Consider the following 41,743-nt stretch of genomic DNA (forward strand, 5'->3'; position numbering starts at 1 on the left):
CGGGTCGGTGCCGTCATGCTGCCGCCTCCACAATCCGCTCTGCCGCACGCAGCCGTACCGAGGCTGCCCGCGGGTTGTGCTCCAGCTCCTGCTCGTCGGCCTGCTCCGCGCCCCTGGTGAGCAGGCGCAGCTGCGGGCCGTGCCCCGGCAGCTCGACCGGGACCCCCGGCGGCGTCCGCGACTTCGCGAGCTCGGCCAGCGCCCGCTTGACCAGCCGGTCCTCCAGTGACTGGTAGGACTCGACGACGATCCGGCCACCCACCCGCAACGCGGACAGCGCCGCCGGCAGTGCCCGCCGCAACGTGGACAGCTCGCCGTTCACCTCGATGCGCAGCGCCTGGAACGTCCGCTTGGCCGGGTGCCCCCCGGTCCGCCGGCTGGCCGCGGGCACCGCGTCGTAAAGCAGCTCGACCAGCCGGCCGCTGTACGCGAACGGCTCCTGCGCCCGGGCCCGGACGATCGCGTCGGCGATCCGGCGGGCGAACCGCTCCTCGCCGTAGTCACGCAGGATGCGGGCGAGGTCGGCGGCCGGATAGGTGTTGAGCACCTCGGCGGCGGTGAGCTCGGCAGTCGGGTCCATCCGCATGTCCAGCGGCGAGTCCCGCGAGTACGCGAAGCCGCGCTCGGCGACGTCGAGCTGCATGGACGACACCCCCAGGTCCATGAACACGCCGTCGACCACGCGGTGGCCGAGGCGGCCGAGCACCTCGGGCAGCTCGTCGTAGACGGCGTGCACCAGGTGCACCCGGTCGCCGTGCCGGGCGAGGCGCTCGCCGGAGCGGGCCAGGGCGTTGGGGTCGCGGTCGAGACCGATGAGGGTGAGCGACGGGTGCGCGGACAGCAACGCGTCGGCATGGCCGCCGAGCCCGACGGTGGCGTCGACCAGGACAGCGGAACGGTCGGCGAGCGCGGGCGCGAGCAGTTCGAGCACCCGGTCCAGCAGCACCGGAACGTGCGCGGCAGCCATTGAGTCACCCCCTTCCCGCGTTTCGTCGCAGGACGACAAGTGCGTCGGAACGAACGGGTGCCGCCAGGTCCCCGCCCGCTCGTCGAACCTGGCACCGGGGAAGGTGCGCCAGGGCCGAAAGCGAGCGGACCGAGGCCTCACGGCACCCGCGTCCCACCGGAGAAGCCCGGAGCGCCGGGGTCAGAACACCCCGGGGAGGACCTCCTCAGCGGCCTGGGAGTAGCTGTCCTCGTGTTCGTCCAGGTAGGTCTGCCACGCTTGCGCGTCCCAGATCTCCAGCCGGGTGATCGCACCGATGACCACGCACTCCTTGGTGAGCCCGGCATAGCGCCGGAGCTCCGGTGCGACCGCGATCCGCCCCTGCCCGTCGGGTCGCTGCTCGTCGGTTCCGGCGAACAGGTACCGCTGGTAGGCGCGAACCGCCTCGTTCGTGAGGGGCGCCGCGGCCACCTTGCGTGCCATCTCCTCGAACTCCGCCCGTGGGAACACGTAAAGGCAGTGGTCCTGGCCCTTCGTGACCATCAGCCCGCCCGCGAGCGCGTCTCGGAACTTGGCAGGCAGCGTGAGCCGCCCCTTGTCGTCCAACTTGGGGGTGTGCGTGCCAAGGAACATCGGCCACCCACCTCCCCACCGGCCCTCGCGGGCCAGTCATGAGGCCCCCTTCCGCCCCACTTGTCGCCACCGTACCCCACTTTTCTCCACAGTCAACGGCGAACCGGCCGGACCGATCATGAAGTCACCCGTGTTTCCGCAGGTGAGCAGGGTGGGGGGAAGGTGGGGGACGGTGGTGGGTCTCCCCCGACCGGGTGCCCGGACGGGCGGCTTCGACTGCCCGATGAACCACTTTCGGGCGTCACGCGTCCTCGGGTGGGGGTGCGTGGGGGGCCTGCGGGGAGTCCCGGGTGGGGCGTGGTGGGGAATCCGAAAAGATCCGGAACACGAACCGGCCGGGAGGCGTAGACAATGGAGAGGCCACACTTCTCATCGGTTTGACACACTTCAGAGAAGGCTTGCGCCGAAGTAAGAGCACCAGGAGGTCGCGTGACGTCCAGTACCCCGCCATCGGCGCTGCCCGGCAACCCCTACGCAGCGCCCGGCGGTGACCCGTACGCAACACATGGGACCGGCGGGGTCAACCCTCCGCACAGCGCCCATTCCACTGGCTCGTCGGACACGCTGAACAACAACCACTACCGGCCGGCCACGCCGCTGGACGAGCTGAACGCCACCGCCCAGCGCATCGCCGCCAACGTCGAGCGCGTCCTGGTGGGCAAGCCCGAGGTCATCCGGATCGCGCTCGTCACGCTGCTCGCCGAGGGCCACCTGCTGGTCGAGGACGTGCCGGGGGTCGGCAAGACGTCGCTCGCCAAGGCGCTCGCCCGGTCCATCGACTGCACGGTCAGCCGCATCCAGTTCACTCCGGACCTGCTGCCCAGCGACGTCACCGGGGTGTCGATCTTCAACCGGCAGACCAACGAGTTCGAGTTCCGCCCCGGCCCCGTGTTCGCCAACATCGTGGTCGGCGACGAGATCAACCGCGCCTCCCCCAAGACCCAGTCCGCGTTGCTGGAGTGCATGGAGGAGGAGCAGGTCACGGTCGACCTGAACACCTACCACCTCGAGCTGCCGTTCATGGTCATCGCGACGCAGAACCCGATCGAGATGGAGGGCACCTACGCCCTGCCCGAGGCGCAGCGCGACCGGTTCACCGCGCGCGTGTCGATCGGCTACCCCGACCCGGCCGCCGAGCTCGCGATGGTCGACGAGCACGCGGGGCACAACCCGCTGGCCGACCTGCAGCCCGTGTCGCACGCGGACCAGGTGCGCGGCCTCATCGAGACGGTGCGCGGGATCAAGCTGTCGCCGGACGTGCGCCGGTACGCGGTAGAGCTGGTCTCGACCACCCGCCGGCTGCCGGAGGTCCGCATCGGCGCGTCGCCGCGGTCCACCCTGCACCTGGTGCGGGCGGCCCGCGCGCAGGCGGCGCTGTCCGGCCGCGACTTCGTGGTGCCCGACGACATCCACGCGGTCGCCGTGCCCGTCCTCGCCCACCGGCTGGTGCTCACCCCGGAGGCGCAGGCCGGCCGCCGGTCGACCGCGGAGCTGATCCGCTCGCTGGTGCAGCGGGTGCCCGTGCCGCAGGCGGCGCCGGACCCGAGCGCGCACTGGGCCAGGAACAGGTAGCCGGCCGTGGCGCGGCCGGTGCGCGGCGCGCTGTCGGGGTTGACCACGCGGGGCAGGTGCCTGCTGGCCGCCGGGCTCGCCGCCGCGCTGTGCTCGATCATCCTCAACGAGCGTGATCTCCTGCGCGTGTCGGTCTTCGTGGTCGCGCTGCCGCTGCTCGTCTGCTTCCTCACCGCGGTGGCCCGGGTCGGGCTGCACGCGGAGCGCCAGATCGTGCCGGTCCGGGTGCCGGTCGGCGGGCGGGCCGAGGTGTCGCTGCACGTCCGCAGCACCGGGCGGTTGCCCACCGGGGGGCTGCTCGTGTCCGACGGGGTGCCGTACTCGCTCGGCGGCAAGCCGCGCTTCCTCATCGAGCACCTCCCCCGGCACACCGGGACCCGGCTGCGGTACGCGGTGCAGCCGATGCTGCGCGGCATCCAGCAGCTGGGCCCGCTGAAGGCCACGATCACCGACCCCTTCGGGCTGGCCGAGTTCGAGCGCGAACTCGCGCACACGTCCCGGCTCATCGTGGTGCCGCGGGTGGTGCCGCTACACGGCGTACCCGGCGGGTCCGGCCTGGGCTCCGGCGACGACGGCTCGGTCCGGCTGGCCGCCGGCCAGGGTGAGGACGACGCGATCGTGCGCCCGTACCGGCAGGGCGATGACCTGCGGAAGGTGCACTGGCGCTCCACCGCCAAGCGCGACGAGATGATGGTGCGCGTGGAGGAGCGCCCGTGGCGGGGCGGCACCACCGTGCTGCTCGACCACCGGGGCACCGCGCACCGCGGCGCCGGCACCACCTCGAGCCTGGAGTGGGCGGTGTCCTTCGTCGCGAGCATCTGCCTGCACCTGCACCGCTACGGCCAGCGCATCCGGCTGGTCACCGAGACCGGCCGGCTGATCGTCAGCGACACCGGCGACGGCAGCCACAACGACAACGCGGTGCTCGACGCGCTCGCCGCGCTGCAGCCCACGCCGCAGCGGGAGATCGACGCGCGCACCGACCCCGGCCACGGCCAGGAGCTGATCGCGATCCTCGGCGCGACGAGCCCGGAGTCGCTGAGCCAGGTGATCGGGCAGCGCGCCCGCGGCACCCGCAGCCTGGCCGTCCTGCTGGACACCGCGGCGTGGGGTGCGGCCACGGACACCGGTGACGACGCCGGCGACGTGGACACGGACATCGACGGGGCCACCGCGCTGCTGCGCGGCGCCGGCTGGGGTGTCACGGTGGCCCGCCCGAGCATCCCGATGACCGCCACCTGGTCCACGTTGTGCCGCAGCCACGGCACCCGCAACGACTCCTTCATGAGCGGGTTCGGCCAGTGACCCTGCCCGCCGTGACCCCGCCCGCCGTGCCGCACCGTCCCGGAGTCCCTCAGTGAGCGCACCCACCATCGCCCCGCCGAACCCGCCGCCACCGTCGCCGCGGCCGCAGCCGGGGGAGCTCACCGCGGCGCAGTGGTCGATGACCGTCACGCCGGTGGTCGCGGCGGTCACCACGCTGTGCGCGTCGCTCGCGCTCGCCGGGGTCATCGACGGGCTGCGCTGGTGGGGCTACGCCGGGGTGGCGGTCACCGTGGTCACCGCGGTCGGGCTCGGGCTGCGTGCGGTCCGCACGCCGATCCTGCTCGTCGGGCTCATCCAGATGTTCGCGCTGCTGTGCCTGCTGGTCGCGTTGTTCACCGACAGCGGGATCCTCGGCCTGTTACCCGGGCCGGCGGCGGTCACCGAGCTCGGCGACGTGCTGCGGACCTCCATCGAGGTCGTGCGGACCGGGGTGCCGCCGGTGGAGGCCACGTCCGCGGTGCTGTGCCTGGTGGTCATCGCGATCGGCCTCGTGGCGGTCCTGGTCGACACGCTCGCGGTGTCCGCCGGCACGCCGGCCGCCTGCGGGCTGGTGCTGCTGTGCGTCTACGCGGTGCCCGCCTCCCTCGCCGACGCGATGCTGCCCTGGTGGGCGTTCGTGCTCGGCGCCTTCTCCTTCGCCGCGCTCCTGGCGGTCGACGGCGCGCACCGGCACCAGCAGTGGCGCAACCGGCCCATGGTGCAGGGCACCAGCGGCGGGGTCGGCTCGCCGGCCGCGCTCGTGTCCGGCGCGGTCGCGATCGCGTTGTTCGCCGGGGCCACGGTCACCGTCATCGGCACGGTCGGCCAGCTGCCCGGCGGCCAGAACGGCGGCGCGTCCGACGGCCTGGGCCTCAACCCGTTCACGTCGCTGCGGGGCATGCTCAACCAGGAGGCGAACGTCGAGCTCTTCCGGATCCGCAACCTCGGCGACCAGCCCCGCTACCTGCGCGCGCTCACGCTGTCCCAGTACGACCGCAACGGCGGCTGGCGGCCGCCGCAGGGCCTGCCCGCCGGTGAGCCGGCCAACCGCAGGCTGTCGCCGCCGGACGGGCTGCCGGAGAGCTACGGCCCGAACCAGTCCGTCGAGATCGAGATCGAGTCGGTGCGGTCCAACGACACCTGGGCGCCGTTCTTCGGCATCCCGCTGCGGATGCGCGACCTGCCGGACGACATGCGCTACGACCCCGTCGGCGGCATGATCTACGGCCCCACCAAGCGCCAGCTCCCCCGCTACACCGAGCAGGCCGACCTCAGCCAGCCGTCGGCCGCCCAGCTGCGCGCCGCCCGGCCCGCCCTGCCCGGCGACGTGCGGGAGGAGTACCTGGTCCGCGACGGCATCAACGAGCGCGTCGTGGCGCTGGCGAACGACCTCGTCCAGGGCCACGCGACGACGCTCGACAAGGTCGACGCCATCCAGGCCTATTTCAGCCCGGGCAAGGGCTTCGTCTACAGCACCGAGACCGCGGCCGGCAGCGACGAGACCGCGCTCGAGGACTTCCTGTTCAAGAGCAAGTCCGGGTTCTGCGAGCAGTACGCGTCGTCGATGGCGATCCTGCTGCGGGCGGCCGGCATCCCGTCCCGGGTCGCGATGGGCTACACGGCGGGCTTCGAGTCCGGCGACTACCGGTCGATCACCACGCAGAACGCGCACGCGTGGGTCGAGGTGTTCTTCCCCGGGTTCGGCTGGGTGCAGTTCGACCCGACGCCGCTGACCGACGGCACCACCTACACCCCGCCCTACGCCTCGGAAAGCGGTGCGTCCGGGCCGCGGGACGACCCGTCGACCTCGACCAGCCGGTCGACGACGCCGGCCGTGCCCACCGGGCCGAGCAACAACCCGCAGGACCCGCAGAACACCCAGGCCGGCGGCGGGGGCAACAACCCGGGCCAGGCGTCGTCGCCGACGTGGCTGTGGCTGACGATCGGCGTGGCCGTCGGCCTGTCGATCGTCGCGACCACGCTCTCGCTGAACGGCCCGGCCCGACGCCGGCGGCGGGCGATGCCGGTGGCGGCGGGCGCGTGGACGCTCACCGTGGTGCTCCTGGCGGCGCTGGTCTCCTGGTGGCTCGCGGCGCTCGTGCTGGTTCTGCTGCTCGCCGGGGCGCCCGGGCTCATCCGCGAGCGCTTGCGGCTGCACCGGCGACACGAGGTGCACACCAACGGCGCGAGCGCGGCGTCCTCGGCGTGGGCGGAGCTGCTGGCCGAGTCCACCGACCGCGGCGCGGAGGTCAACGACACGGAGACGGTCCGGGTGGCCGCCCGCCGCCTGGCGAACGAGCACGGCCTGGACGACGACGGCAAGCAGGCACTGCGCACGGTGGTCAGCGAGGTGGAGCGGTCCTGGTACGGCGGCAGCACCGCGCCGGACCCGAACCTGGCCCCGGCCTTCGACCGCCTGATGGCGGGACTGCGCCGCACCGACCCACTGGGCTGGCGGGCGAAGCTGCTCCCCCGCTCGATCCTGCGCCGCCGCTGAGACGCGCCCCCGGCGTGGTGGGTCAGCGGACCGTCAGGCCGTCGAACACCGCCCGGCCCGGTGTGGTGCTGTGCGCGCAGCTGAGCACCCCGACGTCCTGGGTGGGCGCCGCGGACGGCAGGTCCACCGCACCGACCTGACGCCACGTCGTGCCGCCGTCGACGCTGACCGAGCCGGTGAAGCGGGTGCCCGCGCGGGCCAGCCGCAGCCGCGCCGGGTACGGGGTCGGGGTGAGCTCGAGGCGGGCCACGCTGTCGAGCGTGCCGTCGCCGTCGGCGTCCCACAGGAGCAGGAAACCGTTGGCGGGCTTGGCAACCAGCGCGACGTAGCCCGTGGCGGAGCCCGGCGCGCGCAGGTCGTTGCGGAACGCCAGGCCCGCCCGTGCGTTGGGGTCTGTCGCGTCCTGGGACACCAGCGTCACCTCCGCGACCGACGCCGGGCCGCCCGCGCCGGGGCGCAGGATCGCGCCGTACTCGTCGATGCCCGTCCACAGGTCCCGGCCCGCCGCCACGACCGCGAGCCGCGCGCCCCGCTGGCCGAACGACGCCGCCGTCGACGCGGCCGTCACCAGCGGCGCGACGACCGGCTCGGCGATGCGCACGGTGCGCGACGCCGAGTACGACACCGGCCCGCCGGCCACGTACCCCGCGGTCGCCGAGAGGACGTCCGCCTCGAGCAGCTCGGCCGGCGCGGTGGCGGTGACCGTCCACTCGGCGGCGAAGGTCGCCCCCGCCGCCAGCGATGCCGCCGTCGTCGGGCCGGCCGGCGCGGACGACCAGCCGGGCGGGACGCTCAGCGACAGAGCGACGTCGGTGAGCGCGACACCCTCGGTGTTGGTGACGGCGACCGTCACCGGGAACGGCTGGCCGGGCGCGGGCGCGTCGGGCGCGTCGACGGCCACCGGGCCCTGGCCCGGCGGCCACGTGAGGACCATCCCGTCGGCGATCAGCGCGCGGCGCAGCGCCGGGTAGCCGACGTCCTGCACGGCCACCCCGTCGCGCAGCGCGAGGTCGGCGGCGGCCGCCGCGGCGTGGCCCAGCAGCATGAACACCGGCTCCATCCGCACCGAGCCGAACGCGATGTGCGAGGCCGACAGCGCCACCGGCACCACGAGGTTCGCGCATTCGCCACGCGCCGGGACGATCGCCCGGTAGGAGATGCCGTACGGCCCCGCCGGCCCCACCTGCACGTCGCCCTCGTTGCGGGCCGCGCCGCCGACGACCACGCGGGCGCAGTTGTGCGAGTCCATGTTGTAGGAGGCCAGCCCGACCGGGTCCGGCGCGGTGACCGCCCACCGGCAGTCGTGCTCGGTCACCACGTAGTCGGCGACCATCCGCCGGCCCTCGCGGATGTAGAGCTCGTGCGGCCAGCCGCCGGTCTCGGCGAACTCGTCGGCCGGCAGGCCCCACGCGCTCACCTCCGCGCGCACGGCGGCCGGCACCGCGGGGTCGTTGGCGAGGTAGTGCAGCAGGCCCTGCTGGTAGCGCACGTGGTCCTGGAAGATCTGCTCGCGGGTGGCGTGGTCGCCGGCCGGCCAGGCGTAGTTGCGGCCGATGTTGTCGGTGCTGACCGCGCCGTTGTTGTTCAGGTCGGTCTTGCCGTTGGGCATGGGCGTGTTGAGCCGCAACGCGTCCCACACCCCGGCGGCGAGGTAGCGGCGCAGCAGCTCGTAGCGGGCCGGGTCGTAGCCGGGCGGGCGCGGGAACGGGCGCCGGTCGGCGGCCTTGGTGAGGCAGACCCGGAAGTTGAACGCCTGGATGCGGTGGTCGCCCGCCCCGGGGGTGCCGGCCGGGCCGGGCTGGACGCCGGGCAGCAGGCCACTCGCCGGGTTGCCGGGCGTGCGGTAGGGGTCGATCGTGCGCTGGAACTGGTGGCCGGTGCGGATCTGCACGCCGTTGAGCGTCTCGCCGTAGGTCGCGTTCGGCTCCCGGCCGACGGCGAAGCTGACCCCGGCGGCGGCCATCAGGTCGCCCTCGTAGCTCGCGTCGACGAACACGCCGGCGCGGAAGATCTTGCCGTTCTCGGTGCGCAGCGCGGTGATCCGGGTGCCGGCGCGCTCCACGCCGGCCAGCCGGTGCTCGCGGTAGACTGGGATCGACTCCTCGGCCACCCAGCTGTCGAAAACGCCCTCGGCGACGTGCGGCTCGAAGCCGAACGACTCGGGCCGGCCGTAGTGCGCGCCCACCCGCCGGTAGAACTCCCGGGACAGGCCGCCGATCGCGTCGATGCGCCCGGAGTCGGTGGCGCCGAGCCCGGACGCGGTGAGCCCGCCGAGATGCCGGCCGAACACCACGAGCACGACCGACCGCCCGGCCCGCGCCGCCCGGACGGCGGCCGTGACGCCGGCCGAGGTGCCGCCGTAGACGCAGATGTCGCTGGTGATCAGGCCGGGCGAAGGCGGGACCGGGTAGTGGTAGCGCAGCCCGGGCGCCCGCCAGCCCGCCGGTGTCCCCGCGCCCGCCGGCGAGTGCGCGGGCCCGCCCGGGCCGGTCGACGCGGCGGCCCCGGGTTGGCCGGCCGCCAGCCACAACGCCGCGGTCCCCGCCCCCGCGAGCACGGTTCGCCGAGTCACTCGGTGATCATCCACAATCCCGCACCCGCCCTTGGGTTGGAACCAGCCGACTTTCGCAACGTAGCAACAAAAGTCGGCTGGTTCCAAGCAAAAGTCGGGCAATGCGGCGAACGGTGGTGCGGTCAGACCGCCGGGTAGCGGTTGTAGTCCGGGAAGTTGCCGTACAGCAGCTCGTCCACGGGGCCCTGGGTGACCGCGTGCACCAGGTGGACGCCACCCACGAACGCGCCCTTCCACGAGCCGCCGCGGCCGCCGAACGGCTCCGCCCGGTCACCGCGGGAGCGGGGCTTGTTCACGCCGACCTTGAACGCCTGCACGTGCTGCGCCAGGTCGTCGGCGAGCTCGGCGTCGTCGCAGGCGATGCTGGCCACCAGGGCGCCGTTGGACGCGTTCATCTGCGCCAGCAGCTCCGCCTTGGTGTCCACGACGACGATGGTGTCGACCGGGCCGAACGGCTCCTCGTGCATCAGCCGGCTGGCCCCCGGCGGCGCGAGCAGCGCGGTGGGCGCGACGTAGGCCGACGTGTCCTGGCCCGGGAGGAACCGGCCCTCGTCGAGCGAGCCGCGGTAGAGCGGCACGGCGCCGTGGTGCAGCGCCTCGTCCACCCGCTTGCGCAGGTCGGTGGCCTTGGCCGAGGAGATCATCGGGCCGAAGTCGAGCACCGGCAGCTCGGGCTTCTTCTCGTCGGCGTCGACCGCGAGCGGGTGCCCGAACCGGATCGACTGCACCACAGGGAGGTAGGTCGCGAGGAAGCTGTCGACCAGGTCGCGCTGGACCACGAACCGCGGGTAGGCCGTGCAGCGCTGCTTGGCGTACTCGAAGCCCTTCTTCAGGTGCGCCGAGAGGCCCTCCCAGTCGGAGAACTCCCAGATGCCCCAGCAGTTGAGGCCCTCCTGCTCGAGCATGTGCCGCTTGCCGGTGTCGACGAGCTGCGCGGCGACCTTTCCGCCGTTGTCGCGGCCGCCGACGAACGCGAGCGCGCCGATCTCCATCGATCGCACCAGCGCGCCGGACAGCTTCGAGCCGTCGCCGGAGAGCAGCGTGACCGGCAGGCCGGCGTCGTTCATCAGCGCGTGCGCCAAGGTGAGGCAGACCGCGCCGCCCTGGGTCGGCGTCTTGGCGACCACCGCGTTGCCGGCGAGCAGCTGCACCAGCTCGGCGTGCACCAGCACGGACATCGGGTAGTTCCAGCTGGCGATGTTGCTGACCGGGCCGGACAGCGGCGTGCGCTCGAACGGCCGGCCGTGCGCGTCGGTCGAGAGCATCTCGTCGATGTTGTCGACGTACCAGCGCACGCCGTCCAGGGCGCGGTCGACGTCGGCGCCCGCGAGCTTCCACGGCTTGCCGATCTCCCACGCCAGCAGGAGGGCGAGGTCGTCGCGGGCCTCGGTCATCGCCTCGACGGCGGCGGTGACCCTGGCCTTGCGCTCGGCCAGCGGCACCTGGGCCCACTCGCGGTGCTGCTGGTGCGCGGCGGCCACCGCCTTCAGCGCGGTCGGCTCGTCTACTTTGGACAACTGGCCGATGGTCGTCTGGTCGACCGGGGAGACCATCGGCGATCGCTCACCGGCCTCCTGCCAGCGCCCTTCGTACAGGTTGCGCAGACGGTCACCGGCAAATCCGGCAGGGGCCACCTTGGCGACCCGCTCGGCCAATCGCGTCCACTGTGCGTGTTCGGGAATCCGCAGACCCACGGCGTACCTCCATCAAGCTGACGGGTGCCGTACTGATTTTGCCTCAGGGGTTCTCGGAAAACACTCGTGTTGCGGCTGACATCACGCGCACAAGATCGTCGGGTGCCCAGGGGCGCCCGACGATCTCAGCCGAAGCCAGCGGTCTATGGCTCCTCGTCGAACCGCTTGCGGAAGCGGTCCTCCATGCGCTGCGAGAACGAGCTGCGGCGAGCCTTGGCGCCACCGCCCTCGGACTCCCCGGCGCCCTCCTCACCCTCGCCGCCACCTTGTCGTAGGGCGGAGAGCGTGAGCAGCGCACCGAAGAACATGACCAGGAAGCCGAGCAAACTGACTACCGGGACGCCGCCAGGCCTCAGCGGCAGGATGACTCCCAGTACCAGAAGTGCGACACCCAGGACGAACAGCGCGATGCCTTGCAGGCGTCGGCGTCGTGAGGGACGGCGCAAGCGGGCACCACGCACCGTGGATGCGAACTTGGGATCCTCGGCGTAGAGCGCACGCTCAATCTGGTCGAGCAGTCGCTGCTCGTGCTCGGAGAGTGGCATTCGTTCCTCCTCCGGCACAGCGGTCGCGAGCGCCGGGCGATCACGGTCTTGGCCGCCAGACCCGGCGGGCGCCCCGCTCCGGGGGCGTCACCCTCCAGGATACGAGCCGCGAGCCTCCGCGACTACCCGATCCGGAATCATGGTCGTATGCATCAGCAAAACCCGGCCACTTCCGAGTGTGTCACGAGCCCGCTCGAGCCTCGTCAGGTGGGTTGAGTGGACCCCGTTCGGGCTCTTCGCCAGATCGCGTTTCTCCTCGAACGCTCGGGCGAGCCGACCCACAAGGTGCAGGCGTTCCGGCGCGCCGCGGCTGTCGTCGAGGGCATGGCCGAGGGTGAGCTGGAGGACCGGCTGCGCGCCGGAACGCTCGCCGACCTGCCCGGGATCGGCCGCTCCACGGGGGCCGTCATCACCGAGGCTGCGGCCGGCGAGCAGCCCGCCTACCTGGTCAAACAGCTGTCCGGCGGCCTCCAGCCGGTGGCCGGCGGCGAGGCCATGCGCGACGCGCTGCGCGGCGACTGCCATACCCATTCGGAATGGTCCGACGGCGGCAGCCCCATCCGCGAGATGGCCGAGACCGCGATCTTGCTCGGCCACGACTGGATGGTCCTCACCGATCACTCCCCCCGCCTCACGGTCGCCAACGGCCTGTCGGCGGCGCGGCTCGAGCAGCAGCTCGACGTTGTGGCGGAAATCAACCGCGACCTGGCACCGTTCCGCGTCCTTTCGGGCATCGAAGTGGACATCCTGGACAACGGGGCGTTGGACCAGACGCCGGAACTGCTAGGCCGACTGGACGTCGTCGTCGCCAGCGTGCACTCGAAGCTGCGAATGTCGAGCGCGGAGATGACCGACCGGATGATCGCCGCCGTCGAGAACCCGCACACCGACATCCTCGGCCACTGCACGGGCCGCAAGGTCCGCGGCCGGGGCCGCCCCGAGTCCGAGTTCCGCGCCGAGGACGTGTTCGCCGCCTGCCGGGACGCGGGCGTGGCCGTGGAGATCAACTCCCGCCCGGACCGCCTCGACCCACCCCGCCGCCTCCTCTCGATGGCTCTGGACATGGGTTGCGTGTTCGCCATCGACAGCGACGCGCACGCCCCGGGCCAGCTGGACTGGCTGCCCTACGGCTGCGAGCGCGCCGAGGAGTGCGCGGTGCCCCCGGACCGGGTGATCAACACGAGGACGGTGGACGAGCTCCTCGAGTGGGTCGCCCGCACCTGAGGCGGCACTTACGCAGGGCGACGGCACCGCCGTGGTGCGCGAGGTGATCGACGACGACTTCGGCCCGGGCAACGGCCACGGCAGCTACCGCGGCTTTCCCGGCGGCGCGAACCCGTTGGCGCGCACCGGGCTCACCGTGCTCGTCGCCGGGAGCGCGGTGGCCGCCACGGCTCCACCGGTGTCGGCGGACGGCGGGGGCGGATACTCCGGTGGCGGGGTCGGTGGCGGCGGAGGCGGTGGGAGCTGGTGAGGGAGCCGGACGAGCTGGCGGACGCGGTCGCGGTCGTCGGCGAGGCGTCGCGGGTCGTGGTGATGTCGGGGGCCGGCATCTCCACGGAGTCCGGGATTCCCGACTTCCGCGGGCCCAACGGGCTCTGGACGCGGAACCCGGGCAGCGAGCGCATGTCGAGCCTGCAGGCCTACCGCGACGACCCCGCGGTGCGGCGGCAGTCCTGGCAGGCGCGGCTCGCGCACCCGGTGTGGGACGCCGAGCCGAACGCCGCGCACCGGGCGGTCGTCGAGCTCGAGAAGGCCGGGCGGCTGCTGGCGATCCTCACTCAGAACATCGACGGCCTGCACCAGAAGGCCGGCTCCAGCCCGGCGCTCGTGCTGGAGCTGCACGGGTCGATGTTCGACACGGTCTGCCTCACGTGCGGGGACCGGCGGCCGATGCGGGCGGCGCTGGACCGGGTCGCCGCGGGCGAGGGCGACCCGGAATGCCTGGTGTGCGGCGGGATTCTCAAGTCGGCGACGATCTCGTTCGGGCAGGCGCTCGACGTCGACGTGCTCACCCGGGCGCGCGACGCGGCGATCGGGTGCGACCTGATGCTGGTGGCCGGCAGCTCGCTGGCCGTGCAGCCGGCCGCGGGGCTCGTCGGCCTGGCGGCGCGGGCCGGTGCGGCGGTCGTGATCTGCAACGGCTCGGAGACACCGTACGACTCGCTGGCCGCGATCGTGCTCCGGGACCCGCTCGGGACGGTGTTGCCCGCGCTGGTCAGGGAATCGTGAGGCCGGCCTGGCGCAGGGCCTCCTCGACGCGGAGGCGTTCCAGCTCGCGCTCGATGCCCTCGGGCAGGGCGTCGAGCCGGTGCGGGACGTCGACGGCCGCGCACGCCTGGCCCAGCAAGGCGTCGTAGGCCTGGCGGGCGGCCTGGCGGCGGACGGCCGGGGTGCCGGGCGGGCACTCGGCGAGCGAGCGGTGGACCCGGCGGAGGTCGGCGGCGAGGCGTTCGATGGGCGGCGCGGTGACCGCCGGCAGCCGGCGGCGCCGGATCCGCTCGCCGACCCCGTCGACGACGTGCGGCATCCGCAGCAGGATCCAGAACAGCAGCGTCGGCGCGATCACCGCGACGGCGAACAGCAGGACGTTCGCCACCGGAATGTCCGCCATGCCCGGTGACTCTAGTGCACGGGCAGGTCGGATGAGCATCAGTGAAGACCTAACGGACACAGTTACATTCTGGGTTGACCTTCACCATAATGTGCTCATGGTCACTCTTCGCCGTTCCGCGCTGGCCCTCGCGGCCGCCGTCGCCGTGGTGGGCTCGCTACTGCTGAGCTCACCGGCGAGCGCGTACTCGAACGCGTTCTTCCACACCCAGAGCGCGGGCAACCGGGGCGCGGACGTGCTGGCGCTGCAACACTTGCTGGTCCACCGCGGCCAGTCCACGCCGACCGACGGCGTGTTCGGGTCGTCGACCACCGCTGCCGTGCGGGCGTTCCAGACCGCGTCCGGGCTCGGCGTCGACGGGATCGCGGGGCCGCAGACGTGGGGTGCGCTGGTGCCGCAGATCAGCGAGGGCGCCAGCGGGGCGGCGGTGCGGGCGCTGCAGGTGGAGCTCAACGCGAAGCGCCGGCTTTCGTTGCCGGTCAACGGGATCTTCGACGCCGCGGTGACGTCGGCGGTCCGGTCGTTCCAGACCCACGCCGGCATCGGGGCCGACGGCGTGGTCGGCCCGACGACGTGGCGGAACCTGGTGTGGCACTACGACTACCCGGACTTCGCGGCGGGCATCTGCGACCAGGACCCGGACGGCAACGGCACGGCCGCGAACTGGGCGACGGCGGCGGCGACCGCGCAGTTGGAGCAGGCGGCGCGGTCGTTCACGGGACACGGCCAGGTCCCGCTCGGCGATGCCGGCTTCGAGCACGGCGGCAGCATCCCCGGCCATTCCAGCCACGCCGTGGGCCTGGACGCCGACGTCTGGCCGATCCGGACCGACAGCGCCCAGTGCACGGCGGGCCGGATCACCTGGCAGTCGGCGACCTACGACCGCGCCGCCACCCGGGCGCTGGTCCAGGCGATCCGCGCGGCGGCACCCGGGCACGTGAAGCTGATCCTGTTCAACGACCCGACGCTGATCAACGAGGGCCTGACCACCCAGTACGCCAACCACGACAACCACCTGCACGTCCGCTACTGCGAACGCGTGCACCCGAACAGCCTGTACGTCTGCTAGCCCGTTCAGCGACCGGTCGTGCCGGATCCGTTGCGGCCCAACAGGGTGGCCGGGCCGACGGCGGCGCCGCCGAACTTGGCGCGGGCCTGGTCGGCGGCCTGGTCGGCGTCGCGCCAGCCGCGTTCCGGGGCGTCCAGGAACAGTTGCTGCGCGCCCTCCTCCCCCAGCTGTTCCATGCGCACCCCGATGAGCCGCACCGCGCCCGGCGGGGTCTGCTCGTCGAGCAGGCGGCACGCGGTCCGGTAGATCTCCTGGGTGACGTCGGTGCCCACGGACAGCGTGCGGGACCGCGTGATGGTGGTGAAGTCGCCGAACCGCACCTTGATCGACACCGTGCGGCCGCGTAAGCCCCGCCGGCGCAGCGACGCCGCCGTGCGCTCGGACAGCCGCAGCAGCTCCTGCTTGAGCACGTCGCGGTCGGTGTGGTCGACCTCGAAGGTCTCCTCCGCGCCGACCGACTTCTCCACCGACTCCGGCTCGACCACCCGGTCGTCGTGCCCGTTGGCCAGCGCGTGCAGGTGCTCGGCGGCCGCGTTGCCCAGCGTGCGGCGTAACCGTGGCAGCGGCGTGGCGGCCACGTCGCCGACCCGGTTGAGCCCCACCTCGGCCAGCCGCTCCGCGGTGCGCTTGCCGACCCCCCACAGCGCCGACACCGGCAGCGGGTGCAGGAACGCCAGCACCTCACCCTCCGGCACGACCAGCATGCCGTCCGGCTTGCACAGCCCCGACGCCAGCTTGGCCACGAACTTGGTGGCCGCGATCCCGACCGAGCACGTGATGCCGTGCTCCTCGGCGACCCGGGCGCGCACCTGTTCGGCGATCTGGCCCGGGGTGAGCCGTAACCGCCGCAGCGCGCCCGCCACGTCGAGGAACGCCTCGTCGAGGCTCAGCGGCTCGACCAGCGGCGTGACGTCCCGGAAGATCGCCATGACCCCGGCCGAGACCTCCTGGTAGAGCGGGAAGGTGGGCGGCAGGAACACCGCCTTGGGGCAGAGCCTGCGGGCGTGCGCGGTGGGCATGGCGGAGCGCACGCCGAACGTGCGCGCCAGGTAGTTGGCCGAGCTGACCACCCCACGCCCGCCGGTGCCGCCCACGACCACGGGACGGTCACGTAGCTCCGGCCGCTCGCGGATCTCGACCGACGCGTAGAAGGCGTCCATGTCGACGTGCAGCACCGCACAGCCGGTGTCGTCCGGCCACACGCCGTCGCGTGCCTTGTAGCGGTCGACGAGACCGCGCGGCAGGTCCCCACTGCGCCCCATGTCAGAAGCCTCTCAGAGGGGTCCGACAATCACGGCACGCGGCGCGCCACGGCGTGCAGCCGGCTCGCGATGTCCCGCAGCGGCGCGGTGCCGGCCAGGCGCAGCTCCAGCTCCGCGAGCGCCTGCTCGGCACCGGAGTCCTGCTGCAGCACCGAGCCCGGCACCAGGTCGGTGAGCACACCCTGGCCCTGCAGCAGCTCGACGACCAGGCCCGCGTCGGTGAGCAGCCGGGTGAGCCCGGCCGTGTCGAACCGGCGCAGCAGCTGCTCGGTGGGCAGCCGCCCGGTCGGGTCGTCGGCGAGCCGGCTCGCCTCCGCCAGCCGGCCGGCGATGGCCCGGTGCAGCAGCGCGGCGGTGCGGTTGGCCACCAGCACCGACACCGCGCCGTCCGCGGCAAGCGTGTCGACCATGGCCGCGATGGACTTCTTGGGATCGTCGACGACCTCGAGCAGGCCGTGCGCGAGGACGAGGTCGGCGCTGCCCGCCGCGACCACCTGGCCGAGCGCGTCGCTGTCGGCCTGGACGGCGGTGATCCGGTCGCCGACGCCGGCCTCGCCGGCCCGCCGCGACAGCGTCGCGAGCGCGTTCGGGTTCGGCTCCACGACCGTCACCACGCAGCCCGCCGCGGCCAGCGGCACCGCCAGAACGCCGCTACCACCGCCGACGTCGAGCACGCGCGGCGGTTCGCCACCCCGGCGGCGACGGGCGGCGGCCAGTTCGGCGTCGAGCGAGTGGCGAACTGCATCCGGTCGCATGAACGGGAACTGTAGTGCGGGGCACCGGGACCCGTAGGGTGGCCAGCGTGCAAACGGTGGCGGTGCTCAGCCTCAAGGGTGGTGTCGGCAAGACCACCATCGCGCTCGGCCTCGCGTCGGCCGCGCTGCGCCGGGGCGCGCGCACGCTGGTCGTCGACCTCGACCCGCAGTGCAACGCCACGGCCACGCTCGACCCCGACGACACCAAGGCCACCCTCGCCGACGTGCTGGAGACGCCCCGCCCCGCGGTGCTGCGCGACGCGATCGCGCGCAGCGGCTGGGGCGAGGAGGTCGACGTGCTCGTGGGCTCGGAGAGCCTCGAGCTGCTCAACGACCAGGACCCCGACCCGCGCCGGCTCGAGAACCTGAGCCGCGCGCTGCGGGAGCTGGGGCCGCTGCTGGAGGACGACCAGCTGCCCTACCAGCTCGTGCTGCTGGACTGCCCGCCGTCGCTGGGCCGGCTGACCCGCTCGGCGCTCATGGCGGCGCACGGCGCGTTGCTGGTCACCGAGCCGACGCTGTTCGCGGTGTCCGGCGCCCAGCGCGCGTTCGAGGCGGTGGAGCGGATGCGCGAGGAGCACAACCCCGATCTGTCGCCGCTGGGTGTGGTGGTCAACCGGGTGCGGCCGCAGTCCTACGAGCACCAGTACCGGATCGCCGAGCTGCGTGAGCACTTCGGCCGGCTGGTGATGCCGGTGGCGCTGCCGGACCGGCTCGCGGTGCAGCAGGCGCAGGGCGCGTGCGTGCCGATCCACCAGTGGGGCACGCCGGGTGCGCGGGAGGTGTCGCTCGCGCTGAACCTGCTGCTGGCGCGGGTGTTGCGCACGAGTGGGCGGGGCCGGCACCGGACCGAGAGCTGGCCGGACACCGACAGCGACTCCGCCAACAGCTCCGCGGACGAGAACGAGGGTGACAACGACCGCAACGTCGTCGTCGACAACTGACCCGCTACTCGATGCAGATCAGCGACGTGCACCTCGTCGTCGTGGTCGTCGGCGGGTGCTGCGTGGTCTGCGGGGGCGGCTGAGCCGGCGGCGTGGTCGTCGTCGTGATCACCGGGTCGTTGTTCCGCGCGGTGGTCGTCGTCGTCGTGGTGGTCGTCGTCGTGGTCGTGGTGGTGGTCGATTTCGCCGCCGACGAGGACCTGGCGATCGTGGTGGCCGCGACGCTGGGGCGGGCCTGCTGGCCGGGCGGCACCGGTTCGACGGCGGCCTGCTCGTCCGACGACGGACGGCTTCCCAGCCCGGTGAGTACCCCGGTCGCGAACAGCGCGGCAGTCACGGCGCCGACGACGGCCCCGACCGCCACCCGACCGTGCGCACTCTGCAAGGGGGACCCCATAAGGATGGCCCTTCGGGCTCGTCCAGCGACTGCCGGTAGTGGAGAGCCGAATCTACCATCCCCCAATCGGGGGAGACTCCGTCGACAGGCTGACGCAGTGGGCGTTCAGCCGTGAGTTGAATCGCGCTAAATATCTTTGCCGAGATGCCCGTGGCGGACGTAATCTCGCGGTACACGAGAGAGGAGGTGGTCCAACGGTGAATTTCCATAGGACTCGTGAGGTGGCTGTCCGCTAAGGACCACCGACCGGACATGGTTTGGCCGGCTGCGCAACACGGCTGACACTGGTTCGTCCAGTGCCGTAGACGCGCGGTGTGGTCGGCGAATACCAGGCAGTCACCCGGCCCTCGGAGCTCTCAGGGACCCAGTCCGACCCTGAGCCTGCACACTTCGGTGCGCAGGAGCCGGCCCGAGGGCCGTTTTTTATTGCCCGGGATCAGCGGCCGGACAGGTCCTCCAGGGCGCGTTCGGCCTGCTGGACCAGGCGCCAGGCCTGGCTCGCGCGCTTCTCGGCGTCCTTCACGGACCTGCTCGCCGAGCCGACGCGTCGGCGGCCCTCCTTCTCGCGCTTCTCGGCGGCGTCGAGCTCCTCGTAGACGCGGCGCACGTCCTCGCTCGCCTTGTCCGCCAGGCGTTGCGCCTCGGCCAGGATGCGTTCCTCCTCGGCCCGGTCCGCCTCGGCCTCCTTCACCGTCGAGCGGGCGGCCTCGAGGTCCTCCTTCGCCTTCGCGAGCTTCTTGTCGCGCTCGGCCTTCTCCCGGTCGGACAGCTCGGCCTTGGCCTTGGCCGGGCGCGCGGGGCGGGGCGTGGGCGCCCGGTCACCGGTCACGTCCGGCCACGCGGCGGCCGCCGCGGCCAGCTCCTTCGCCGACGTCAGCCGACCGGCCAGCAGCACCCGCGCCACCTCACCGTCGGCGATGGCGGTCGTGAAGATCTCCTCCAGCTCGCGGGTGACCGACTCGGTCAGCGGCGCGCCGTTGAGCTTGCCGGCCTGCTGGACGAGCGTGCCGACGAGCTTGGTCCGCTTCTGCGACAACGTCTTCAGGTCCGCGCCGGCGAGGTTGGCATGCGCCTCCCGCAGCGCGTCGCCGACCTCGGCGACCTGGTCGACGGCCGAGTCCGCGTCCCGGGCGAGCTGGTTGGCCAGCCACGCCGAGGTGGTCGGCTTGGCGAGCTTGTCGATCGCCGCGGCGACCTTCGGCTCCCCCACGTCCTTGGCGGCTTTGGCCAGCTCCTTGCGCCGCGGGGTGAAGTCCTCGCGCGAGCCCGCGTAGAGCTCATCGGCCGCGGAATCCAGATCGACAGTGTCGGACACACCACCATCTTGGTGCCTGGGCCGCGATGAAACGATATGCGGGTGGTCTACCAGCACGTTGTGCGTCGCGCACTGTTCCGGATGGGCGGTGGCGACCCCGAGATCGCCCACGAGCGCACCGTCGCCACGCTCGCCCGGCTCGGCACGCTCCGGCCGGTCACCGCCGCGATGCGCCGCTTCTACGGCGGCGCGTCCCCGCGGACGGTGTTCGGCCTGCGGTTCCCGGGCCCCGTCGGGCTGGCGGCCGGCGTCGACAAGAACGGTGTCGCGCTGCGCGGCTGGCCGGCGTTCGGCTTCGGCTTCGTCGAGGTCGGCACCGTCACCCAGCATCCGCAGGCGGGCAACCCGCGGCCGCGGCTCTATCGGCTGCCGGCCAGTGAGGCCGTGATCAACCGGATGGGGTTCAACAATCTCGGGGCCGCCGCGCTGGCCGAGCGGCTGCGGCGGGTGGGGCCGTCGCCGGTGCCGGTCGGGGTCAGTATCGGGAAGTCCAAGGTCACGCCTGTGTCTTCGGCCGTCGCTGACTACCTCGCTTCGTTGCGGCTCTTGTTGCCTTACGCCGACTACTTCGCCGTCAACGTCAGTTCGCCCAACACGCCTGGGTTGCGGGGGTTGCAGGACCGGTCCTCGCTCGACTCGTTGTTGGGCGAGTTGGTCGGGGCGGCCGAGGGGCGGCCGTTGTTGTTGAAGATCGCTCCTGACCTGTCCTGGGGTGCCGTCGAGGATGTGTTGGACGTGTGTTCCTCGCGGGGGGTGGCTGGGCTCATCGCCACCAACACCACGCTCTCCCGGTCCGGGTTGGCGGTTGAGGACGCCGCCGTCGGTGAGCAGGCTGGTGGGCTGTCGGGGCGGCCGCTCACCGCGCGGGCTCTGGAGGTCGTTTCCTTTGTTGCCAAGCAGACCTCGTTGCCCGTCATCGGGGTCGGTGGCATCCATACGCCTGACGATGCGCTGCGGATGTTCGATGCCGGGGCCAGTCTGGTGCAGCTCTATACCGGGTTCATCTATCACGGGCCCGGGTTGGTTCGGCGCATCAACCGCTTGCGCTGACCCCGCGGCTGGTTCGTTGGCCGGTCCCGCTCGTCACGGCTCCCGGGTCTTCCCTCAGCCTGCGGCGTCCGACAGCTCCCGCAGCGCTACCGCCAGGCCTGCCAGGTGGTCCGTGGCCTCGGTCAGTTCCTGCTTCGGGCCCGGGGCGGAACTCGCGGCCACCACGCGACCGGCCGCGGCCACCAGGCTTCGGTAGCCGTCCAGGCCCTCGTCGAGCTGGGCGCGCAGGCGCTGGATGCCCTCGATGAGCGGGCCGCGCTCCAGGGGCGGGGCGTGGTCGCGGGCCAGCTCCACCGCCACCAGCTGGGCCGACACAGCCCGCAGCGCGGTGGCCGCCTCGTTGCTCGTGGCCTGGGCCTGGGCCACTGACTCCAGGGGGACCGAGGCCGGCATGCCGGCATTGCCCGACAGCTGGGCCAGCACCTGGCCCAGCGCCTTCTCCGCGTCCGCCAGGCGCTGCATCGGCTCGCGGGCCGCCGAGCCCTTCGGGGGCAGGGCCATCGGGCCGGAAGCGGCCACCGTGGCCATGCCCGCGGGCGGGTTCCTCGTGTCGAACTCGCGCTGGGCGTTCTTGGCCAGCATGAGCTTCAGCATCGAGCGGAAGGCGATCGTCGCGGAGATGAGGGTGGCCACTATGGCACCTACCGCGGCCGTGCCTTGGCCGTCTGCGACCGCTCCGGTGAGTACGCCCACCACCAGGACCAGGCAGATCGCCGTGATGAGTGACCACGCCGTGAGCCAGCGGGACGCCCACACGCGCTTGCGTTCGAGCCGGCGCCGTTGCCGCTCGATGCGGACAGCCTCGTCGCCGCGGCGGGTCCAGGCCTCCTGGACCTGCTGCACGACCTGGCTGTTGAGGTACCGGTTGGCTAGCTGGGTGAGCTGGTGCAGCTCCCGTCCGCGCATCGCGCCGACACCTCCTCAGGAAGAACCGACTATCAGTTGGCCTGCCCGTTCGTCTTCTGCTCCTGGGCGACCCGCTGAGCGATCTCGGCCTCGACGTTGCCCGAGCCCGCGGCGGGCGTGGACTTGGCGGACGACCCGCTGGTGACCTGCGGCGTGACCGACCCACCGGCCATCGACGCACGGATCTGCTCCAGGCGGGAGTGGCCGGCCATCTCCGTGGTGGACGCCTGGACCTCCATCATCCGGCCCTGCACCGAGTTGGACGCCAGCTCCGCGGAACCGAGCGCGGTGGTGTACCGCTTCTCGATCTTGTCGCGGACCTCCTCGAGCGACGGCGTGTTGCCCGGCGCGGCCAGCTCGCTCATCTGGTTCAGCGACTTGGAGACCTGCTCCTGCATCTTGGCCTGCTCGAGCTGGCTGAGCAGCTTGGTGCGCTCGGCGAGCTTGTTCTGCAGCATCATCGCGTTGCGCTCGACCGCGGTCTTGGCCTGCGTGGCGGCCTGCAGCGCCTGGTCGTGCAGCGTCTTGAGGTCCTCGATGTCCTGCTCGGCGGTGACCAGCTGCGTGGCGAACGACTGGGCGGCCTGCTCGAACTGGGTGGCCTTGGCGTCGTCACTCTTGGACCGCGCCTCGTCGGCGAGGACCAGCGCCTGGCGCGCGGAGGCCTGCAGCTTCTCCACGTTGCCGAGCTGGCGGTTGAGCTTCATCTCCAGCTGCCGCTGGTTGCCGATCACTGCGGCGGCCTGCTGGGACAGCGCCTGGTGCTGCCGCTGGGCCTCCTCGATGGCCTGCTGGATCTGTACCTTGGGGTCGGCGTGCTCGTCGATCTTCGACGAGAAGGCCGCCATCAGGTACTTCCAAGCCTTCACGAACGGGTTGGCCATCTCCTCCGCCTGCCTTCTCCGTGCTGGTGCCTACTGGCAGCTGCCCACCGCAGTTGGTATGGCAACGCCCCGTCATCGCTTCGGGTTCCATCGTGTCAGGTCCGTGGGCGTCCTCACCACTGGACCCGGCCGAAATCAGGTACCAATCAGGGTTAGCCCTGACCGCTCGGACGGATCTCAGGGTTGGCCGCCTGACGCACCTCCACCAGACCTTCTCGCAGGGCATCGAGCCTACTCGTGAGCTGGGCCGCGGCGTCGTCGTTCGTGGTCATCGGGGTCGCGGTGCCGGCGATCAGCTCGGCCAGCTCGTCCCTGGCCTGCTCGAACTCGGTGACCGTGGCCTGCATCTTCGCCAGCAGCGCGTCGCGTGCGTCACGCTGGCGCTCAGCTGCGGCGATGCGGGCGGAGACGGCGTCGCGGGAGCGGGCGAGGTCGGCCGCGGCGGGGCGGCCGGCGGCCTCGGCGAGCGCGGTCGAGAGGGCCTCGCGCTCGTCCTCCAGGGACGGCACGGGGATGCCGGCGAGCGCGTGGTCCAGCTCGGCGACCTGGCCGGCGGTGAGCCGCAGCTCGGCGACGACCTCGGTGGCGTCGGTGGAGATGCCGTGCAGGGCGGCGTTCTCGCCGAGGGTGGTGCCGAGCTCGCGGAGCACCCGCTCGCCCCGGGACACCCACACCTGCGCGGGGCTGCCCATGATCGGGCGCCGGCCACCGGTCGGCACGTCCTCGACGACCTGCCGGCGGGTGCTGCGGATCATCAGCGGCACGGCCACCACCGCCGCGATGCCGATCACGACAAGGATGGTGACGAGCACGGTGGTGAGCAGCACGACCTCCGATTTCCGAGCCGGAAACCGAAGTCTAGAACGAACGGACGATCAGGCGGCGTACACCGCGCCCATCCGGCGACCTCCGATGGAGGCCTCCATGCGGTGGCTCAGCACCGGCTGGATGCGCAGGTCGGCGAGGTTGTCACCGACCACCGCGGGCACCAGGCGACCGCCCTCGACATGTTCGACGGCCGCACGCGCGGGCCCGTCGGGCGCGCCGGCGTCGGCCCGCTCGGGCCGCTTGGCCGGCTCGGGCACCGTGTTCTCCACGGAGTCCAGGGCCCCCATGTCACTGGCCACGTGGTGCATCAGCTGGGACAGCGGCAGCTCCAACGCGTCGCAGATGGCGGCCAGCAGCTCGCTGGACGCCTCCTTGCGACCGCGCTCGACCTCGGAGAGGTAGCCAAGGCTGACCCTGGCCGCCCGGGAGACCTCGCGCAGCGTCCGACGCTGGTTGGTGCGAGCATGACGGAGCCGGTCACCGATCGCCTCACGCAACAGCACGGTCATCGCGCGCCTCCCTCCAAAGATCATCGGCCCGACTGGACGGTCGAGCACAGTGTCAACGTTACCGAGACGGCGCGATCATCGGCAGCGACATCACCTTGCGTACGCCACAAGCGAACGACCGAACACGCTCCGGTGTTCCCGAACCTACGGCCCGCGCCTGGAGCCTCGGTAGAGCTCAGCCCCCCGCCGGCTCCTCGAACCGGGCGTTGAGCAGGTCGAACGCGGCGCGCACGGCACCCGACCGGACCTGGTGGCGGTTGCCGTCGATCCCGATGGTCCGCACGATCGTGTGACCCGCGCCCGACACGGCGAGGTGCACGACGCCGGGCTCGGTCCCATCCTGTGGATCGGGTCCGGCCACCCCGGTGAGCCCGATGCCCCAGGTCGAGCCGCACGCGACCCGCGCCCCATCGGCCAGCTGCTCGGCGATCAGCGGGTGCACCGGGCCGTGCTCGGCCAGTGCCGCCGGGTCCACGCCGGCCAGCTGGGCCTTGAGCGGTGTCGCGTAGACGACCACGCCGCCGCGCACCACCGCGCTGGACCCGGGGACGCTGGTGAGCGCCGCGACGACCAGCCCGCCGGTGAGCGACTCGGCGGTGGCCACGGTCTCGGCGCGCTCGCGCAGGGTGGCCACCAGCTTCGTGAGCTCGTCGTGGTCGAGGCCGAGCGCGTCGGCGAGGGGGTTCCTAGCCACGGGCCCGCAGGCGCAGGGCGCGGAACACGTAGTCCACGCCGGTGCCGACGGTGAGCACGAGCGCGATGCCCATCGCGACCCACAGGACCGGGTCGCACCACGCCGGCAGCGGGAGCAGGAACAGCTCGATCGCGATGATCTGCATGATCGTCTTGGCCTTGCCGCCATAGCTCGCCGCGATGACTCCGTACCGGATAACCCAGAATCGCAGCAGGGTAATCCCGACCTCGCGCACCGCGATCGTCAGCGTGACCCACCACGGCAGCTCGCCCAGGATGGACAGGCCGAAGAGCGCCGCACCGGTCAGCGCCTTGTCCGCGATGGGGTCGATGACCTTGCCGAAATCGGTGACCAGGCCGAACTTGCGGGCGAGCCAGCCGTCGACGTGGTCGGTGATCGACGCGACGGCGAACACGAGCGCGGCGGTGAGCCGCCAGCCGGTCGAGCCCTCGACGGCGAACAGCGCCAGCAGGAACACCGGCACGAGCACCAGCCGGGACACCGTGAGGATGTTCGCGACGTTGAGCAGCGGCACGTGGACCGCGGCCACGCCGACGACCGGCTCCGGCGGACCGCCATCCGCCGGTACGGTCACGACGTCCCCTCGCGGGCTCGCCGACGCCCCTCGCGGTCGCCCCGGGTCGATGACTCGCTCGCACGCTCGCTCATCGCGGCGCGCTCTCCCGACCGGCGGCCTCCACCGGCTCGACGATCTCCACCGGCGCCACGAGCTCGACCGGCTCGACGACCAGGTCCACGCCCTCGGCGCCGACCACCTTGCCCCGCACGAGATCACCGACCTCGTAGCCGTCCCCCGTGAGCAGGCACTCGCCGTCGACCTCGGGTCCCTGGTGCGCGGCCCGGCCGGCGCAGTCCCAGCCGTCATCCGCGCCCACCCGCTCGACGAGCACGAGCACCTCGTCGCCGACGCGGTCCTCGGCGCGCTGCGAGGTGAGCTGCTCGACCAGCCCGGACACCCGGGTGACGCGCTCGGCGACCTCGGCCGGGTCGAGCTTGCCGGGCAGGTTCTCGGCCTCGGTGCCGTCCTCGTCGGAGTAGCCGAACACGCCGACGACGTCGAGCCGCGCCTCGGTGAGGAAGTGCTCGAGCTCGGCCAGCTCGGCCTCGGTCTCGCCGGGGAAGCCGACGATGACGTTGCTGCGGATGCCGGCGTCGGGCGCGTACGCGCGGATCTGGTCGACGAGCGCGAGGAAGGACTCGGTGCCGCCGAACCGGCGCATCCGGCGCAGCACCGTGGAGCTGGCGTGCTGGAAGGACATGTCGAAGTAGTCGGCGACGCCCTCGGTGCTGGCGATCGCGCGCAGCAGGCCGGGCCGGGTCTCGGCGGGCTGGAGGTAGGACACCCGCACCCGGTCGATGCCGGCGATGGCGGCCAGCTGCGGGAGCAGGCGCTCGAGCGCGTCCGGGCCGCCGTGCTCGCGGCCGAGGTCCTTGCCGTAGGAGGTCGAGTTCTCGCTGACCAGGAACAGCTCGCGGACGCCCTGGCTCGCGAGCCACTCGGCCTCCGCCGTGATCTCGGCGGGCGGGCGGGAGACGAACGCGCCGCGGAAGGACGGGATGGCGCAGAACGAGCACCGCCGGTCACACCCGGAGGCGATCTTGAGCGCGGCGACCGGGGCGTCGTCGAGGCGCTTGCGCAGCACCCGCGGCCCCCAGCCGTGGCCGGGCACGGCGAGGTCGCTCTGCGGTCGCTGCACGGGGCTGATCGGCAGGAGCGTGCGGCGGTCGGTCGGCTGGTGGGAGGCGATCTGCCGGCCGGCGACGACGTCGTCCAGCCGTGCGCCGAGGTTCGGGTAATGGTCGAAGCCGAGGACGGCGGCCGCCTCGGGCAGGCTCTCGGCGAGCTCGGCGCCGTACCGCTGCGCCATGCACCCGACGGCGACGACCTTGGCACCGGTCTCGGCCGCCTCGAGCAACGCGTCGACCGAGTCCTTCTTGGCGGACTCGACGAACCCACACGTGTTCACGACGATGACGTCGGCCCCGTCCCCGGCGTCGCTGACCTCCCAGCCGCCATCGGCGAGGCGGCCGGCGAGTTCCTCGGAGTCGACCTCGTTGCGGGCGCACCCGAGGGTGAGCAGGGCGGCACGGCGCGAAGGTGGCGGAGCAGACACGGCTCTCAGGGTAACCGGCGATGCGGACGCCAAGCGCATGCCAGCGGAAACGGGCTACTCCGCCGCCAGCACGATGTCGAACTCCGCGGTGTGGAAGGGGGTGTCGACCTCGCGGCCGTCGGGCGCGGGGCCGGGCTCGTGCCGGGGGAAGTCGATGATCAGCGATCGCTGTACGCCGAACACCGCGTCCGAGTCGAGATGGGGGCTGTCGGCCGGGAAGACATGGGTGATCAACGTCCGGTGGCCCGGCGCGCTGACCTTGAAGTGCACGTGCGCCGGCCGCATCGGGCCGCGGCCGGCCGCCGCCAGGAGCTCGCCCACCGGGCCGTCGGCCGGGATCGGGTACGGCTCGGGGTGGACGGTCCAGAACGCGTAGCGGCCCTCGGCGTCCGCGTGGAGGCGGGCGCGGCCGCGCATCGTCTCCAGGTCCGGGTACTGCACGTCGTAGCGGCCGTCCTCGTCGGACTGCCAGATCTCCAGCAGCGCGCCCGGCAGCGGCGCGCCCGCGGCCGAGTGGACGGTCCCGCGGAGGTGACACGGCGTGCCGGGGGCGCCCGCCGAGATGTCGTCGCCCATGGCGTACTCCGGGGCGTCCTCGACGAAGAACGGGCCGAGCACCGTCGACTCCGTCGCCACGCCGTCGGCCGGGTGGTTCAGCCCGATCACCGCCATCGACGCGCCGAGCACGTCCGACAGCAGGACGAACTCCTGCCGCTTCTCGTCGCTGAGCCGACCGGTCCGGGTGAGGAAGTCGACCGCCGCGGCCCACTCCCCCTCGGTCGGCCGCACGTCGGCGAGGAACGCGTGCAGGTGCCGGACCAGGCTCTCCGCGATCTCCCGCAACCGCGGGTCCTTGGCGCCGGCGAAGCTCGCGACCACCTGCTCGACCAGACTCACAAGTCCTCCCACGTGCCCTCGAAGGCCTTCCCCAGCAGCTCCCGCAACTCGGCCCCGGTCCGTTCCCGGACCCGGCGCGCGGCGTCGTCGAGATCCTCGGCGCGCATGCCGATGTCCCGCAGCGCGGTCGGCGCCGCCAGGCGCTCGGCCAGCGCGCGCAGGCCGGTGGCCGCGTGGGTCGCGCCGAGCGCGTCGCCGACGCCGGCCAGCGCCTCGGGCGCGCTCGCCTCGACGTGGGCGGTGACGTAAGGCAGCAGCACGGCATGCGTCGGCGCGTGGGGCAGGTCGTAGGCGCCACCCAAGATGTGACAGATCGTGTGATGCAGACCCGATCCGGTGACGGCGAACGCCGCGCCGGCGAGGTACGCGCCGAACAGCGCCTCCTCGCGGTCCTCCTCGTCGACGGCCAGCGGCAGACCGGCGGCGAGCGCCCGGACGGCCTCGCGCGCGACGATCATCGTCACCGGGTCGACGCCGGGCGCGTAGTGCGCCTCGACGGCGTGCGCGAGCGCGTTCATCCCACTCGCCGCGGTGATCGCCGCCGGCAGCCCGACGGTCAGCGACGGGTCGTAGACCACCGTGCGCGGCAGGACGTGCGGCGACCGCCCGGTGCGCTTCTCGCCGTCCTCCGTCCGCCCCCACACCGGCGTCATCTCCGAGCCGGCGTACGTCGTGGGCACGGCGACGATCGGCAGCCGCCGCTCCAGGGCCACGGCCTTCGCGGTGCCGACGCTCGACCCGCCGCCGACGCACAGCAGGAGGTCGGCATCCGCCGCGGCCTCCACCGCCGCGGCGGCGACGGCGGCCGGCACGTGCTCGCGCACGCCGGTGAACACGCCCGCCACCCCCAGCGGCGCGGCCAGCTCGCGGGCCAGCGGCTCGCCCCGCGGCGTCGTGATCACCAGCACCCGCGCGCCGCCGAGCGCCGAGACCTCCCGGCCGAGCGCGGACCGCGCGACCCCGGCGCCGAACACCACCCGCCCGGGCAACGAGTCCCGCGTGAAGGCCCTCACGGGACCACGCCCTGGCCGTACCCGTCACTGATCGACCCCGGCGCCAGCGCCCAGCCCAGTTCCCGCACCTTCGCGACGATAGCCGCGAGTCGGGCCGGGCCGGTGACCGTCGCCGGGGTCAGCCACGCGGACGGGCGGCCGGGTGTCGATGCGCACACGACCCGCACCGATTCAGCGCGGGCATTAGGTTGGCTTGCGTGAGTAGTGACTCCGTCGTGGTCCGTCGCGCCCGGATCGGCGACGTGCGGTCCGTCAAGTCGATCATCGACACGTATGCCGGCAAGGTCCTGCTGGCCAAGGAGCTCGTCACGCTCTACGAGGACGTGCAGGAGTTCTGGGTGGCCGAGCGGGAGGACGAGCTCGTCGGTTGCGGTGCCCTGCACGTGCTGTGGGAGGACATCGCCGAGATCCGCACCATCGCGGTGCTGCCGCACGCCCTGCGGCTGGGGGCCGGCGGGCTGCTCGTCGAGCGGCTCGTCGCGCAGGCCCGCGAGCTGGGGCTCGCCCGGGTGTTCGTGCTGACCTTCGAGACCGAGTTCTTCGCGCGGTACGGGTTCGTCGAGATCGACGGCACCCCGGTGAGCCCGGAGGTCTACGAGGAGATGCGCCGCTCGGCCGACGAGGGGGTCGCGGAGTTCCTCGATCTTCCCTACGTCAAGCCGAACACCTTCGGCAACGTGCGCATGCTGCTCGAGCTGTAACCAGACTTTCGATACCCAGCATTAGCCCGTTAGGGGGTTTCCTGTTCATGGTCTCCCGGGCGTAATTGATCAGGGCACGCGGCGCGCGTGCCCGCTCAGTTCCGCCTGACAGAGGGAGACCATCCGTGGCCACGTCAACCCTGCGTCGTGCCGCCCGGGCAACCATCACCGCGATCGCGGTCACCATCGCCATGCTCGCCGGCACCCTGACCGCACAGGCAGCGCTCGACTCCGGTCAGCTCCGCCAGACGACCGACCAGTACCTGTTCAGCACGAGCCTGGCCAGCTTCCAGACCCTGCGGGCCCAGCAGCCCTACCGCGACCAGCTCGACTGGAGCTCCGACGGCTGCTCGAACTCGCCGGACAACCCGTTCGGCTTCAACCTCGTCAAGGCGTGCTACCGGCACGACTTCGGCTACCGCAACTACAAGCGGCAGAGCCGGTTCACCGAGGCCAACAGGCTCCACATCGACAACAACTTCAAGACCGACATGTACAAGGTCTGCAACGGCAACTGGGCGTGCAACCGGTTCGCCGACGTCTACTACGCGGCCGTCCGCCAGTTCGGCGGCTGACCGTTCGGAGTCGACGCGGGGCACGCCGGTTCGCCGGCGTGCCCCGTTCTCGTCGCCGCCCGGATCCCGCTCCCGCGGCCGTTGCGGCGAGACGCACCGTGGTCAGCAGTTCCCGGTCGTCGCCCTGCCCGCCAGGCGGTCGGCCACCCAGCCGGTGACCGCGGGGCTCATCAGCGCGGCCGTCGTGAAGTGGGCGCCGGTGTCCGTGCGCCAGAACGTCACGTTGCCGCCGCCCGCGCACCATGCCGCGCGCAGGTCCACGCTCACCTGCACGGGCAGGATCTCGTCGCCGTTGGAGTGGTACAGCAGCACCGGCGCGCGCGGGGTGGTGCCGCCGAGGTTCTGCTCGTTCACCCGGGCCGTCCACTCAGGACGGTTGAGCACGTCCTCGGTGGTGTAGTCGGCCATCGAGTGGCCGGCGTACTTCGACAGCTCGTCGGTGCAGTCGTCGCGGATGTCGGCGAACGCGGCGCGCCCCTGGTCGTTGAGGTACGGCGCGAGCTGGAGGTCGGGGTAGGCCACGTCGAGGCCGAAGCCGGCGGCCATCACCAGCCCGACATTGGCGCCGCCGTCATTGTGGTCGGCGACCACGCGCAGGTTGGCCGGCGGCGCGCCGACCGCGTACGCGGCGATGTTGAGGTCCGGCGCGTAGCTCGGCGCCAGCTGCGCGGCCCAGCCGGAGCCCTGCCCACCCTGGGAGTAGCCGACGATCGCGACCTTCGTCCCGGCGGACAGCCCGGTGCCGGGCAGCCGCAGCGCCGCGCGGACCACGTCGAGCGTGGCGTTGCCCTCGGCCCGGCCGGCGATGTAGGTGTGGTCGCCTGGCGTGCCGACGCCCTCGTAGTCGGTGACCGCGACGGCGTACCCGCGGGTGGCGTACTGGTGGATCAGCAGGCCCTCGGTCTCGTCGCCGGCCTCGAGATGGCGCGACGGCGCGCACTGGTCGCCCAGGCCGTGCGTGCCGGGCGCGTAGCCGACGACCGGGGTGTTCGCGTTGGCGCCCAGGGGCACGATCACCGTGCCGCTGACCGTGATCGGGGTGCCGGTGGCCGACGTCGACCGGTAGGTGATCGACCACGTTCTGGCGTAGAGGAAGCCCGGCGCGTTGATGGCCCGGGCGGTGACGACGTCGCCCGGTGCCGCCGCGGGTGCCACCGGCGCCGCGGCCGCCGGGGCGGCTGGGACGGCGAGCGACATCGCGGCAAGCAGGATCCCGGACAGCATTCGGCGGACGGACATGACGCTCCTTTGCGCTCCGCACCGTGGTTTAGACCACCATTACGGTAACGGTCCGATCACCAGCGGTAAAGGCTCGCCGTTTCCTAGGATGTGGGCATGAGACGCGTGGCGGTGGCGGTCGTGGTGGGGGCTGTGGTGGGCACGCTGGCGCTGGCGGGCTGCCAGTCCGAGGCGGCGCCGGCGCCACCACCGGCCGGCTGGGCGGGCCGCGACAGCTCGCTCGCCACGCTGGAGCGGCTCGACGACCATCCACTGTGGACAATGCGGTACGCGGGCGGCTACGACCGGCTCAAGGACGTCGCCACTCCCCCGCCGGCCACGCCGTTCGGCTGCTCGCTGTTCGCCGCCAACGGCCTGTTCGCGCGCAACTTCGACTGGGACCCGAACCCGGCGATGCTGCTGTTCACCGAGCCGCCGGACGGTTACGCGTCGGTGTCGATGGTGGACCTGTCCTACCTCGGCGTCACGGATCCGGCCGCCGACGGGGCCCGGCTCGCGGACGCGCCGCTGCTGCCGTTCGACGGTCTCAACGCCAAGGGCCTGGCGATCGGCCTCGCCGCGGTGCCGGACGCGCAGGCGGGCTCGCGGCCCGGGCGGCCGACGGTGGGCGGCGTGCGGATCATCCGGCTGGTGCTGGACCAGGCCGCCACCGTCGAGGAGGCCGTGGCGATCTTCGAGGAGCACAACGTCGACTTCGCGGGTGGCCCGCCGCTGCACTACCTGGTCGCGGACGCGACGGGGAGGTCCGTGGTGGTCGAGTTCGTCGACGGCAAGGTGTCCGCGCTGCCGACGCGGACGGCGGTGAACTTCACGATGGCCGGGTCGGACGAGGCGTCGCGCCAGGCGGACAGCCGCTACCGCACGGCGAACGGCGGCCTGGGCGGGGCGCGGGACTGGCGGGGTGCGCTGGACCTGCTGGGTGAGGTCGTGCAGGGCCACACGCAGTGGTCGGTGGTGTACGGGCTCGAGTCGGGCGAGGTGCACGTGGCGACGGACAAGAAGTTCGACCGGGTGCACGAGTTCTCGCTGACGATGGGCTGACACCACGGCCGGGCGCGTTCGCCGCGCCCGGCCGTGGGGGTCCTTGGGGTCAGCCGATCAGCGGCGGGCCGAGTGGGAGCGCGGCGCCGCCGGTGGCCACGGAGGCGGAGCTGAAGAAGAGGTAGACCCCGACCGCGGCGAACGCGAGGACGACGATCCCGGCGATCTGCAGCACCGAGGCCGAGGCCTGCACCGTGCCGATGAGGACGAGGACGAGCGCCACCTCGATGAGCGCGAACAGCAGTGTGTAGGTCACCGGCAGGCGCAGGGTCGCGAGCGTGAGCATGCCGACGATGACGAGCCAGGAGATGAGGAAGACGGCCTGCGTGTCGACGGCGGCCGCGGCGTCGATGGCGAACCAGTTGTGCGTGAGGCCGAGCACGAGGAGCGCGTAGCTGAGCCAGAACCCGGCGAAGGCGCCGAAGACCCCGGCGACCGCACTCTGCGCCACCGCGGCCGCCCACCCGGCGGCGATGAGCAGCCCGACCCCGGTGGCCGCGATGATGACGGCGAGCGAGGCCCCGACCGCGGACGCCGGCACGTAGCCGACGAGCACGAGCCCGAGCGCGACGGACCCGACGATGAAGCTGGGCAGCCCGATCATGGCGGGGTCGGCCGCGGGCGCGGCGGTGGTGGTGGCGTGGGAGTGGGCGTGGACGTCTTCCGCTGTGGCGTCGAGCGTGGTCATGGGCGGGCTCCCTCACGGGTTACCGGATGTGCCAACGGTGTCGCGGCAGCACACACCCGGTTTACCTGCTGGACACACGGCAGCCGGTCTCAAACTGAGACACCCGACCTGCCCATCGCGGCGGCGAGCGACTCAGATGACCTCTTTCACCAGCGCCCACACGCCGGTGGAGGGGTTGCGCTCGTGCTCGGCGCCGACGGTCGTGCACCTGCTCCGACCACGTTCCAACGCCTCGTCGACACCCTGGGCGAAGTCCGCAAAGCGAAGACGGCCCTTGTCGTAGTGCGGAACGTGTCTCGCCAATCGACGATGGACGTCGTCGTAGCAGGTCAACGGCGCCGAGCACAGCTCGAAGTGGAGCAGTAGCCAATACTCGAAGCAGGGGTTCGAGATCGCGAGACGCACGTCTTCCCGTTGCGCCAGTCTTGTGGCCCGCGACAGATCGAACTCATCCACGTCCACGACGCACCAGACCTGATCGCACTCGACGACCGCCCGCTTCCGAGCAGCGAAGCGAACCAGGGACTCGGGATCGAGACCTTTCCGTTCCATGATCACCTTGACTGCCGGGTTTCGTCGTTCCTTCTTCAAACCCCGAAAGTAGCTCGGCTCGGTGACCTCGCCACCGCACACGACGAGAATCTGTGACCGTTCTTCACGGGCGGCCGGGCGACGAGAACGTCTGTTTTCATGTTTGATCATCGAGCGCGTACGGCATTCAGGAAATCGTCATCGTCCAGGACCGGGACCGCGCCGTAGCTCCCGCCGAGGTACCTGCGCTCGATGTTCTGGTCCTTGCGGGGTTTGAAGTCGGTCAGCGGGTAGATCTCGGTCGCGCCGGCGGTGTCCTTCTGTACGAACCAGACCTGGTCGCGATCCAGCACGTCGTTGCCGATCATCGTGCCCAGCAGGCTGGTGTCGTGTGTCGTGAAGATCAGCTGCGCGTTGCTGTGGTTGGTCTCGCGATCCCGGAACAGCCGCACCAGCTGGGCGGTGAGAAGCGGATGCAAGCTGGTGTCGATCTCGTCGACCGCGATGACCGCGCCTTGGTCGAGCACGTCCAGCACTGTGGGGAGCAGCTCCAACCAGGAGCGTGTCCCGTCGGACTCCTCGCCGAGCGAGAACAGCTCGTCCTCGACCCCGTGTACGAACCAGAGCTCAGCGCGCGGCTCAGCGGCTCGACGCAGGAGGCGCTCGCGCTCGTATCGAAGGTCGGACAGCTCGGTAGCCCGACCTTCCTGTCCCCCGGACTCGCCGTCGGCCTTGAGCAGATCGGTCAACTCAGCGATTTTGGCCTCGATGGTGGCGACACTCCGCAGCAGGCGCCGATCGCTGGTTTCCTCGACGCGAACATCCGTAATTCCGACATCCGCCGCAGCCAACAAGGAGAGCAACCGACCTAGGTTCTCCGGCCTTTTCGAGATGAAATCTCGAATCCGGTCCGGAAGCCTGAAACCCGAGCCCACAGCCGACCTACGGATTCGCAGACCCTGCCGGAACCATCGATATACCGGAGTGAGGGGCGCCAAGTTGAGCCTGGCCGCCGCGCTCAGAAACAACGAGTTCGGCCGGGTGAGCTCCTCCAGCATCTCCAGCTTCGGCCTGAGGTCGCCCAGGGTGGTGCCGAACCTTATCTCTCGGCGCTCCCGGCGGAAGAGCATTCTCCTGCGTTTTTCTGGGTAAGAATACAACCATTCTTCGAGCACTTCGCTGTCGTCGACGGCGAAGCCGTAGGTGTAGGGCACACCTTCGACCACCAGTTCGGCCGCAAAGACAGAAGGGTGCTCTCGACCATCGGTACTCAACCGGAACGGCTGCCGCGGGATGCCTTCGACGTCCCACCTGGCGAAGGACTGCAACACGGCCGAACGCATGAAGCCAAGCCCGTCGATCACGTTGGTCTTGCCGGAGGCGTTGGCGCCATAGATGGCCGTGACCGGCACGACCGAACGCTCCCCGGGGGCGGCGGGCATCAGCAGGAGCTCTTGCTCGTCGGCGATCGACCGGTGGTTGGCAAGTCTGAAGCTGCGGAGCATGCTGACCCCCTTCCAGGACCACCTTCACACCATTCTGTACCAGTAAACCGCACAGAACCGGTTGAAGCTCGTCCCAGCGAGGTTTCACTCCGGGCACAACCAGCTAGCTAGTCCTGGTCGTCGTCGGGCTCGTCGGGGATCGGGCCGCCGCCGCGGATCAGGTACAGGACCGAGTCCAGCTCGTCCGGCTTGATCAGCACGTCGCGGGCCTTCGAGCCTTCCGACGGGCCCACCACGCCGCGGCTCTCCAGCAGGTCCATCAGCCGGCCGGCCTTCGCGAAGCCCACGCGGAGCTTGCGTTGCAGCATCGACGTCGAGCCGAACTGCGACGTCACCACCAGCTCGGCCGCCTGGAGCAGAACATCGAGGTCGTCGCCGATGTCCTCCTCTATCTCGCGCTTCTCGCTCGCCTTCGCGGCCGTCACGCCGTCGGTGTACTCCGGCTGCGCCTGCTCCTTGACGAACGAGACCATCGCGTTGATCTCTTCGTCGGTGATGAACGCGCCCTGGACCCGGACCGGCTTCGACGCACCCATCGGCAGGTACAGCCCGTCGCCCATGCCGATCAGCTTCTCCGCGCCCGGCTGGTCCAGGATGACCCGCGAGTCCGTCAGCGACGACGTCGCGAACGCCAGCCGGGACGGCACGTTGGTCTTGATCAGGCCCGTCACCACGTCCACCGACGGGCGCTGGGTCGCCAGCACGAGGTGGATGCCGGCCGCCCGCGCCTTCTGGGTGATCCGCACGATCGCGTCCTCGACGTCGCGCGGCGCGGTCATCATCAGGTCCGCCAGCTCGTCGACGATCGCGAGGATGTACGGGTACGGCCGGTACTCGCGCTCGGAGCCCGGCGGCGCGCTGATCTCCCCGGAGCGCACCTTCTTGTTGAAGTCGTCGACGTGCCGGACCCGGTTGGCCTGCATGTCCTGGTAGCGCTGCTCCATCTCCTCGACCAGCCAGGTCAGCGCGGCCGCGGCCTTCTTCGGCTGCGTGATGATCGGCGTGATCAGGTGCGGGATGCCCTCGTACGGCGTCAGCTCGACCATCTTCGGGTCGATCAGGATCATCCGGACCTCGTCCGGCGTGGCCCGCGCGAGCAGCGACACCAGCATCGAGTTGACGAAGCTCGACTTGCCGGAACCGGTGGACCCCGCGCACAGCAGGTGCGGCATCTTCGCCAGGTTCGCGGTGACCATGTGGCCCTCGATGTCCTTGCCGAGGCCGATCACCATCGGGTGCGTGTCCTTGACCGCCGTGCTCGACCGCAGCACGTCGCCCAGCCGCACCATCTCGCGGTCGCTGTTCGGCACCTCGATGCCCACCGCGGACTTGCCCGGGATCGGCGCGAGCAGCCGCACGTTGTCGGTGGCGACGGCGTACGCGATGTTCTTGGGCAGCGCGGGGATCTTCTCGACCTTCACGCCGGGGCCGAGCTCGACCTCGTAGCGGGTGACGGTCGGGCCTCGGGTGAAGCCGGTGACCTGCGCGTCGATCGCGAACTGGTCCAGGACGCCGGTGATCGCCTCGATCATCGTGTCGTTGGCCCGGCTGCGGGCCTTGGGCGCGTCGCCGGCGGCGAGGATGTTCGGGTCGGGCAGCGTGTAGTCGCCGTCGACGACCCGGGTGAGCGTGAGCTGGGTGGCCTCCTTGGCCTGCGGGGTCTCCTTGACCTGCGCGGACCGCGGCCGCTTGCGGGCGGGCGGCGCCGCGGGCGCGTCGGGCTCCGGCGGCGGGGGCACGTCGAGGCCGGCGCCGGTCTCGACGACCGGCTCGGCCATGGTGGCCTGGCGGCGGCGCGACGGGCGGCGCAGCTTCGGCTCGGCCGGCGGCGCCTCCTCCACGCCGGGCAGCTCGAGGCCGTCGTCGTCGTCGTACTCGTCGGCGTCCTCCGGGTCCATGCCCAGCTCGCGCAGCCGGGTGGGGATGTCGCGGAAGCGGGTGCCGGTGAACACCAGCACGCCGAAACCCAGCACCAGCACCAGGAGCGGGAGCGCGACCCACGCGGTGACGCCCTTGGCGAGCATGCCGCCGGAGACGTAGCCGAGCGCGCCGCCCGCGTACATCCGGCCGTCGTTGTTCTCGGGCAGGTCGCTGAAGATGTGCAGGATGCCGAGGAACGCCATGACGAACAGCAGCGTGCCGATGACCAGCCGCGGCCGCTTCTCCGGCTGCGGGTCCGACCGCATCAGCGCGATGCCGATGACCAGCAGCGTCAGCGGCAGCGCCATGGCGGCGGCCCCGACGACCGACCGCGCGCCGATCTCCAGGTAGTGCCCGACCGGGCCGGCGGCGTGCCACCAGACGCCGGCCCCCGCGATGACGCCGACCGCGACCAGCCCGAACGCCAGGCCGTCGCGGCGGTGCGCGGGCTCGAGGTCCTTGGTGCGGCCCATGGTCCTGGCCAGGCCGCCGACGCCTTTCGCCAGCAAGGTCCACCCGCCACGCAGGCCGCGGCCGATCGCCCGGCTGAGGCCGCCTTTGCGACGGGCGGGCAAGCGGCGGGCGGGCTGGCGGCGGGCCGGCCGGCGGGCTGACGTCTTGCGCCGGGCGGGTGTTTTCGCGGACGACCGGGAGCTGCCCCCACGGGTACTGCGGCCCTTGGAGGTCTTAGAGGCTGCTGTCCGGTTCGCCATACTCCACACGGTAGTCGGCTTTCACCACATGAGTCACTTCTGCCACACGTGACACCAGCCCGCTTATCCGGCGTTTGCACGGTCCGTGCCATGCTCCGCACCATGGTCGCGCTGTTCCGCCGCACAACCGAGCCGACACGCCGTGCCGCCGCGTTCTCGCCCGCCTGGCGGCTCATGACGCTGGTCGATCGTGGTTTCGTCCGGCTGGTCGGGAAGCTGGAGATCACCGGCGAGTTCCCGGCCGAGATGCGGGACCAGCCCGGTCTCATCGCGGCGAACCACATCGGCATGTTCGACCCGTTCGTCCTCACCGCGGCGCTGCGCAAAAGCGGGGTGAACCCACGGTTCCTGCTGACAGGCGGCTTGCTGGACGTGCCGGTGGTCGGCTGGGGCCTGAGGCAGGGCGGCAGCATCCGCGTCGACCGGGGCAAAAGTAACGTCGTCGAGGCCTTCCACCGCACGACGGAGGCCCTGCGCTCGGCGTCCGGTCCGGTGCTGGTCTACCCGGAGGGCCGGGTGAGCCGCGAGCCGGGCCTGTGGCCGGAGCGCGGGAAGACCGGTGTCGCGCGGATGGCGCTGGACGCGAAGGTGCCGGTGATGACGATCAGCCAGTGGGGCGCGCACGAGGCGGTGTACTGGGGCACCGAGCGCGTGACCGGCTGGCGGGACCTCGTGCCCCTGCTGATGTCGTGGTTGCGTGCGATCCGCGACCGGCCGGTGTTCCAGGTGCACTTCGGCCCGGTGGTGGAGCTGTCGGACCTGTCGGCGAGCACCCCCGGCGACGCGGTGCGCGCACACGCCCGCATCATGCAGGCGATCACGGACGGCGTGGTGCCGTTGCGCGCCGATGAGCCGGACGTGCCCGCGTTCCACGACCCCACGCGGCCGACGGACAGCCACAGCCCCTGGCGCCCGAAGAGCTGAGGAATGTAGCCGTGGCCTGGGCTTTCGGGCGCATTCGCTGCACGTGTGGTGGAACCGCCCTAGGCTTTCGCGCGTCACAACGGCAACTTGCTCAAGGGGGCGTGTCGTGGGATTCGTAGACCAGTTGGACCAGACGATCGAGAAGATCATCGACGAAGCGATCGACTTCTACATGGACGCGCAGGGCTGGTTCCGCGTGGGCGACGGCGACTTCCACCACACCACTGACATCGCCTGGCAGGTCACGGCGCCGGGCAAGTCGGCGCGGACCACCGGCGGCCAGGTCACCAAGGACGGCGTGCCCGCCGAGTGGGGCTTCGACTACGGTGCCGGCACCAACGCGGGCTCGCTCGTCTACGGCCACTTCGAGCAGACCATCCGCGACGTCTTCTCCTGGTGGCGCTCGATTCCCACGCCGGCGGACTTCGACCAGTACCTCAACTACCTCCGCGACGCCGCCTGGTACATCTCGCTGACCAGCCAGAGCGACAAGGTCAGCGATGTCGGCAACGCCGAGCTGACCGCCGTCGACTTCCTGCAGAAGAAGATCGGCGGTGACGACATGGGCGGGCTCATGATCCTCACCTTCGACCAGAACTTCTGCACCCCGTTGCCGACGGTGATCCACGGCCAGTACGCCGTCACCCTGCTCGCTGGCGCCACGCTGTGCGGCGAGAAGGAGATCTGGGTCAAGGCGGAGCAGGACATCCTCGCGATCGCCGACAAGATGCACGCGGCGATGAAGGACCGTGGGTCGGCCGGCGCCGTGGACCTCGGCACCATCACCGCGCTGGTCAACATCGCCGCGGTGTTCCCGACCCCGGCGAAGCCGATCCTCGCCGGCGCCGGAGCGGTGCTCTCCTCGCTGGACTCGCTGCTCAAGGCCGGCGACGCGCCCAGCAAGCCGTCGGTCGAGTTCGCCGCCGACAGGCCGGACGGGGTCATCACGAAGACCAACGAGGCGCTGAAGAAGCTGGCGGAGACGATCAGGGGACGCGAAGACGAGATCGCGCACAAGATCAAGGACGCGATCAACACGGTCACCAGCCGTGCCGGGTCCTTCGACATGCCGAAACCGACGGTGCTCGACGAGACGCAGATCGACGGGATGAAGGTCGACCTGGGCGACCTGAACTTCCTCGCCACCGACACGTTGCCCAAGATCGAGAAGCAGCTCAACCTGGCGTCGGACTACGTCTCCTACGGCGGCGGGTGCTCCGATACGTGGTACCGGCCGATGGACATCGGCGTGTCCGACACGGTGTACGGCCCGTATGACACGTGGGCCGAGCTGGCCTCGCTGGCCGAGGGCCTCACGACCGACCTCGCCTGGGAGGTCAAGGAGAGCGCGGCCCACCTGGCGATCGCGGCCGAGCAGACCGGGCGGACCGAGGCCGAGATCGAGGCGTCCATGAAGCGGCACGCCGAGGGACTCGGCGGCGGCAGCGGAGTCGACCCGATCGGCGACGCCAGCAAGTGGGTCAAGGAGAACCCCTGATCCCGCCGAAAGTCGTGACCCGGACGGTCGACCCGGCACGCGGGACACAGACGCGCGGGACACAACGAGATGCACCCCAGGTGATCTTCTGATGTCCGGGAATTGACGAGCGGTTTCCCCGCCCAGTAGGCCCGACGCACGCGGCGATTTTGCGTCGCGCGGCCCGGGGTGGATGACCTAGCGTGGGTCCACGTGACTGTCGAAACCACTACGCGGGTTACGTCGCCGCCCACCCGCACCGGGCGCGGCACCGTGCTGATCATCCTGGCCTCGGTCTGCTCCGCCACCTCGGGTCCGCTCGCGAAGCCGGCGATGGACGCCGGCCTCAGCCCGCAGCAGGTGACGAGCTTCCGCATCGGGCTGGCCGCGCTCGTCCTGCTCGCCGTGGTCGCGGTCACCAGGCCCGCACTGCTCCGCGTTCGCCGGTCCGACTGGAAGCTCCTCGCCGGCTACGGGCTCGTCGGCGTCGCGGGCGTCCAGGTCCTGTACTTCGCCGCCGTGGCACGGATTCCGATCGGCATCGCCATGCTGCTCGAGTTCACCGCACCGATCCTCGTCGCCCTCTGGGTGCGGTTCGTGCGGCGGACCGTCCTGCCGGCGCGGATGTGGGTCGGCACCGTGCTCGCCATGGTCGGCCTCGCGATGGTCGCCCAGGTCTGGCAGGGACTGCGGCTCGACGCGATCGGCCTGCTCGCCGGCGTCGGCGCGGCGCTCTGCGCGGCGGCGTTCTTCATCTCCGGCGAACGGCTCGCCGCGCAGATCGCGCCGCTGGGACTCGTCACCTGGGGCATGATCGTCGGCGCCGTCCTGATCTTCGTCCTCGCGCCGCCGTGGACGATCCCCCTCGACATCCTCCGCGACGGCACCGACTTCGGCGGCTGGCACGTTCCTGTGTGGACACTCCTGGTGGCCTGCGCGATGATCAGCACCGCCCTGGCCTACCTGCTGTCGATCAGCGCACTGCGCGACCTGCCGGCCAACGTCGTCAGCGTCCTCGGCCTCGTCGAGCCCATCGTCGCGACGGCGCTGGCCTGGCTCCTGCTCGGCCAGGCGCTCACCGCGGTGCAGGTGACGGGCGCGGTGGTCCTGCTCGCCGGCGCGACGGTGGTGCAGCTCGCGGCCAAGGCGCCGGTGGTCGCGGATCTCCCCCTGGCGAACCAGCCGGTTCACCCGGCGGGTTGACGACGTGAGGACCGTCACGCCGGGAGACTGGGAGCCGATACATCAGACAACCCAGCTCGTGAGTAGGTGACCGGCCATGAACACGCCAACCCGGCGAGAGCAACGCAAGGCACGACGCGCCCTGCTGCGTCAGATCTTCACGGTCGGCTGCGCCCTACTGCTCGCCGCGGCCGCCCAGCGCTGACACGAA

40 protein-coding genes are annotated in these 41,743 nt (G+C 71.8%); 15 read left to right on the forward strand and 25 right to left on the reverse strand.

Annotated features, from left to right (window positions below):
- Window positions 1-13: 13 nt before the first annotated feature.
- Entirely contained in the window at window positions 14-967 is a 954-nt protein-coding gene (gene rsmH / locus VGD70_RS00005; RefSeq protein ID WP_331076754.1) for a 16S rRNA (cytosine(1402)-N(4))-methyltransferase RsmH, read from the reverse strand.
- 180 nt (window positions 968-1,147) lie between these two features.
- Entirely contained in the window at window positions 1,148-1,579 is a 432-nt protein-coding gene (gene mraZ, locus VGD70_RS00010; protein ID WP_260192729.1) for a division/cell wall cluster transcriptional repressor MraZ, read from the reverse strand.
- Between the two features lie 429 nt (window positions 1,580-2,008).
- Between mraZ and VGD70_RS00015 the strand changes: the two genes are divergently transcribed.
- Genes VGD70_RS00015 through VGD70_RS00025 form a run of 3 tightly spaced genes read left to right on the forward strand, consistent with a single transcriptional unit; the run spans window position 2,009 to window position 6,953 of the window.
- Entirely contained in the window at window positions 2,009-3,151 is a 1,143-nt protein-coding gene (locus VGD70_RS00015) for an AAA family ATPase (protein ID WP_414637860.1), read from the forward strand.
- 18 nt (window positions 3,152-3,169) lie between these two features.
- Complete coding sequence (locus VGD70_RS00020) at window positions 3,170-4,456, forward strand: DUF58 domain-containing protein (RefSeq protein ID WP_331076822.1); 1,287 nt, start codon at window positions 3,170-3,172, stop codon at window positions 4,454-4,456.
- Window positions 4,457-4,508: 52 nt separating this feature from the next.
- The gene (locus VGD70_RS00025; protein ID WP_331076758.1) at window positions 4,509-6,953 is read left to right on the forward strand and encodes a DUF3488 and transglutaminase-like domain-containing protein; all 2,445 of its coding nucleotides are present in this window, start codon (window positions 4,509-4,511) and stop codon (window positions 6,951-6,953) included.
- Between the two features lie 22 nt (window positions 6,954-6,975).
- On the opposite strand, the gene VGD70_RS00030 is transcribed toward VGD70_RS00025, so the two are convergent.
- The 3 genes from VGD70_RS00030 to VGD70_RS00040 form a co-directional block, all read right to left on the reverse strand.
- Window positions 6,976-9,525 (reverse strand): FAD-dependent oxidoreductase, encoded by a 2,550-nt coding sequence (locus VGD70_RS00030; RefSeq protein ID WP_331076760.1) that lies wholly within the window; start codon window positions 9,523-9,525, stop codon window positions 6,976-6,978.
- A gap of 122 nt (window positions 9,526-9,647) precedes the next feature.
- Entirely contained in the window at window positions 9,648-11,219 is a 1,572-nt protein-coding gene (locus VGD70_RS00035; RefSeq protein WP_331076762.1) for an aldehyde dehydrogenase family protein, read from the reverse strand.
- Between the two features lie 143 nt (window positions 11,220-11,362).
- Window positions 11,363-11,764, reverse strand: coding sequence for a DUF3040 domain-containing protein (locus tag VGD70_RS00040; protein WP_331076763.1), 402 nt, complete (start codon window positions 11,762-11,764; stop codon window positions 11,363-11,365).
- 216 nt (window positions 11,765-11,980) lie between these two features.
- On the opposite strand from VGD70_RS00040, the gene VGD70_RS00045 reads away from it, so the two are divergent.
- The 3 genes from VGD70_RS00045 to VGD70_RS00055 all read left to right on the forward strand — a co-directional run bounded on the left by VGD70_RS00045 (window position 11,981) and on the right by VGD70_RS00055 (window position 13,996).
- Window positions 11,981-12,988 (forward strand): PHP domain-containing protein, encoded by a 1,008-nt coding sequence (locus VGD70_RS00045; protein ID WP_331076765.1) that lies wholly within the window; start codon window positions 11,981-11,983, stop codon window positions 12,986-12,988.
- Between the two features lie 43 nt (window positions 12,989-13,031).
- Window positions 13,032-13,238, forward strand: a complete 207-nt coding sequence (locus VGD70_RS00050) for a hypothetical protein (protein WP_331076767.1) — start codon at window positions 13,032-13,034, stop codon at window positions 13,236-13,238.
- A 62-nt stretch (window positions 13,239-13,300) separates the two neighbouring features.
- Window positions 13,301-13,996, forward strand: coding sequence for a Sir2 family NAD-dependent protein deacetylase (locus VGD70_RS00055; RefSeq protein WP_331076824.1), 696 nt, complete (start codon window positions 13,301-13,303; stop codon window positions 13,994-13,996).
- Here the strand turns inward: VGD70_RS00055 and VGD70_RS00060 are convergent.
- On the reverse strand, window positions 13,983-14,378 hold the full coding sequence (locus VGD70_RS00060) for a hypothetical protein (protein WP_331076769.1): 396 nt from the start codon (window positions 14,376-14,378) through the stop codon (window positions 13,983-13,985). The two genes, VGD70_RS00055 and VGD70_RS00060, sit on opposite strands and share 14 nt — an antisense overlap.
- 97 nt (window positions 14,379-14,475) lie before the next feature.
- Here VGD70_RS00060 and VGD70_RS00065 point away from each other — a divergent pair, with 97 nt between their 5' ends.
- Window positions 14,476-15,447, forward strand: coding sequence for a penicillin-insensitive murein endopeptidase (locus tag VGD70_RS00065; RefSeq protein ID WP_331076771.1), 972 nt, complete (start codon window positions 14,476-14,478; stop codon window positions 15,445-15,447).
- Window positions 15,448-15,452: 5 nt separating this feature from the next.
- Here VGD70_RS00065 and VGD70_RS00070 read toward each other — a convergent pair whose 3' ends face one another.
- A complete protein-coding gene (locus tag VGD70_RS00070; RefSeq protein WP_331076773.1) occupies window positions 15,453-16,709 on the reverse strand; it encodes a DNA polymerase IV in 1,257 nt (418 codons plus the stop codon).
- A gap of 29 nt (window positions 16,710-16,738) precedes the next feature.
- Entirely contained in the window at window positions 16,739-17,464 is a 726-nt protein-coding gene (locus VGD70_RS00075) for a class I SAM-dependent methyltransferase (protein ID WP_331076775.1), read from the reverse strand.
- Window positions 17,465-17,511: 47 nt separating this feature from the next.
- Here VGD70_RS00075 and VGD70_RS00080 point away from each other — a divergent pair, with 47 nt between their 5' ends.
- Window positions 17,512-18,408, forward strand: coding sequence for a ParA family protein (locus VGD70_RS00080; protein WP_331076826.1), 897 nt, complete (start codon window positions 17,512-17,514; stop codon window positions 18,406-18,408).
- A 4-nt stretch (window positions 18,409-18,412) separates the two neighbouring features.
- Here VGD70_RS00080 and VGD70_RS00085 read toward each other — a convergent pair whose 3' ends face one another.
- Complete coding sequence (locus tag VGD70_RS00085; protein ID WP_331076777.1) at window positions 18,413-18,745, reverse strand: hypothetical protein; 333 nt, start codon at window positions 18,743-18,745, stop codon at window positions 18,413-18,415.
- A gap of 496 nt (window positions 18,746-19,241) precedes the next feature.
- The gene (locus VGD70_RS00090; RefSeq protein ID WP_331076778.1) at window positions 19,242-20,120 is read right to left on the reverse strand and encodes a hypothetical protein; all 879 of its coding nucleotides are present in this window, start codon (window positions 20,118-20,120) and stop codon (window positions 19,242-19,244) included.
- Window positions 20,121-20,162: 42 nt separating this feature from the next.
- Here VGD70_RS00090 and VGD70_RS00095 point away from each other — a divergent pair, with 42 nt between their 5' ends.
- Window positions 20,163-21,170: a quinone-dependent dihydroorotate dehydrogenase gene (locus VGD70_RS00095; protein ID WP_331076780.1), complete on the forward strand. Its 1,008-nt coding sequence runs from the start codon at window positions 20,163-20,165 to the stop codon at window positions 21,168-21,170.
- A gap of 54 nt (window positions 21,171-21,224) precedes the next feature.
- On the opposite strand, the gene pspM is transcribed toward VGD70_RS00095, so the two are convergent.
- From pspM to VGD70_RS00145, 10 genes are all read right to left on the reverse strand, one after another.
- Complete coding sequence (gene pspM, locus VGD70_RS00100) at window positions 21,225-22,076, reverse strand: phage shock envelope stress response protein PspM (RefSeq protein WP_331076782.1); 852 nt, start codon at window positions 22,074-22,076, stop codon at window positions 21,225-21,227.
- A 32-nt stretch (window positions 22,077-22,108) separates the two neighbouring features.
- Window positions 22,109-22,960: a PspA/IM30 family protein gene (locus tag VGD70_RS00105; RefSeq protein ID WP_331076784.1), complete on the reverse strand. Its 852-nt coding sequence runs from the start codon at window positions 22,958-22,960 to the stop codon at window positions 22,109-22,111.
- A 152-nt stretch (window positions 22,961-23,112) separates the two neighbouring features.
- The gene (locus VGD70_RS00110; RefSeq protein WP_331076786.1) at window positions 23,113-23,787 is read right to left on the reverse strand and encodes a hypothetical protein; all 675 of its coding nucleotides are present in this window, start codon (window positions 23,785-23,787) and stop codon (window positions 23,113-23,115) included.
- Between the two features lie 48 nt (window positions 23,788-23,835).
- The gene (locus VGD70_RS00115; RefSeq protein WP_331076788.1) at window positions 23,836-24,297 is read right to left on the reverse strand and encodes a helix-turn-helix transcriptional regulator; all 462 of its coding nucleotides are present in this window, start codon (window positions 24,295-24,297) and stop codon (window positions 23,836-23,838) included.
- Between the two features lie 175 nt (window positions 24,298-24,472).
- Window positions 24,473-24,991 carry a CinA family protein gene (locus VGD70_RS00120; RefSeq protein WP_331076790.1) on the reverse strand — a complete coding sequence of 173 codons (519 nt, stop codon included), beginning with the start codon at window positions 24,989-24,991 and terminating at the stop codon, window positions 24,473-24,475.
- Window positions 24,984-25,586 (reverse strand): CDP-diacylglycerol--glycerol-3-phosphate 3-phosphatidyltransferase, encoded by a 603-nt coding sequence (gene pgsA, locus VGD70_RS00125; RefSeq protein WP_331076792.1) that lies wholly within the window; start codon window positions 25,584-25,586, stop codon window positions 24,984-24,986. Before pgsA ends, VGD70_RS00120 begins: the two co-directional genes overlap by 8 nt.
- A gap of 70 nt (window positions 25,587-25,656) precedes the next feature.
- Window positions 25,657-27,126 carry a 30S ribosomal protein S12 methylthiotransferase RimO gene (gene rimO, locus VGD70_RS00130; RefSeq protein ID WP_331076794.1) on the reverse strand — a complete coding sequence of 490 codons (1,470 nt, stop codon included), beginning with the start codon at window positions 27,124-27,126 and terminating at the stop codon, window positions 25,657-25,659.
- A gap of 54 nt (window positions 27,127-27,180) precedes the next feature.
- The gene (locus VGD70_RS00135) at window positions 27,181-28,023 is read right to left on the reverse strand and encodes a dioxygenase (RefSeq protein ID WP_331076796.1); all 843 of its coding nucleotides are present in this window, start codon (window positions 28,021-28,023) and stop codon (window positions 27,181-27,183) included.
- Window positions 28,020-29,036, reverse strand: a complete 1,017-nt coding sequence (locus VGD70_RS00140) for a maleylacetate reductase (RefSeq protein WP_331076798.1) — start codon at window positions 29,034-29,036, stop codon at window positions 28,020-28,022. The genes VGD70_RS00135 and VGD70_RS00140 overlap by 4 nt, the downstream gene beginning before the upstream one ends.
- The gene (locus VGD70_RS00145) at window positions 29,033-29,194 is read right to left on the reverse strand and encodes a hypothetical protein (protein ID WP_331076800.1); all 162 of its coding nucleotides are present in this window, start codon (window positions 29,192-29,194) and stop codon (window positions 29,033-29,035) included. Before VGD70_RS00145 ends, VGD70_RS00140 begins: the two co-directional genes overlap by 4 nt.
- Before the next feature lie 39 nt (window positions 29,195-29,233).
- Here VGD70_RS00145 and VGD70_RS00150 point away from each other — a divergent pair, with 39 nt between their 5' ends.
- Window positions 29,234-29,737, forward strand: coding sequence for an amino-acid N-acetyltransferase (locus VGD70_RS00150; RefSeq protein ID WP_331076802.1), 504 nt, complete (start codon window positions 29,234-29,236; stop codon window positions 29,735-29,737).
- Window positions 29,738-29,862: 125 nt separating this feature from the next.
- The gene (locus VGD70_RS00155) at window positions 29,863-30,312 is read left to right on the forward strand and encodes a phospholipase (protein WP_414637861.1); all 450 of its coding nucleotides are present in this window, start codon (window positions 29,863-29,865) and stop codon (window positions 30,310-30,312) included.
- A gap of 102 nt (window positions 30,313-30,414) precedes the next feature.
- On the opposite strand, the gene VGD70_RS00160 is transcribed toward VGD70_RS00155, so the two are convergent.
- Window positions 30,415-31,551, reverse strand: coding sequence for a lipase family protein (locus VGD70_RS00160; protein WP_331076804.1), 1,137 nt, complete (start codon window positions 31,549-31,551; stop codon window positions 30,415-30,417).
- 96 nt (window positions 31,552-31,647) lie between these two features.
- Here VGD70_RS00160 and VGD70_RS00165 point away from each other — a divergent pair, with 96 nt between their 5' ends.
- Window positions 31,648-32,592 (forward strand): carcinine hydrolase/isopenicillin-N N-acyltransferase family protein, encoded by a 945-nt coding sequence (locus tag VGD70_RS00165; protein ID WP_331076806.1) that lies wholly within the window; start codon window positions 31,648-31,650, stop codon window positions 32,590-32,592.
- Between the two features lie 49 nt (window positions 32,593-32,641).
- Here the strand turns inward: VGD70_RS00165 and VGD70_RS00170 are convergent, their stop codons facing one another.
- The 4 genes from VGD70_RS00170 to VGD70_RS00185 all read right to left on the reverse strand — a co-directional run bounded on the left by VGD70_RS00170 (window position 32,642) and on the right by VGD70_RS00185 (window position 37,949).
- Complete coding sequence (locus VGD70_RS00170; protein WP_331076808.1) at window positions 32,642-33,280, reverse strand: GPR1/FUN34/YaaH family transporter; 639 nt, start codon at window positions 33,278-33,280, stop codon at window positions 32,642-32,644.
- A gap of 132 nt (window positions 33,281-33,412) precedes the next feature.
- A complete protein-coding gene (locus VGD70_RS00175; RefSeq protein ID WP_331076810.1) occupies window positions 33,413-33,982 on the reverse strand; it encodes an RloB family protein in 570 nt (189 codons plus the stop codon).
- Window positions 33,979-35,316 (reverse strand): ATP-binding protein, encoded by a 1,338-nt coding sequence (locus VGD70_RS00180; protein ID WP_331076812.1) that lies wholly within the window; start codon window positions 35,314-35,316, stop codon window positions 33,979-33,981. The genes VGD70_RS00175 and VGD70_RS00180 overlap by 4 nt, the downstream gene beginning before the upstream one ends.
- Before the next feature lie 107 nt (window positions 35,317-35,423).
- The gene (locus VGD70_RS00185; RefSeq protein ID WP_414637862.1) at window positions 35,424-37,949 is read right to left on the reverse strand and encodes an FtsK/SpoIIIE family DNA translocase; all 2,526 of its coding nucleotides are present in this window, start codon (window positions 37,947-37,949) and stop codon (window positions 35,424-35,426) included.
- A 90-nt stretch (window positions 37,950-38,039) separates the two neighbouring features.
- Between VGD70_RS00185 and VGD70_RS00190 the strand changes: the two genes are divergently transcribed.
- From VGD70_RS00190 to VGD70_RS00200, 3 genes are all read left to right on the forward strand, one after another.
- The gene (locus VGD70_RS00190; RefSeq protein WP_331076814.1) at window positions 38,040-38,873 is read left to right on the forward strand and encodes a lysophospholipid acyltransferase family protein; all 834 of its coding nucleotides are present in this window, start codon (window positions 38,040-38,042) and stop codon (window positions 38,871-38,873) included.
- A 106-nt stretch (window positions 38,874-38,979) separates the two neighbouring features.
- Window positions 38,980-40,371 carry a hypothetical protein gene (locus VGD70_RS00195; protein WP_331076816.1) on the forward strand — a complete coding sequence of 464 codons (1,392 nt, stop codon included), beginning with the start codon at window positions 38,980-38,982 and terminating at the stop codon, window positions 40,369-40,371.
- A 192-nt stretch (window positions 40,372-40,563) separates the two neighbouring features.
- Window positions 40,564-41,553, forward strand: a complete 990-nt coding sequence (locus tag VGD70_RS00200) for an EamA family transporter (protein ID WP_331076818.1) — start codon at window positions 40,564-40,566, stop codon at window positions 41,551-41,553.
- Window positions 41,554-41,743 lie beyond the last annotated feature (190 nt).

The sequence above is a fragment of the Actinophytocola sp. genome (assembly GCF_036402745.1).
GTDB lineage: Bacteria > Actinomycetota > Actinomycetes > Mycobacteriales > Pseudonocardiaceae > Actinophytocola.

What these genes read in the sequence shown, in the direction of transcription:
- rsmH (WP_331076754.1), bottom strand. Translation starts at nt 967, where the DNA reads ATGGCTGCCGCGCACGTTCCGGTGCTGCTGGACCGGGTGCTCGAACTG.
- mraZ (WP_260192729.1), bottom strand. Translation starts at nt 1,579, where the DNA reads ATGTTCCTTGGCACGCACACCCCCAAGTTGGACGACAAGGGGCGGCTC.
- VGD70_RS00040 (WP_331076763.1), bottom strand. Translation starts at nt 11,764, where the DNA reads ATGCCACTCTCCGAGCACGAGCAGCGACTGCTCGACCAGATTGAGCGT.
- VGD70_RS00055 (WP_331076824.1), top strand. Translation starts at nt 13,301, where the DNA reads ATGTCGGGGGCCGGCATCTCCACGGAGTCCGGGATTCCCGACTTCCGC.
- VGD70_RS00060 (WP_331076769.1), bottom strand. Translation starts at nt 14,378, where the DNA reads ATGGCGGACATTCCGGTGGCGAACGTCCTGCTGTTCGCCGTCGCGGTG.
- VGD70_RS00065 (WP_331076771.1), top strand. Translation starts at nt 14,476, where the DNA reads ATGGTCACTCTTCGCCGTTCCGCGCTGGCCCTCGCGGCCGCCGTCGCC.
- VGD70_RS00070 (WP_331076773.1), bottom strand. Translation starts at nt 16,709, where the DNA reads ATGGGGCGCAGTGGGGACCTGCCGCGCGGTCTCGTCGACCGCTACAAG.
- VGD70_RS00075 (WP_331076775.1), bottom strand. Translation starts at nt 17,464, where the DNA reads ATGCGACCGGATGCAGTTCGCCACTCGCTCGACGCCGAACTGGCCGCC.
- pspM (WP_331076782.1), bottom strand. Translation starts at nt 22,076, where the DNA reads ATGCGCGGACGGGAGCTGCACCAGCTCACCCAGCTAGCCAACCGGTAC.
- VGD70_RS00105 (WP_331076784.1), bottom strand. Translation starts at nt 22,960, where the DNA reads ATGGCCAACCCGTTCGTGAAGGCTTGGAAGTACCTGATGGCGGCCTTC.
- VGD70_RS00115 (WP_331076788.1), bottom strand. Translation starts at nt 24,297, where the DNA reads ATGACCGTGCTGTTGCGTGAGGCGATCGGTGACCGGCTCCGTCATGCT.
- VGD70_RS00160 (WP_331076804.1), bottom strand. Translation starts at nt 31,551, where the DNA reads ATGTCCGTCCGCCGAATGCTGTCCGGGATCCTGCTTGCCGCGATGTCG.
- VGD70_RS00165 (WP_331076806.1), top strand. Translation starts at nt 31,648, where the DNA reads ATGAGACGCGTGGCGGTGGCGGTCGTGGTGGGGGCTGTGGTGGGCACG.
- VGD70_RS00170 (WP_331076808.1), bottom strand. Translation starts at nt 33,280, where the DNA reads ATGACCACGCTCGACGCCACAGCGGAAGACGTCCACGCCCACTCCCAC.
- VGD70_RS00175 (WP_331076810.1), bottom strand. Translation starts at nt 33,982, where the DNA reads ATGATCAAACATGAAAACAGACGTTCTCGTCGCCCGGCCGCCCGTGAA.
- VGD70_RS00180 (WP_331076812.1), bottom strand. Translation starts at nt 35,316, where the DNA reads ATGCTCCGCAGCTTCAGACTTGCCAACCACCGGTCGATCGCCGACGAG.
- VGD70_RS00185 (WP_414637862.1), bottom strand. Translation starts at nt 37,949, where the DNA reads ATGGCGAACCGGACAGCAGCCTCTAAGACCTCCAAGGGCCGCAGTACC.
- VGD70_RS00190 (WP_331076814.1), top strand. Translation starts at nt 38,040, where the DNA reads ATGCTCCGCACCATGGTCGCGCTGTTCCGCCGCACAACCGAGCCGACA.